This window comes from Gilliamella sp. B3892 (genome assembly GCF_026536305.1).
GTDB lineage: Bacteria > Pseudomonadota > Gammaproteobacteria > Enterobacterales > Orbaceae > Gilliamella.
Map to the genome: position 1 here is coordinate 115344 of NZ_JAFNOK010000005.1, position 57671 is coordinate 173014.

Genomic DNA, 57671 nt, shown 5'->3' on the forward strand with positions numbered 1-57671 from the left:
TGCCGGGGGCGGCATTTGTTCATCCTCAAACGGCATTAAGAACGGAGCTGACTAACGCCGCTGCTAAACAGATAACTCGCCTTACTCACCAATCCGGTCACTATCTGCCTGTTGGTAAAATGGTTGATGAAAAAGTGATTGTTAATGGCTTAGTTGCGCTATTAGCCACCGGTGGCTCGACCAATTTAACCATGCATATTGTCGCTATGGCAAAAGCGGCTGGGATTATGATTAATTGGGATGATATCTCCGATCTATCAACGGTCGTTCCATTACTTTGCCGTATCTATCCAAACGGACCGGCCGATATCAATTATTTTCAAGCAGCGGGTGGCACAGCATTATTAGTTAGAGAGCTATTAGCTGGCGGTTTACTCCATGAAGATGTTGAAACAGTGGCCGGCCGCGGTCTTAGCCGGTATACCAAAGAGCCAATTTTAGACAATGGCAAACTGGTATTTCGTGAAGGACCAACGCAATCATTAGATGAATCAGTGATTGCCTCCATTAAAAAACCGTTCCACTCGCATGGTGGCTTAAAAGTGCTGTCCGGTAATCTAGGACGAGCAATTATGAAAACGTCAGCGGTTGCCGCTGAGCATCAAATTATTGAAGCACCTGCGGTTATTTTTAACAGCCAATATGATTTAGATGCGCAGTATAAAGCCGGAAAGTTAAATAAAGATTGTGTCGTTGTCGTGCGCTTTCAAGGACCCAAAGCCATTGGTATGCCGGAACTGCACAAACTGATCACCCCGCTTGGCGTACTGCAAGATCGGGGTTATAAAGTGGCACTGGTCACCGACGGTCGATTATCCGGCGCTTCCGGTAAAGTCCCAGCAGCAATCCATGTAACGCCGGAAGCTTATGACGGTGGATTGTTAAGTAAAGTACAACCGGGCGATAAGATTCGAGTCAATGGGCTAACCGGTGAGCTTACGCTACTGGTCGATGAAGCTGAGCTTGCTAAGCGGCAACCTGATCCATTTGATTTGCGTGATTCTCATCAAGGTTATGGGCGGGAGCTATTTACTGTTCTTCGTGAAAATTTAACCTCAGCTGAACAAGGCGCTGTTAGCTTTTAAAGCAATTATTCTGCCGCATAAAGCGGCAGAGTCTTTTTTTCAAGGTTGCGACTGAACATCACTAACAGCAATAATGGTTAATCAAAATTAGCGATAATAGAATCTTAAACGTTATTTTTTAATGAAATTATCGACCAATAAGTGCACCACATCCCCCATTTTACCACTTAATGAAGCTTTGACACTGTAAAGTGCCATACCCATAACTTGTGAGGCTTTGATCTCTGGTGGCATAACTAATTCATTGGCGCTGGTTTTAACATCTAATAGCGCCGGCCCTGGATGCGATAAGAATGATTGCACCGCCGCTTCTAATAAATCAGAACGATCAACACTAATCGAGAATAAGCCCATGGCAGCGGCCACTTTAGCAAAGTCGGGATTTTTCAAATCAGTATAGTGGTCAACCAGCCCTTCGGATTTTTGTTCCAGTTCAACAAAGTTAAGAGAACCATTATTTAATACAATAACTTTAATCGGTAGATTTTCTTGAATGGTGGTTAACAGATCGCCCATTAACATACTAATCCCGCCGTCGCCGGATAAGGTGATAACTTGACGATTAGGAAACGCTTTTTGTACCCCTAAAGCCTGCGGCATCGCATTGGCCATGGTGCCATGTTTCAAGCTTATTACCGTGCGCCTTTTACCATTGGTATTAAAATGTCGGCTAGCCCAAACCATTGGCGATCCGACATCAGCGCATAGTACCGCATCATCAGAAGCATATTTATCAACTAATTCAGTTAAATATTGAGGATGTATGGTCGATTTTGACGCAATCGACTTTTTATTTAATTTCGCCATCGATTTTACATATAACTCACGGCATCTTTCTAAAAATGCCGCATCGTGTTTTTCATCGATTAAAGGCGTTAAGGCCGCTAACGTTGGTTGACTGCTACCAACTACCCCAATATTTACCGGATGACGGCGACCAAGATGTGTTGCATCAATATCAACTTGAATGAGTATTGCATTATCGGGATAAAATTGTGACCAGGCAAAATCAACCCCTATCATTAAAAGTACATCACACTCTTTAATCGCTGTTGCACCTGACTCAACGCCAAACATACCTGTCATACCGACATTATACGGGTTGTTATATTCGACAAAATCTTTCGCTCTTGAGGTATGTATAATCGGCGATTTTAATTTTTCTGCCAGCCCAATAAGCTCATCATGCGCTTCATGCACACCTTGTCCGGCGAAGATCGCAACTTTATCATGTTTGTTCAACACTTCCGCAATTTGCGCAAGCTCTCTATCTGACGGGCGAATAATCGGTTTAGGGTGGTAGATCTTATGCCCGCTGTTATCTTCCACTTTTTCTAAACTAATATTATACGGAATAACTAAAACAGCCACCCCACGTTGATTAATCGCCGCTTGAATTGCCGCAGTGGTGATTTGTCTTGCTTGAGTTGGATCACTAATTTCCTGACAAAATACCGAACAATTTTTATAAACCGCCTCAAAGTCAACTTCCTGCGGAAAATCGTTATTTTGCTGGGATGTGACCAGTTGGCTGGCTAATAAAATTACCGGCACTTTGTTACGCTGAGCTTCGTAAATGCCATTGATAAAATGTAAACTCCCCGGACCACATGAACCGGCACAGGCAGTGATTTGATCGGTTAAATAAGCCTCTGCCCCCGCCGCAAAAGCACCAACCTCTTCATGCCGAACATGTACCCACTGAATATCACTTTTTTTAATCGCATTAGTAATTTGGTTTAATGTATCACCCACAATACCATAGCAATTTTTAACCCCTGCTTCAGTAAGCACATCAACGATAATTTGGGCTACTGTTTTTTTTGATGACATATTGTCTCCTAAAGATGACTTATTAATGGGATGACTCAAATTGATTAAATTATACCCAACTTTAACCAAAGCAAATAGGAGAAATGAAAAAAAGCAAAAAATGTTAAAAATGTCATTATTTTGCTAATTAAAACATCATAAACTTTATTGAGGTATATTCCCTATTACAATAAATCAAGGTATTATGTCTAAAATCCATTCGACATTATAGAGCTACTTTTCGTGGAACATTTGTCATCCGGGCAAAATTTTTTAACATCTATCACTGCATTTTTGCCTAATTATATCATCGAATATTACCCATTAATCACTGTTTGTCTTTTGCTATTTATTGCCATTTTGATGTTTTCATTTAGTAAACTGAGAATGGATATAATTGCATTATTGACTATTGCCGCTATCACAACAACTGGCGTATTAACGCCTGCCGAAGCCTTATCCGGCTTTAGTGACCCCAATATTATTTTAATTGCATTACTGTTTGTTATTGGTGAAAGCCTTGTTCGAACGGGCATATCTTTTAAAATGAGCGAATATATTTTAAAAGTATCCGGTAAAAATGATATTCGGATTATTACCTTTATTATGCTGGGCGCTGCGTTACTTGGGTCAATAATGAGCTCAACAGGCGTTGTGGCGATTTTTATTCCGGTTGCAATTAGTATTGCCAATCATACCGGCATCCATGTTAAAAAATTAATGATGCCATTATGTATTGCCGCCTTAATTAGTGGCATGATGACGCTGGTAGCGACTGCACCTAATTTGGTGGTCAATAGTGAACTGAGCCGGGCAAATTTAACGGAATTTGGCTTTTTCTCAATCACCCCTATCGGTTTAGGTGTTTTAGTCGTCGGAGTGATTTACTGTTTATTGACCCGAAATTGGTTACTCACCTCAGAACAAGTGACCCCAACTAATACCCAACCACAAAGACGAAGAATTACCGATTTAATTCGAGATTACAAATTAATTGGCCGGGCACACCGAGCACAAATATTAGCCGGCTCGCCTTTTGTTGGTCGCACAATTGACGGACTCCATTTGCGTAGTGAGCATGGGGTCAATGTGATTGGGGTTGAGCGTTGGCGAAAATTTCAAAAGGTCTTAATTCCGGTTAACGGATCGACCGAATTTCGCGAAAACGATATTTTATTACTCGACATGTCACACTCTGAAGCCGATTACCGAACATTTTTAAACACCAATAATCTTGAGCCTAAAGTTTTACGCGGTGAATACTTTTCCGAACAGGTTAAAGAGGTCGGCATGGCTGAAGTGGCACTGTTACCTGAATCATCACTGTGCGGCAAAACCCTTAACGAAATTGATTTTAGAGGAAAATATTTTCTCACCGTTATCGGTATTTGGCGCAACCATGCACCGGTTGAAACCAACAACTTATTTCAGGAACGCTTAGAAATGAGCGACACCTTATTGGTATGTGGTGATTGGGGATCAATTCAAAAACTGCAAACTCGTACCAGCGATTTTGTTGTATTGGATTACCCTTCTGATATTGATGATGTTGCGCCAGCCAGTTCACAAGCTTATGCGGCTTTAATCAATCTGGCGATTATGATCATATTAATGGTGACCGGCATTGTGCCAAATGTGGTTGCTGCGCTAATTGCATGTTTATTAATGGGCGCAACTCGCTGTATTGATATGGCCAATGCCTATAAATCCATACACTGGCCAACACTGATTTTAATCATCGGTATGATGCCTTTTGCCGTCGCGTTAAATAAAACCGGTGGTATATCACTTATATCAGCATGGTTAGAGGTTCACCTAAAATCGTTTGGCCCTTATATGGTGCTGACATTTATCTTCTTACTGTGTTCAACAGTCGGATTATTTATCTCCAACACAGCAACCGCCATTTTAATTGCGCCTATCGCCATTGATCTGGCTATAAAATTTGGTTACTCGCCTTATCCATTTGCCATGACAGTTGCGATAGCAACATCAGCATCATTTATTACACCGGTCTCCTCGCCAATCAAAACAATGGTTGTCGCCCCCGGTGGATACAGTTTTGGCGATTTTGTTAAAGTGGGCGTACCGTTAACTTTCTTAGTCATGGCGGTCAATATTGCTTTAGTACCGATATTCTTCCCGTTTTAGTCGATTGGGGATTTTGCTTAAAATCCCCCTGTTTGGGAACGGCTTAAGGCACATATCATCTTCGAGCGCTGAAGATTAACTCAATTTAATCAAGCTTTGGCGCCAGTTAGCTTTATAAAAAGCGGAAAATTTCTGTCAAGAAGTTTCAGAAAATACATACGTTTAAGTAAAAAATATAATCTTTAATTTTAAAAAAGATAAGGATGCAATTTCATACCGAAAACCAACAAAGATCAATCCCGTTAAACGGCTTGATTAAAACAGATAAGACTTAAATTGGCTTTTTATAAAGTCAGAAAATCTTGTCAAGAAGTTTCAGAAAATATATACGTTTAAGTAAAAAATATAATCTTTAATTTTTATAAAGCGATAAGGACGAAATCTCATAACGAAATCCAACAAAGATCAATCTCGTTAAACGGCTTAATTAAAACAAATAAGATTTAAATTGGCTTTTTATAAAGCCAGAAAATTTTGTCAAGAAGTTTCAGAAAATATATATGTTTAAGTAAAAAATATAATCTTTAATTTTTATAAAGCGATAAGGACGAAATCTCATAACGAAAACCGATAAAGAAAAATCCCGTTAAACGGCTTAATTAAAACAGATAAGATTTAAATTGGCTTTTTATAAAGCCAGAAAATCTTGTTAAGAAGTTTCAGAAAATGTATACGTTTAAGTAAAAAACTATAATCTTTTTTAAAAAGAGATAAGGATGTAATCTCATACCGAAAACTAACAAAGATAAATTCCACTAAACAACTTAATTAAAACAGATAAGACTTAAATTGGCTTTTTATAAAGCCAGAAATTCTTGTCAAGAAGTTTCAGAAAATGTATACGTTTCAGTATAAAAACGGATAATCTTTAGTTTTTTAAAATGATAGTCAGTTTATGCCATAACGGCTTATCTGGTTAATCAAGCTATTTTTTAAATTAAAGATTCTGACTTAAATTTCCAGTATAATCGCTGTAATTTTTTCGATGATGGATATGATACTTATGCCTAATGCCACTAAACCACTTAATATCATTTTTGCCGGAACACCGGAATTTGCCGCCACCCATTTAAAGGCGCTGATTGAGGCTAACTACAATGTGATAGCGGTTTTTACTCAACCTGATCGCCCGGCTGGTCGAGGAAATAAATTAACGGCAAGCCCGGTAAAACAATTAGCGATTGAACATAATCTTGCTGTTTATCAACCGGCAACACTGAAAACCGAAGAAAATCAGAAATTAATACAACAGCTTAATGCAGATATTATGATTGTTGTGGCTTATGGACTTATTTTGCCACAAGCGGTGCTTGATATGCCAAAATTAGGTTGCTTAAATGTACATGGATCTTTGTTACCAAGGTGGCGTGGCGCGGCACCTATCCAACGAGCTTGTTGGGCAGGCGATACCCAAACAGGTATTACCATTATGCAAATGGATGCCGGGCTTGATACGGGCGATATGTTGTATAAATTGGCATGCCCGATTGAAGCAACCGATACCAGCGCTTCATTATATGACAAGTTGGCAAAATTAGGTCCGCAAGGGTTGCTTGAAACCTTGACATTAATCAGTGAAGGGAAAACGCAACCCGAAAAACAAGATGAATCACAAGCCACTTATGCGCAAAAGTTATCAAAACAAGAAGCTAAACTGGATTGGAATTTATCGGCTCAACAGCTCGAACGCTGCATACGAGCGTTTAATCCATGGCCGGTCAGTTATTTTGAAGTTAACGGCGAGACGGTTAAAATATGGCAAGCTCAAGTGATTGCCACATCACACAACAAACCAGCTGGCACTATTTTACAAGCGGATAAAACAGGCATATGCGTCGCCACCAGTGACGGCGCATTAAATATGACACTGTTACAGCCAGCCGGTAAAAAACCAATGGCTGCTCAAGATCTGCTAAACTCTCGCAAAGCGTGGTTTACTGTTGGCGAAAAGCTCAACTAAACGTCACTTATCAATATGGCAATTACAGGATGATATATCCTGTAATTGTTATCGTTTTTTCGCTAACAATGTTGCAAATCGCAATTTAATACGGTTTCCATCAATATCGGTTTTATGCAATTGCCCGACATCTTCGTTATACTTTAATATTTCCCAATCTTGATAATATTGCCGTAATTGGTCTTCTTTAAAGGTAAAAGAAAACCCTACAGGGCAAGGATAATCAGCCGTAGACATAGCGCTAACAATTAAATTATAGCCGCCCGATTTGGTGATTTTTTGCATATTTTCAATAATCGCCGGAATGCTATCCGGTTGTAAAAACATCATAACAACCGTTGAAACGATAAAATCATATTCACCTTGTAAATTGGCTTGATTGATATCATAAACCATTGCTTTAATGTGTTTCAGGTCATCTTGACTGATAATCTGTTGTAAGTTATCAATGCTCATTTCTGATTTATCAACCGCTGTCACATCAAATCCTAGTAACTGCAAATAAAGTGAATTGCGACCGGCGCCACATCCTAAGTCTAAAGCCTTACCAGCTGGAATGATTTTTGTTGCAGCGATGACCTCAGAATGGGTTTTGGTCATTTGATATTTTTTTTGTGTGTAATCTTCGGGTAAACAGTAAAATGCCAATTGGCACTGTAAATCATCGGATACTTTCGCAATGCGGTGCCACTGCTGGGGTGAAATAAACGGTGGTTGCTGTTGAACACTAAAATAGTGGGTTGAGATAATCTCACCTTGTTCAGTTAGCATTTCAAATTCGATACTGCCTTTTATAATCTGTAATTTCGCCCACGTACCAACTTGAGTATTATGCTTTTGACGAAAAAGCTCGGGTAATGTATCGGCATTCCAGATAGGTAATGTTTTATAACAAATTAAATTATTCAAAGTGATACCGCCTATAGAAAATTAATAGTTGACTATTATAGTCGGATATTTGTTAATTAAACAATAAATTGTTTGAATCAATAAAATAAAAACCCATTAACGAAAAATAAATTTATAGTAGCGAAGTTGGCTTTATCAACATATAATCGTTACTTATCCTAGACGATACAAGTGAAAACATTAGAGGAATAATTTATGGGATTTTTAACAGGTAAACGCATACTCGTTACCGGCGTTGCAAGTAATCGTTCTATTGCTTATGGTATAGCACAAGCTATGCATCGTGAAGGTGCAGAATTAGCCTTTACTTATCAAAGTGATAAATTAAAAAGCCGTGTAGAAGAGTTTGCTGCTGATTTTGGTTCAAAAATCGTTTTACCTTGTGATGTTGCGCATGATGAAAGCATTACAAATTTATTTACCGAACTGGCAAAAACTTGGGATAAGTTTGATGGTTTTGTGCATGCAATTGCTTTTGCGCCGGGCGATCAGTTAGACGGTGACTATGTTAATGCTGTAACACGTGAAGGATTTGCTATCGCTCACGATATCAGCTCTTATAGTTTTGTTGCAATGGCTAAAGCATGCCGTTCAATGTTGAATCCTGGTTCAGCGTTAGTTACTCTTTCATATCTTGGTGCTGAACGAGCGATTCCTAATTATAATGTAATGGGTCTTGCTAAAGCATCTTTAGAAGCAAATGTACGTTATATGGCAAACGCTATGGGTCCAGAAGGAGTTCGTGTCAATGCTATCTCTGCCGGCCCAATTCGTACCCTTGCTGCATCAGGTATTAAAGATTTCAAAAAAATGCTATCTCATTGTGAATCAGTTACGCCAATTCGTCGAACTGTTACAATTGAAGATGTTGGTAATTCAGCGGCATTTTTATGTTCAAACTTAGCATCCGGCATTACAGGTGAAGTTGTGCATGTTGACGGTGGATTTAGCATCGCCGCAATGAACGAGTTAGAACTTAAATAATAGGCATTATTAAAAAAATAAAAAAAGGCATCAATAATTATCTTGATGCCTTTTTTTGTTGGTCTATTTTCTGATTTTTAATCAGAATAATAGTTGTTATCATCAAACAAAATTTAATCAAAAAACTAATTGAGTGGTTACACGATATCATCTGGTTACTTAGGTAAATTCATAACTTATCATTTATCAGCCTAAATATTTTAATTAATCGGTTTTATATAAAAAAATTATGAATACTTATCCTTTATTTTCCGTTAAAATCTATAGCTGTTTGCTCAATACAAGTTTGTTGGAGAAAAAATGAAAATAGCAAAAAATACAGTAGTCAGTTTAGCTTACCAGGTTCGCACTAAAGACGGTGTTTTAGTCGATGAAGCAACCACTGTTGCCCCACTAGAATATCTTCATGGCGTAGGCAATTTATTACCGGATTTTGAAAAAGCGTTAGAAGGACATCAAGTGGGTGATAAATTTGATGTTGAGCTTATCAACGCTTACGGTGATTTTAATGATGCATTGGTGCAAAATGTTCCCCGTGATGTCTTTGTCGGTGTTGATGAGCTTGAAGTTGGCATGCGCTTTTTTGCCGATACCGATCATGGCTCTATTCCGGTTGAAATTACTGCAATTGACGGCGATACCGTTACCATTGATGGTAATCACATGTTAGCCGGTCAAGATTTAAAATTTAATGTGGAAGTGTTAGCCATTCGTGAAGCAACAGAAGAAGAGATCGCTCATGGTCACATTCATGGTGCTCACGGTCACGAACATGATCATCATAGTGGTTGCGGTTGTGGCGGTCACGATCATGATGATGAAGAGAGTGACGGCTGTGACGGTCACGGCGGGTGTGGTTGTCACTAATTTATCTTAATGAAAGTTTATTTTAAAGCGCCTGTTGGCGCTTTTTCTATTTTCAAGAAACGACTCAGAAGAACAATTCAGCAGAACGACTCAGAAAAACGATTCAGAAGAATGATTCAGAAATTGACTCAGAAAAATGATTCAGAAGAATGATTCAGAAGAACGATTCAGAAGAACGATTCAGAAGAATGATTCAGAAGAATGATTCAGAAGAATGATTCAGAAGAATGATTCAGAAGAATGATTCAGAAGAACGATTCAGAAATTGACTCAGAAAAATGATTCAGAAAAACGGCTGTTAAGAGAAAAATTGTTAATCTTTTTGTGAAATAAATCGCATCCTTTTCATTCAGTCTTTATTTAGCTAATTTTTTTAATAATAATTTAATTTTTCCATTGGAATAATTAGCTATGTCAGTGCCCGTTCCAACATTAATGCCTCGTGAAAAGCTATTAAAATACGGTGTTGAAATATTAAGTGATGCAGAACTACTTGCAATATTTTTACGTACCGGCACCCGTAAATTACCAGTTTTAGAGTTATCACAAAAACTGTTAAATGAATTTGGCTCGTTCTATAACCTCATGAATGCAAGCCACAAAGACTTTTGCCACAAACATGGGGTAGGCACCGCAACCTATACACAGTTACAAGCAGTTGTTGAACTATCTCATCGCTATCTTAAAGTGAAAATGACAAACGAAAATCCGCTGACTTCGCCAACATTAACCCATCACTATTTGGCAAGTCGTCTCGCAAATAAAGATCGAGAAGTTTTTATGGTGATATTTTTAGATAATCAAAATCACGTTATCACCTCAGAGGAGATGTTTACCGGTACCTATAATTGTGTTGAAGTGCATCCTCGTGAAGTGGCTAGACGAGCATTACAACACAACGCGGCGGCAATCATTTTAGCACATAATCATCCGGCTGGTATAGCCACGCCAAGTCAAGCTGATCTTATTGTCACAAAAAAGGTAGGGCAAGCTTGTGAGTTAATTGATATTCGGGTAATCGATCATATTGTCATTGGGAAAGGTGAATACGTTTCTTTTGCACAACGAGGATGGATTTAATCGCCTTTTTTACTTACAATGTCATCAGATATTTCCCACTTATTGATGAAAAATTTTATGAATCAACAATTAGAATTGCTCGAAACGAAAGTTGCCTTTCAAGAGATCACCATTGAAGAACTTAATCAAATGGTTACCCATCTTCAAGCTGATATAAGTAAGTTAAAAGAGCAATTAACGTTATTATCACAAAAACTACAAGCCGCACAGACATCAAATATTGCCAGTTTGTCAGAAGAGACTAAACCACCCCATTACTAAATGACCTTCATATCAACCAATAGGCTTTCTGACTCAATAGCATTTATCTCATCGTGAAATGAGTTCAATTTAAGGTTTAGATGTATCTAAGCGCGGTTCTACATCGTATAAGCTTGAACGGCGGGTGCGGATAAAGACATATCCACGATAAATTAGCAATGAAATGAGAATAAGCAAGCAACCTATCCACTTAGTCCAAGACATTGGCTCATCATAAATGATAATCCCTGCAATGGTGGTAAAAATAGGCTCTAAAATCATAATAATTGCGGCATTACCCACCGGTACATATTTTTGCCCTAAAAGCTGTAACGCCCAACGTAGAATAGTGGCAACAAATATACTACCGATGATCCAGCCAACAGTTATATAACTGACGGTAGTCGGCCAAGTTTCAAACAAGATAGAAAGTATCAGACAGCAAAAACCGGTACAAAATAGTTGAATGGTAATGAGTGGCAAAATAGCAATTTTTTGTACAAAACGGCTGTTAAAAATAAAAAATATTGCTTGAGCAAAGGCCGAGGTAAAAAACCACAGTTGATTGATATTCATCTGCCACCCATTGGATAGACTTAGAAAAGCTAGCCCAATCACAGCAACAGGTAACGAAATCCAAAAGATAGATAAAGGTTTTTCTTTAAAGAACAACCAACCGACAATAGGCGCCATTAATACTGACAAGCTCATAATAAAAGAGCCTTCACCAAGTTGTCCGCCAAGGCTTATTGCTAAAATCCAAAATATAGTATTAGTCGCTTGTAAAACGCCGGCAAATACTGCTTTGGGAATATTGGTAAACGCAATACCTTGATGCGTGTAGAAACATACGGGGATTAAAAGAATGGAAGCGGATAAAAAGCGGATAGCCATAAATGCCAGTGGTGGCATTGCTAATATAGCTTGTTTAGAGCATACCCAACCAAATGCCGCTAACATGGTTACCAGAACTAAAATCCATTCACCATTGCGTTTGAGATCTATCATACAAATATCATGTTTATCATGCAGAGTTGTAATGTTAAATCGATTATTTGGTTGAGTAAATATTTTTGGGTAAAGTTATGTGAATTATAAGTAATTTAGTTAAGAACAAAATTAATTATATTAAAAGGATAAGTATTAATAGCTTCAATTACCATTGAGGATATAACATCCGATAAAAAACCGGCAATTAAGCCGGTTTTATTGCACAACAGTTAAATATCTTATTCAGCTGTAGCTTCTGCTTCAACAGCAGGGCGATCAACTAATTCGATATAAGCCATTGGGGCATTATCTCCGTCACGGAAACCACATTTTAAAATACGTACATAACCACCTGGGCGGGTAGCAAAACGTGGGCCTAAATCTGAAAATAATTTTTTCACTGTATCTTTATCACGGATACGAGCGAAAGCCAAACGGCGATTAGCTACGCTATCGCTTTTGGCTAGCGTAATTAACGGTTCAACAACACGACGCAACTCTTTTGCTTTAGGCAATGTAGTTTTGATGATTTCATGTTCAACAAGTGAACTTGTCATGTTACGAAACATTGCTTGACGATGGCTGCTATTTCGGTTCAGTTGACGACCACTTTTACGATGGCGCATAACTTTATCCTTCTTATATAAATTTTATCTTAGTCTTCAACAATACTTGCTGGTGGCCAGTTCTCAAGACGCATGCCTAAAGATAAACCACGAGATGCGAGCACATCCTTAATTTCAGTAAGTGATTTCTTACCAAGATTAGGGGTTTTAAGTAACTCAACTTCAGTACGTTGTACTAAATCACCAATATAATGAACTGCTTCTGCTTTTAAGCAATTAGCAGACCGAACAGTTAATTCCAAGTCATCTACTGGTCGTAGAAGGATTGGATCAAATTCCGGTTTATCTTCTTTCACTTCAGGTTGACGTACATCGCGTAAATCAACGAAAGCTTCAAGTTGTTCAGCCAAAATAGTTGATGCGCGACGAATAGATTCTTCTGGGTCGATAGTACCATTGGTTTCCATATCGATAACCAGTTTATCTAAATCGGTACGTTGTTCCACACGAGCGGCATCAACAGAATACGCAATGCGCTCGACAGGACTATAACATGCATCGACTAATAAACGACCGATTGGTCGCTCTTCATCTTCTGACTTAACGCGAGCAGAAGCAGGGACATAACCACGTCCTCGTTGCACACGAATACGCATACTAATTGAAGCATTTGCATCAGTTAGATGACAAATTACTAAATCAGGATTAACAATTTCAACATCACCGTCATGAGTGATATCCGATGCAGTTACTGCACCAATACCTGATTTATTTAAGGTTAGCATTACATCATCTTTATTATGTACACGCACTGCTAATTTTTTCAAATTAAGCAGAATATCAAGTACATCTTCTTGAACGCCTTCTTTAGTACTGTACTCATGCAGAACACCGTCAATTTCAACTTCGGTCACTGCATATCCAGGCATTGATGATAATAAAATGCGGCGTAGTGCATTACCTAAAGTATGGCCAAAACCACGTTCAAGCGGCTCTAAAGTCACTTTGGCGTGAGTTTGACTGTATTGAACAACATCAACTAGGTGAGGTTTTAAAAACTCTGTTACAGAACCCTGCATTATGTCCTCTCTTAAGTGCTAAACTTTACTTAGAGTAAAGTTCGACGATCAAATGTTCGTTGATGTCAGCAGATAAATCTGAACGTTCTGGTAAGCGTTTGAATACGCCTTCCATTTTGCTAGCATCAACTTCTAACCATGTTGGTTTTTCACGTTGTTCAGCTAACTCTAAAGCGGCTTTAATACGTGCTTGTTTTTTAGATTTCTCACGAACACTAATCACATCTTCAGGTGAAACTTGATAAGATGCGATGTTAACAACGTGACCATTAACAAGAACAGCTTTATGACTAACTAATTGACGAGCTTCAGCACGAGTTGCACCGAATCCCATACGATAAACAACGTTATCTAAGCGACGCTCTAAAAGCGCAAGTAGGTTTTCACCAGTATTGCCTTTAATGCGTGCTGCATTTTTATAGTAATTACGGAATTGACGTTCTAAAATTCCATAAATACGTCTAACTTTTTGTTTTTCACGTAACTGAACACCATAATCTGATAAACGCGGTTTACGCGCACCATGTTGTCCAGGAGCTTGTTCTAACTTACATTTACTGTCAACCGCTCGGACGCCAGACTTAAGGAATAAATCTGTACCTTCACGACGACTTAATTTGAGCTTTGGTCCCAAATATCTTGCCATTTTTTTTCTCCAATAATCCTAAACATTCGATGTTTAATAAAAATTAAACACGACGTTTCTTTGGTGGACGACAACCGTTATGAGGAATCGGAGTAACATCAGTAATGTTAGTGATGCGATAACCCGCAGCATTTAATGCACGAATTGTTGACTCACGACCAGGACCAGGTCCTTTTACCATAACTTCCAGATTCTTAATTCCGTAGTCTTTTACGGCTTCTGCACAACGCTCTGCGGCTACTTGAGCTGCGAACGGAGTTGACTTACGAGAGCCACGGAAACCAGAACCACCAGCGGTTGCCCAACCCAACGCATTACCTTGACGATCGGTAATAGTTACGATTGTATTGTTAAATGATGCATGAATATGAGCTATACCATCAGAAACTTGCTTTTTAACACGTTTACGTGTACGAACAGGTGTCTTTGCCATTTATTATCACCTCAATTATTTCTTGATTGGCTTACGCGGTCCCTTACGGGTACGAGCGTTAGTCTTAGTGCGTTGACCACGGACTGGAAGTCCACGACGATGACGCATGCCACGATAACAACCAAGGTCTAATAAACGCTTGATACTCATAGTTACTTCACGACGTAAATCACCTTCTACAGTGAATTTAGCGACTTCTTCACGTAACTTTTCAATCTGATCTTCAGATAGTTCTCTGATCTTAACATGTTCAGGAATACCCGCTTGAGCACAAATTGTCTTAGCGCGAGTATTACCGATACCATAAATTGCTTGTAACGCAATTACTGTATGTTGTTGATCAGGAATGTTAATGCCTGCTATACGGGCCACTATGCACTCCTTTATTGTTAATGTTCAGCAAACCCACCATACTGAAAAGCCCGTTTTCAGGATACTCAAACAGCGGGTTTACAAATAAATTTAGGCTGGCTATTCTAGCCAGCTTTACTATACTTTGGCAAGTAAAATATGCAAAAGTTCAACTTTACAGCTAAATAAATTAACCTTGACGTTGTTTATGTTTACCTTCAACGCAAATAACACGAACAATGCCATTACGTTTGATGATTTTACAATTTCTGCATAATTTCTTGACTGAAGCACGAACTTTCATGTTTTTCTCCGTAACTTCTGGCTAACTTATCGGCCGTAGCCTTTAAGATTCGCTTTCTTTAACACTGACTCATAACGATTTGGCATCATTAAAGTCTGTACTTGTGCCATAAAATCCATGATTACAACAACCACAATTAATAAAGATGTTCCACCGAATTGGACAGGAACTTTCATCGCACTTGTCATAAACATTGGTACCAAACATACAAAAGTAATGTAGATAGCGCCAATTAGCGTTAAACGTGTCATTACTTTGTCAATATACTTAGATGTTTGTTCACCCGGACGGATACCTGGAATGAATGCACCTGATTTTTTTAATTGATCTGCTGTCTCTCTCGGATTGAAAACCAATGCCGTATAGAAGAAACAGAAGAAGATAATCGCTACCGCAAAAAAGATAATGTATAACGGTTGATCATGGGAAAAATATTGTCCAATAAGAACAAAAATATATCGCCATCCTTCACCATTTCCTTGGAACCAAGAAGCCATCATAGATGGTAACATTACAATTGTTGAAGCAAATATTGCAGGAATAACCCCTGCCATATTAATTTTTAATGGTAAATGTGTACTTTGTGCGGCATACACACGGCGACCTTGTTGACGTTGCGCATAGTTAACAACAATACGTCGTTGACCACGTTCGACAAAGACAACAAAATAAGTCACACCAACCACTAACGCTGCGACCACTAATAATAAAATCGGATGCAATGAACCAGAACGAGCTTGTTCAATTGTTTCATATATTGCATGAGGAAGACCTGCCACAATACCAGCAAAGATAATGATAGAGATACCATTACCTACACCTCGTTCTGTGATCTGCTCACCTAACCACATAAGAAACATAGTGCCAGTAACTAAGCTAACCGATGCAATAAAATAGAAAGAAAATCCTGGGTTGATCACCACGTGACCATAACCTGGAATATTCGGTAAACCAGTCGCAATACCAACTGCCTGTACAATCGCTAAAGCTAATGTGCCATAACGTGTATACTGACTAATTTTTTTACGACCTGATTCACCTTCTTTCTTCAATTCTGCTAGTTTAGGGCTAATTGCTGTTAATAACTGCACAATAATTGATGCAGAAATATAAGGCATTATCCCTAAAGCAAAGATTGAAGCACGGCTTAAAGCACCACCAGAGAACATATTGAACATACCCACAATACCATTAGTTGATGCTTGTGTCAGTAAGTCCGATAACGCTTTAGTATCAATACCAGGAACGGGAATGTAAGAACCAAGACGAAAAACAATAAGCGCTAAAAGCACAAATATTAAACGTCTTTTAAGCTCACCACTACCACCTCGTGTACTTTGAAAATCTAATCCTGGTTGCTTTGCCATCTTTCTAATTATTCCTCAATTTTTCCGCCAGCAGCTTCAATTGCAGCTTTAGCACCTTTAGTTACTCGAATTCCACGAACTGTTACTGGTTTAGTTACTTCACCAGATAACATGATTTTAGCGTATTCGATTTGTGAATTGATCACATTTGCAACTTTTAAGCTATTTAGGTCAACAATATCACCTTCGACTTTCATTAAATCTGAAAGACGAACTTGAGCTGTAACTAGAGCTTTACGTGAGGTAAAACCAAATTTTGGTAAACGACGATATAAAGGCATTTGACCACCTTCAAAGCCACGACGAACGCCGCCACCTGAACGAGATTTTTGACCTTTAACACCACGAGTACCAGTTTTACCTAGTCCAGAACCGATTCCTCGACCTAGACGTTTCGGTGCATGCTTTGAACCTTCAGCAGGAGATAAAGTATTTAAACGCATTACTATTACTCCTCAACTTTAACCATGTAATAAACTTGGTTTACCATACCGCGAATAGCAGGAGTGTCCTCACGCTCAACAGTATGACCAATACGACGTAATCCTAGACCTACTAACGTTGCTTTATGCTTCGGAAGGCGACCAATTGAACTACGAGTTTGTGTAATTTTAATTGTTTTTGCCATGGCTAATTACCCCAAAATTTCTTCGACGGTTTTACCACGCTTAGCAGCAACCATTTCAGGTGATTTCATATTTTCTAAGCCATCGATTGTTGCACGAACCACATTAATTGGGTTAGTAGAACCATATGCTTTAGCTAGAACGTTACGAACTCCGGCAACTTCTAATACTGCACGCATCGCACCACCAGCGATAATACCGGTACCTTCTGATGCTGGTTGCATATAAACACGAGAACCTGTATGAGCACCTTTAACCGGATGCTGTAAAGTATCGTTATTTAAAGCAACATTGATCATATTGCGACGTGCTTTTTCCATTGCTTTTTGAATTGCTGCTGGCACTTCACGTGCTTTACCATATCCAAAACCTACGCGACCGTTACCGTCACCAACAACAGTTAGTGCAGAAAAACTAAAAATACGACCACCTTTTACGGTTTTAGAAACTCGGTTAACTGCGATTAATTTTTCCTGCAGTTCACCAGCTTGTTTTTCGATGTTTGACATCTTTAACTCCTACCTTAGAACTGTAGGCCAGCTTCGCGAGCAGCATCTGCTAGCGCCTGAACTCGACCATGATATTGGAAACCCGAACGATCAAAAGAAACTTCTTTGATATCTTTCGCTAATGCACGCTCTGCGATTGCTTTACCAACTGCTGCTGCTGCATCTTTGTTTCCAGTGTATTTTAAACTTTCACTGATAGCTTTTTCTAATGTAGAAGCGGCTGCCAGTACTTCTGATCCGTTTGGTGCGATAATCTGCGCATAAATATGACGCGGAGTACGGTGAACTACTAAGCGAGTTGCAAGTAGTTCATGCATCTTACGACGCGCTTTAGTTGCACGACGGATACGAGCTGATTTCTTATCCATAGTGTTACCTTACTTTTTCTTAGCTTCTTTAGTACGCACAACTTCATCTGCGTAACGAACACCTTTACCTTTATAAGGTTCAGGACGACGATAAGCACGGATATCTGCTGCTACTTGTCCGATTAACTGTTTATCAGCACTTTTTAGTACGATTTCAGTTTGAGAAGGACACTCAGCTGTTACACCTGCAGGTAATTGATGTTCAATTGGATGTGAATATCCAAGAGATAAACCAATTGCATTACCTTTAACTTGTGCACGATAACCGACACCAACTAGCTGAAGTTTTTTTGTAAAACCTTCAGTAACACCAACTACCATTGCATTAATCAATGCGCGAGCTGTACCTGCTTGAGCCCAAGCATCAGCAAAACCTTCACGAGGTGCAAATTTAATTTGACCTTCTTCTTGATTAATTACAACAGCTTTATTAATTGTACGAGATAACTCGCCATTTTTACCTTTAATCGTAATTACCTGACCATTGAGTTTTACCTCTACGCCAGCAGGAACAACGACAGGTGCTTTTGCAACACGAGACATTTTTTTCTCCCTTACGCTACGTAGCAGATAATTTCACCACCAAGACCAGCTTGGCGTGCTGCACGATCAGTCATAACACCTTTAGAAGTAGAAATAACTGCGATACCTAGTCCAGCCATTACTTTTGGCAATTCGTCTTTACGTTTATAAATACGTAAACCTGGACGGCTAACACGTTTAATACTTTCTACTACAGCTTTACCTTGGAAATATTTTAAAGTGATTTCCAATTCTGGCTTAGTGTCACCAACAACTTTAAAGTCCCCAATATAACCTTCTTCTTTTAGCACATTGGCAATTGCCACTTTTAGCTTAGAGGAAGGCATGGTGACTGCAACTTTATTCGCAGCTTGACCGTTACGAATACGGGTCAACATATCTGCTATAGGATCTTGCATGCTCATCTATAACACTCCCCTGATTACCAACTTGCCTTTTTAAGACCTGGAATCTCACCACGCATGGCTGATTCACGGACCTTAATACGGCTTAAACCAAACTTACGAAGGACGCCATGAGGACGACCTGTTTGACGACAACGACGACGTTGACGTGATGGACTAGAATCACGAGGAAGCGTTTGCAATTTAAGCACTGCATTCCAACGATCTTCATCTGATGCATTAAGATCAGAGATAATCGCTTTTAATTCTTGACGCTTTGCAAAATATCTTTCTGCTAGCTTTACGCGTTTCTTATCGCGTTCAATCATTGATTGTTTAGCCATTATGCCCTACCTTACTTACGAAATGGGAAGTTAAAGGCAGATAATAAAGCTCGGCCTTCTTCATCAGATTGTGCAGTAGTGGTGATAGTAATATCTAAACCACGAACACGATCAACTTTATCATAATCGATTTCAGGGAAAACGATTTGTTCACGAACACCCATGCTATAGTTACCACGACCATCGAAAGATTTTGCGCTTAAACCACGAAAATCTCGAGTACGAGGAAGAGCAATATAAACTAGACGTTCAAAAAATTCCCACATACGTTCGCCACGTAAAGTGACTTTACAACCAATAGGATACCCTTGACGGATTTTAAAACCAGCAACTGATTTGCGTGCTTTTGTGACAAGTGGTTTTTGACCACTGATTGCTGCTAAATCTGCAACCGCATTATCTAATAATTTCTTATCAGTAATTGCTTCACCCACACCCATATTCAAGGTGATCTTTTCGATCCGAGGGACTTGCATGACAGATTTGTAGCCAAACTGTTCTTGCAGTTTATTTACTACCTGTGCTTTGTAGTAATCATGCAGTTTCGCCATCGTACACTCCAAATTACTTAATTGATTAATTCATTAGTAGACTTATAAAAACGGACTTTTTTACCGTCTTCAATACGAAAGCCTACGCGATCCGCTTTGCCTGTAGCCGGGTTAAAAATTGCGACGTTAGAAACATTAATTGCTGCTTCTTTCTCAACAATTCCACCTTCTTGATTTAATGCAGGTACAGGTTTTTGGTGTTTTTTCACCAAATTGATACCTTCAACAATCACTTTACCAGTAGACAAAACACTTCTTACTTTACCGCGTTTACCTTTATCTTTACCGGTTAACACGATAACTTCATCTTCTCGACGGATTTTCGCTGCCATTACCCGCTCCTTACAGTACTTCTGGTGCTAATGAAATGATCTTCATAAACTTCTCAGAACGAAGTTCACGAGTGACCGGTCCAAAAATACGCGTACCAATCGGTTGCTCACTGTTATTGTTTAAAATAACACAAGCATTGCGATCGAAACGAATGACAGATCCATCAGGACGACGAACACCTTTTCTAGTGCGCACGACAACAGCTTTTAGTACATCACCTTTTTTCACTTTACCACGTGGAATTGCTTCTTTAATGGTAACTTTGATGATATCACCTACCGCTGCATAACGACGGTGCGATCCACCGAGAACCTTGATACACATTACGCTACGTGCGCCAGAGTTATCGGCAACATCTAGCCTAGTCTGTTCTTGGATCATTTTAATGCTCCGTATAAATAAATTATTGTCTAATCTACCTTCATCCACCTCAACTACCATGGATAAGAATAGACAACCAAAAACCCACATATGTGAGGGCGCATAGTATAACACCACTCAAATAAAATGGATAGCATAAAATAAACGGCTGTTGGGCCGTTTATTATATTATGTACAGTTTTTAATCAATAAAGATTATTTAACTGCTTTTTCAACGATTCGAACAAGAGTCCAAGATTTGGTTTTTGATAATGGACGACACTCTTTAATTTCAACAGTATCACCAATACCACACTCGTTGTTTTCATCATGTACATGCAATTTAGTCGTACGTTTAATGAACTTACCATATAACGGATGCTTCACTTTACGTTCAATAGCTACAGTAATAGATTTATCCATTTTGTCGCTAATAACACGACCTTGCTGAGTACGAATTTTTACTTCAGTAGTCATATTACGCACCCGCCTTCTCAGTTAATAATGTTTTAACACGTGCAATATTACGACGCACTTGTTTTAACATATGAGTCTGTGTTAACTGACCCCCAGCTAATTGCATACGTAAGTTAAATTGCTCACGTAATAAATTAAGAAGTTCAGTATTTAACTCTTCAACGCTTTTTTCGCGTAGCTCTTTTGCTTTCATTTACATCACCGTCTTAATCACAAAGGTGGTTTTAATTGGCAGTTTTGCAGCTGCCAACGCAAATGCTTCACGAGCAACTTCTTCCGGTACTCCGTCCATTTCATAAAGGACTTTACCTGGTTGAATCTGTGCAACCCAGTATTCAACGTTACCCTTACCTTTACCCATACGCACTTCAAGTGGTTTTTCAGTAATTGGTTTATCAGGGAAAACTCGAATCCAGATTTTACCTTGACGCTTAACTGCACGAGTCATTGCACGACGTGCTGCTTCGATCTGGCGCGCAGTCAAACGACCACGACCCACAGCCTTAAGACCGAATGTACCGAAACTAACGTCAGTACTTACAGCAAGACCACGATTGCGGCCCTTGTGCACTTTACGGAATTTTGTACGCTTTGGTTGTAACATCAGCGACGCTCCTTATTGTTTTCGGCCTTTGCGCTGCTTTTTCGGTTGAGCAGCAGGTTGTTTTTCTGCTTGTTCAACGGCAGCCATACCACCAAGGATCTCACCTTTGAAGATCCACACTTTAACACCAATAATACCATAGGTAGTTAATGCTTCAGATGTACCATAGTCGATATCAGCACGTAGAGTATGTAGAGGTACACGACCTTCACGATACCATTCACTACGAGCGATTTCAGCGCCGCCTAAACGACCACTTACTTCAACTTTGATACCTTTAGCACCCGCTTTCATTGCGTTTTGTACCGCACGTTTCATAGCACGACGGAACATAACACGGCGTTCTAACTGAGAGGTAATACTGTCAGCAACTAATTTTGCATCAAGTTCAGGTTTACGAACTTCAGCAATATTAATTTGTACTGCAACATCACGTTTCTCTCTTTTGTCTTTGTATTTATTGACAATAGAAGCTACGGCATTACGTAATTTTTCAACGTCCTCGCCTTTTTTACCAATCACAATACCCGGACGAGCAGTATGGATAGTAATACGAACGTTAGTTTCTGCTGAACGGTCGATTACAATTTTAGAGATTGACGCTTGTGCTAATTCTTTGTTTAAGAATTCTCGCACTCTAAAATCACTTTCTAAATTATCAGCGAATGTCTTTGTACCCGAATACCATGTAGATGTCCAAGGCTTGACAATGCCTAATCGGATACCATTTGGATTTACTTTTTGACCCATTGCTATTCTCCAGCCTAGCGATCTGAGACGATCACGGTGATGTGACTCGTACGCTTCAAAATACGATCTGCACGACCTTTTGCACGAGGCATAATACGCTTCATGGTTGGGCCTTCGTCTACGAAAATTTTCGCAACTTTCAGATCATCAATATCAGCACCATCGTTATGCTCTGCATTAGCAATAGCAGACTCTAATACTTTTTTAACAAGTACAGCCGCTTTTTTATTGGTGTACGTTAAAATATCTAGTGCCTGAGACACTTTCTTACCGCGAACAAGATCTGCAACTAAGCGAACTTTTTGTGCAGAAGAACGAGCGTGGCGGTACTTTGCAATTGTTTCCATCTCTTTCTCCTACTTATTTCTTCTTAGCTTTCTTATCAGCCGCGTGGCCGCGATAAGTACGAGTCGGCGCGAATTCACCCAATTTATGACCAACCATTTCGTCGGAAACATAAACTGGAACGTGCTGACGACCATTATGGACAGCGATGGTCAAACCGATCATGTTAGGAAAGATCGTTGAACGACGGGACCAAGTACGAATTGGTTTCTTGTCCCCGCTTTCCACCGCTTTCTCTACCTTCTTCAGCAAGTGTAGGTCAATAAAAGGACCCTTCTTGAGAGAACGTGGCATAGCTAATCCTCTATATTAATTATTTCTTATTGCGACGGCGAACAATATACTTATCAGTACGTTTGTTGCTACGCGTTTTCAATCCTTTGGCTTTTTGACCCCATGGAGACACAGGATGTTTACCAAAGTTACGACCTTCACCACCACCATGTGGATGGTCTACCGGGTTCATTGCTGTACCACGAACAGTAGGACGAACACCACGCCAACGCGTTGCACCCGCTTTACCTAATACGCGAAGCATATGTTCTGAGTTACCAACTTCACCAATAGTGGCGCGGCAATCAGATAATACTTTACGCATTTCACCTGAACGTAGACGTAATGTTACATATGCACCATCACGCGCAACGATTTGAACATAACTACCAGCAGAGCGAGCAAGTTGTCCGCCTTTGCCTGGTTTCATTTCAATATTATGCACGGTAGAACCGACTGGGATGTTGCGCATTGGTAAACAGTTACCTGTTTTAATCGCTGCATCAACGCCAGATTGGATCTGATCACCTGCTTTTAAGCCTTTAGGCGCTAAAATATAACGACGTTCACCGTCTTTATATAAAACCAATGCAATATTTGCACTACGGTTTGGATCATATTCCAAACGTTCAACAACTGCTGGAATACCATCTTTATTACGCTTAAAGTCTACAATACGATAATGTTGTTTATGACCACCACCGATATGACGGGTAGTGATACGACCATTATTATTGCGACCACCAGTTTTGCTTTTTGAATCAAGCAACGGTGCATAAGGTTTACCTTTATGCAACTCTGGGTTAACCACTTTAACAACGTGGCGACGACCCGGAGATGTAGGTTTACACTTAACAACTGCCATTGTTCTTACTCCTCCGAATTACTCAGCGACGCCAGCAAGGTCTAAATTCTGACCTTCTGCTAAAGTAACGTAAGCTTTTTTCCAGTCGCTACGGCGACCAATTTGTTGACCACGACGTTTTACTTTGCCTTTAACAACAAGTGTATTTACGTCATCTACTTTAACTTCAAATAGTTGTTCAACTGCGGCTTTAATCTCTCTCTTAGTAGCATCTTTAGCAACTTTCAATACTAATGTATTTGTTTTTTCCATTGAAATAGATGCTTTTTCAGAAACATGTGGTGCTCGCAGGACTTTCAGCAGACGCTCTTCACGAATCATGCTAACATCTCCTCTACTTGTTTAACGGCATCAACAGTGATAACCACTTTGTCAAATGCAATCAAACTAACTGGATCAATACCTGCCACATCACGCACATCAACTTTATGTAAGTTACGTGCTGCTAAGAAAAGATTTTCATCAACTTCAGAACAGATAATAAGAACATCATTTAAGTTCATATCATTTAATTTCTGAGTTAATAATTTAGTCTTAGGTGCTTCAACAGTAAAGTTTTCAACTACAACTAAACGCTCTTGACGCACTAATTCAGAGAAAATACTCTTTAATGCACCACGATACATTTTACGGTTAACTTTTTGGCTATGATCTTGTGGTTTTGCTGCAAATGTTACACCACCACTACGCCAAATTGGGCTCTTAATAGAACCTGAACGAGCACGACCTGTGCCTTTTTGACGCCATGGTTTTTTGCCTGAACCAGCGATTTCTGCACGAGTTTTTTGTGCGCGTGAGCCTTGACGAGCAGCAGATGCATAAGCAACAACTACTTGATGAACTAACGCTTCATTAAACTCACGTCCGAAGGTAGTTTCGGAAACAGAAAGCGCTTGCGCGTCTTTTACTACTAATTCCATCTCTATCTCCTCGACGTTAAGCCTTGATTGCCGGTTTAACAATTACGTCACTATTGATTGCGCCAGGAACAGCACCTTTAATTAATAAAAGGTTACGCTCTGCATCAACACGTACAATATCTAAGTTTTGAACGGTTACACGTTCATTACCTAGGTGACCTGCCATTTTACGACCTTTGAACACTTTACCCGGAGTTTGGTTTTGACCAATAGAGCCATGACCACGGTGTGCCAAAGAGTTACCATGTGTTGCATCTTGAGTACGGAAATTCCAACGTTTAGTTACGCCAGCAAAACCTTTACCTTTAGATGTACCAGTAACATCAACTTTTTTAACGTCTGTGAAAATATCAACGTTAATACTTTGACCTACAGTAAATTCGCCTTCTTCAAAACGGAATTCCCATAGACCACGACCAGCTTCAACGCCAGCCTTAGCGAAATGACCTGCTTCAGGTTTGTTTACACGGCTTGCTTTTTTGCTGCCAGTAGTAACCTGAATGGCTTGATAACCGTCATTCTCAAGTGTTTTAACTTGTGTAATGCGGTTGCTTTGAACTTCAACTACGGTGACAGGAATAGAAACACCCTCTTCGGTGAAGATTCGTGTCATTCCTACTTTACGACCGATTAAACCAATCATTGTTTCGACCTCTCAATCATTCAGCCTAGGATTAACCTAAACTGATCTGCACATCAACACCGGCAGCAAGATCTAGGCGCATTAAAGCATCAACTGTTTTTTCAGTTGGCTCAACGATATCAACTAGACGTTTGTGAGTACGAATCTCATATTGATCACGCGCATCTTTATTTACGTGCGGAGAAATCAATACTGTGAAACGCTCTTTGCGTGTCGGTAATGGAATAGGACCACGAACTTGCGCACCTGTGCGCTTCGCAGTTTCTACAATTTCAGCAGTTGATTGATCAATCAAACGATGATCAAACGCTTTTAACCGGATACGGATTCTTTGGTTCGACATGAGACCAGAGCTCCACTATTTAAAAGTTATAACAAAAGACTACTCCTCTTGCCCTGTTTCGATTGACAGGAGAGTGTAATCCGTTCTTTTTCGTAATTCCCAAATCGGGAATATTGTTGATATAATTCAATATTTTTATATACGATTATATCGTCATACGCATTTGTTTATCGAAAATGCAACAAACAAAGTGCGTCAATTATACGTAAATAATCAACTAATGCAAGGAGTAATTCATCAAAACTTATCGATAATTAGATATCGTTAGCAAATAAACTGGGTTGTCAAAAACTAAACACCGACAATTTTCTAAGGTGACACTTGCGATAGCGCATCGGACGAAGATTTACAAGATGAGGTTAGCAAGATGAGGTTAGCAAGATGAGATTAGATAGTTCGATAGTTAATGAGAGCGTCAATAGAATAGTTACTCGCTAAATTTTGCTCTTTTAGTGATTTATCAATCTGCTTATTTTGACTTCATACCCGTAAAGTAGGTTATCTTTTTTGGATAATACCTGATATTCAATGTCAGCCATTAACGCTAAAATAAAAGTAAGGCAAGATAGAAAATACCAAAATCACATTACCGGCACAAAAACGATTGAATACACTTAATAAAGATAGCCGATATAGCGTGATAAAAGTCGCCATTATGGCGACGAATTAATGATCTTCTTTGGCGTGATTAAGACTATATCTTGGAATTTCTACTTCTAAATCTTCATCAGCAACTCGTGCCTGACAGCTCAGACGGCTATGTGGCTCAACGCCCCACGCTTTATCAAGCATATCATCTTCTTGTTCATCACTCTCTTGGAGTGAATCAAATCCTTTACGGACAATACAGTGACAAGTCGAGCAAGCACACGACATTTCACAAGCATGCTCAATTTCAATATCATTGCGTAAAGCAACTTCTAATATAGATTCGCCTTCCTCTGCTTCGACGGTTTTTCCCTCCGGGCAAAGATCGGCATTAGGTAAAAAAGTAATTTTTGGCATAATAATCTCGTTAGTTAAATATCATTAACATTGTGACCGGTTAATGCATGACGGATTGATCTGTCCATACGTTTAGCCGCAAAGTTTTGCGTAACACTATCAACAATTTTAATTTGCGCTTGAATGTGATAACGATCGTCAGATTCACTGGCGAGTTGTAATTGATGTTTAGCGGCTAAAATTTGTTCCAGTTCCGCTGGGCTTAATAAATCAGCATCTTTATCTAAAGCGCTTTGTAGTGTTTCCAGCACTCTTGCTGCTTCAACTTTTTGTTCAGCAAGCATTCTAGCTTGTTTATCTTCTTGGGCATGACTAATTGAATCTTGAATCATGTTAGCAATTTCATTATCGGTTAAACCGTAAGAAGGCTTGACTTGAATGGCTGCTTCAACCCCGGTTGATTTTTCCATGGCGCTGACGCTTAATAAACCGTCAGCATCAACTTGAAACGTCACACGTATATGCGCGCCGCCGGCTGGCATTGGCGGAATCCCACGTAGCGTAAACTGCGCTAGCGAACGGCAATCGGCAACCGTTTCCCGTTCCCCTTGTAGCACATGAATCATCATCGCCGTTTGCCCATCTTTAAAAGTGGTAAACTCTTGAGCACGTGCGCAAGGTATCGTGCTATTACGAGGAATGATTTTTTCAACCAACTGCCCCATGGTTTCGATCCCTAAAGACAGTGGAATGACATCAAGCAATAACATATCAGAATCTGGCTTATTGCCAACTAAGATATCAGCTTGAATGGCAGCACCGATTGCCACCACCTGATCTGGATCGATTGAGGTTAATGGCTCAGTCCTAAAATAGTTAGCAACGAGTTGACGGACTAATGGCACACGAGTTGACCCACCAACCATCACCACTTCTGACACCTCATTGGCATCGATATTGGCATCTTTCAACGCTCGTCGGCAAACGGCTAAAGTTCGCTTAACTAATGGCTCAATGAGTTGTTCAAACTGCGTTCGGGTAATGGTTAATGTTTGATTATTAATCTGACATTCCACACTCTCTTGCTGGCTTAAGGCTATCTTAGCTTCGACAGCTTGATTAAGAATTTGTTGGTTTAAGCGATGATCATCAGCAGAATCTATACCTAACTGTGTTTTGATGTAATTCGCCACTAACCGATCAAAATCATCCCCGCCGAGGGCTGAATCGCCACCGGTAGCCAGTACTTCAAACACCCCTTTATGTAGTCGAAGAATAGAGATATCAAACGTACCGCCACCTAAATCATAAACCGCAATTACGCCTTCTTTGCCCGAATCCAAACCATAAGCAATGGCAGCGGCAGTTGGCTCATTTAACAGACGAAGAACATGCAAACCGGCTAATTTAGCCGCATCTTTGGTTGCTTGTCGTTGGGCATCATCAAAGTAGGCTGGAACGGTAATGACCGCACCGTCTATTTCACCTTGTAAGCTCTGCTTAGCTCGCTCAGCCAACGCAACTAAAATTTCTGCTGATACTTGAATTGGGTTGACTTTAATATTGGGTAAATTTAATAAAGGCACGCCATTTTCAGTAAATGAAAAGGAATAGGGAAAATGCGAGACATCAATATCAGCTTCGCTTCGCCCCATTAGCCGTTTTACTGAACTGACGGTATTTTGCGGATCACTGGTCGCACTAGTTTTGGCATTTTTACCGACAGTAATAATCATATTATCATCATGATCAAGGCCATAATGAACAACCGAAGGGAGTAATGCCTCACCCTCTAGATCGGGCAGTACTTCTGATTTGCCACTACGCACCGTTGCCACTAATGAATTTGTTGTACCAAGATCGATGCCGACCGCAAGGCGGCGCTGATGAGGTTCTGGGGTTTGTCCCGGTTCACTGATCTGTAATAAAACCATTTAATCTATCTCTAATTGATGTGTGACTTATCTTAAATTATAAAGGAAATTGTTTTTCTTGTAACTTTTCGATGTGTTCAATCAATCTAGCTAGATAACGGATTTTATAGATTTGATTCAGTGCTAATTGCCAATCTTGCTTTGCTATATGTTGCAATAGTTGCTGGTAGACCGCTCGCTTTCGCTCTGATATTTGCGCATCAAAATCATCCAAAAGGGCAAAGTTCGCCTGCTGTTCGATCTCATCAAGCTGTTCACGCAAGGTGAATTGTTCCATTAAAAAGTCAGCATCATGAATAATATTTTGCTCTGTTTCCACATCGAATCCTTGTAAAGACAGCAGATATTGCGCCGCTTTAATTGGATCTTTAAGGGTTTGATAAGCATCATTAATCATTGCCGACTTTTGAATAATTGCCACTTTTTCGCTATCAGTTGCATTAGCAAAATTATCCGGATGATACTGTCTTTGCAACTGCTGATAGTGCGCAGTTAAATGCGCCATATCGACAGGCAAACTTATCGGCAATTGAAACAGCTCAAAATAGTTATCCACAATCATCGCTCCAATTAAACATTAAAGCTTTCGCCACAACCACATTCGTTATGCGCATTAGGATTATTAAATTTAAAGCCTTCGTTTAAGCCTTCTTTGACAAAATCAAGTTCGGTGCCGTCAATGTAAACTAAACTTTTTTTATCGACGATGACTTTTACATCTTTGTCTTCAAAAACGCTATCATCATCGTTAATTGTATCGGCAAACTCTAAAACATAAGCCATACCCGAACAACCTGATGTTTTAATGCCAAGTCTGAGCCCAACGCCTTTTCCGCGATTAGCTAAAAACGCTTGAACTCGATTGGCTGCGCTAGTAGTTAATGTAATTGCCATTAACGTTGTCCTTTTTTAGTTTTATAGTCATCAATTGCTGCTTTAATTGCATCTTCGGCTAAAATTGAACAGTGAATTTTAACCGGCGGCAATGCCAGCTCTTTGGCAATATCGGTATTTTTAATCGCTTGCGCTTCATCGAGCGATTTACCTTTGATCCATTCGGTCACTAAAGAGCTCGAAGCAATCGCACTACCACAACCATAGGTTTTAAATTTAGCATCTTCAATAATGCCTTCATCGTTAACTTTGATTTGTAGTCGCATTACATCACCACATGCTGGCGCACCGACCATACCACTACCAACATTAGGATCATTTTGATCGAATGAACCCACATTACGAGGGTTTTCATAATGATCAACGACTTTTTCGCTATATGCCATAATTTACTCCTAATTTTAATGGGCTGACCATTTGATTGTCGTTAAATCAACACCATCTTTAAACATTTCCCAAAGTGGGGAAAGATCCCTTAACTTATCGATAGAGTCTTTAATCAATTTAATGACATAATCAACTTCTTCTTCTGTACTAAATCGTCCTAATGAAAAACGAATCGAGCTATGGGCAAGCTCATCATTAAGTCCTAATGCACGCAGTACATAAGAAGGCTCTAAGCTTGCCGATGTACAGGCAGAGCCGGAGGACACTGCTAAATCTTTTAATGCCATCATTAATGATTCGCCCTCAATATAAGCAAAGCTAACATTTAAGATATTTGGTGCGCTATGCTCTAAAGAGCCATTTAAGTACACTTCTTCAATATCTTTTAAACCATTCCATAACCGATTTTTTAGGGCTAATAATCGTGGCATTTCAGTTGCCATTTCCTCTTTGGCAATACGGTAGGCTTCGCCCATGCCAACAATTTGATGTACAGGTAATGTACCCGAACGCATACCACGCTCATGACCACCACCATGCATTTGTGCTTCAATGCGTACCCGTGGTTTACGTCGTACATAAAGCCCACCGATGCCTTTTGGTCCATAGATTTTGTGACCGGAAAATGACATTAAATCGACTTTTAATTTCGATACATCAATCGGTAATTTACCCACAGCTTGAGTGGCATCAACATGAAAAACAATGCCTCTTTCACGGCACATTTCACCGATTTTTTCAATATCTTGTATCACGCCGGTTTCATTATTGACATGCATAATCGAGACAACGGTCGTATCGCTACGCATCGCCTGTGCAAGCTTATTAAGATCAAGTATGCCGTCAGATTCCGGGGCTAAATAAGTCACTTCATACCCTTCTCGCTCAAGTTGACGGCAAGTATCAAGTACGGCTTTATGTTCAGTTTTACAAGTTATGATGTGTTTACCTTTGGCTTTATTAAAATGCGCTGCGCCTTTGATAGCCAGATTATCAGCCTCAGTTGCCCCAGAGGTAAAAACAATTTCCCGTGAATCAGCGCCAATAAGATCGGCAATTTGGTTACGGGCAATATCAACCGCTTCTTCGGCTTGCCAACCAAATTTATGTGAACGAGATGCCGGATTACCAAAAATACCATCTAAGGTTAAATATTGCATCATTTTGTCAGCAACTCTAGGATCAACAGGCGTTGTTGCTGCGTAATCCATATAAATAGGTAATTTCATTAACTGCTCCCAAAAAACAAATTCTGTATATCTGTATAATAGTTCTTAACTAATTGTGACGTGTTGGATATGACTTTGTCGATTCGCTACTGCTTTAACTTCTTTATTGTTGACTAGTTCACTTAGCGTGATACTGGTTAAAAACTCTTCAATGCGCTCGCTTAAGTCATTCCATAAAGAGTGGGTTAAACATCTTACACCGCCTTGACACCCATCTTGACCATGACATTTTGTTGCATGAACGGTTTCATTTACGGCTTTCACAATTGAGCTTATGGCGATTTGATCCATACTACGGCTGAGAACGTAACCGCCACCCGGACCACGAACACTGGTTACTAAGCCATTTTTACGTAAACGAGAAAATAGTTGTTCAAGATAAGATAGTGATATTTCCTGACGTTCTGAAATATCAGCGAGTGATACAGGGCCTGATTGTGAATGCAATGCCACATCTAACATTGCGGTTACCGCATATCGCCCTTTTGATGTCAATTTCATTAATCATTCCCCTGTGTGTAATGTGAATATTTTATATTTCCTTTAATTTTAGTCAAGTATTTAGTTGACTATTTTAGTGGGAATTAATCTATCGCTTCTTTCATCGACGATTGATAACAAAATATGCTAATCTAGCACTCCAATTTGATGCAGGGGTTAGAAAATGAGTTTTGTATTTCGATGTTTCTTGATCGTTAGTTTATTAGTGACAAATAATGTATGGGCAAATAATACTCAAATTACGTTAAGAGAAAGTTTCAAAAAATGGCAAAATACCTATCAAACACTGAGTTATGATGAACAATTCAAACTGCTCAATACACTAACAGACTATCCATTATACCCTTATGCAGCCGCACAGTTTTTTCAACTTAATCGCAAAACGGTTAGTCCTGATTTAGTCAGTAATTTTGTCCGTCAATATCCAAACTTTCCATTAACATCTTCGCTCACTCAAACATATCTAACCGAATTAACCAATCGAAAAGATTGGTCAGCGATTATCTCGTTTCCCAAAGATGATTCAACTTCGTCCTTTTGCCGAAATCAATATGCATTATTACAACTAAACAATAAACAAGACGTCCTCGATTCGGTCGAATCATTATGGAAGACAGGCAAAGAGCTTCCTTCCGCCTGCGATCCGCTACTTGATGTCTGGTCTAAAAGTGGAAAACGCACCGCAAATATGATTTTATTACGTGTCGAACTTGCGTTTGAAGCAAACAACCTTAAGTTGGCACGTTATTTAGCCAACCAATTAGATGCAAATTATCAAACCACGAAAACGCATTTATTAGCCCTATTAGAAAATCCTCGAAAAATAGAAGACTTTTCTAAAAATATTGGCGCCAGTCCGTTTACTAAAAAAATTGTTATGGCAACTTTTCCACGGTTAGCTAAAGCCGATATGAATGTAGCGGCAACTTTATTGCCACAATTAATTGAAAAGCAAAAACTGTCTCAAACCGAGCAAAACCTGCTACGAAAAAGTCTGGCTAATAGTTATTTCAGTGATCTTGCAACCGATGAACAAATAAAATGGCGAGATGATTATATTGCTCAAAGTCATGATACCACCTTAGTTGAAAAACGCATTCGTAAGGCAATCGATGACAACAACTATAAAGATTTAGCCTATTGGCTAACACAACTTACGCCTGAAGATCAATTAAAAGAGGACTGGCAATATTGGCAAGCGCGTGTGCTATTAGATAAGAAAGAGACCAAACAAGCCCATGAAATTTTAGAAAAATTGAAGACTAATCGTGGTTTTTACGGCATGATAAGTGCTCAAACGCTTAAAAAACCTTATATTGTTAATAATCAATCGAAAACCCCATCATCTGCTCAAATCAATACACTTAACAGCAAATACGACAATCAACTTGCGGTAAAAAGAATAAAAGAGTTAAGATTATTAGGTATGATGTCCGAGTCGGTTGCCGAATGGCGTGCGGTCTTAAAAAATGAGACTCAAGCGAAAGCATATTTAGATCTAGCCATATATGCTCATCAGAAAGGTTGGGGCGATTTAAGTATTTTAGCCACAATTTCCGGTAAACTATGGGATAATTGGACTGAACGCTTACCGATAATGTACTTAGGGCTGTATAAAGATGCCTTAAAAGATAAAACCATTCCGTTATCTTATGCTTTAGCTATCACTCGTCAGGAAAGCGCTTTTAACACAGCAATTCAATCGCCTGCCGGGGCGAGTGGTTTAATGCAGTTGATGCCAGCCACTGCTAAGGAGACTGCGGCAAAAGTTAGTTCAGTGACTTATTACTCGCAATCTCAATTATTTGAACCACAAACCAACGTTTTATTAGGTAGTTACTTTTTAAATAAAGTATATGAGCAAAATGACAGAAATCGCATTTTAGCTTCTGCTGCTTACAATGCAGGACCTAGTCGGGTTAAAAAATGGTTAAGTAAAAGTGGCGGAAAACTCGATGCAGTCGCCTTTATCGATAGTATACCTTTTACCGAAACCCGGAATTATGTCAAAAATATATTAGTTTATGATTATATTTACCAAACAATTTTAGGTCAGAAAAAGAGTAAAATCTTAACGGAAAATGAATTTAGTAAACACTATTAATGGTGAACACAATGAAAACTAAAGAATGGAAACAGACAGTTGAAATATTACACCAAGCATTTAATGACGGTTACTCACTTGATATATTGAAATTATTAATGACTGCTGATGAGCGTGATGCGCTCATCACACGCGTTAAAATAGTTCGTTCGCTACTTGACGGCTCAATTAATCAGCGTCAATTAAAAGAACAATTAAAAATCGGCATTGCAACAGTGACCCGAGGCTCAAATAGCCTGAAAGAGGCAACACCAGAGTTTAAAACCTGGCTTGAGAATATTTTATTAAAATCAGACAGTTAAAAGCACCCGGTCACGGTTGCTCTACAGCAAAATTGGCGTTATAAATTTTGTTGGATATTTACTTCGTTCTCGGTCACAACAGGCACACAATAATCACACTCCATGCTTTTAATATCCTTTAGTGAGTGAACACTATCATCATGATGATTATGGTGAATTTCGATTATACAACTTGAACTACGTAAGCGAACTTTTAAAGCTGGCATTGCCGCTAAATGAACTTGTGAAATAAAATCACTAAAGTTTTCCGGCGCCCCGATATATTTAAAGCACAGATACAAACCACCTTCGCTAACAATTTGTTCGATATGCTCAAGATTATTATTATGTTCTAAAGCAATGGTATAAAGTAGCTCTTGCTCATTAGCATTATCTTTGCTTTTTAAAATACGACTAAAAGCATAAATTTTATCCGGTAAATTCTCTTTTTTATGAGAATAACGAGATAAATAATTATGGAAGAACTGCGCTCGTAACTTGTTCTCTTCATCTAATAATTGACTCAAATTACAGTTATTTTTGTAGCTAATTCCCCAAAATGTCTGCTTAGGCATATTAACAAATTTCGGTTCGGGTAGGGTTAATTGATCTTTGTTTAACTCAATTGCCGGCGTTAAACCAATTGGATCCCAATATTCACCGCGTCGATAACTTGCCGGTGTTTCGTTAAATTGCTTTTTAAAAGAACGGGTAAAGGTTTGTTGTGAATCAAAGCGATACTGCATTGCAATATCTAAAATAGGCTTACTGGTCATACGTAAAGAGAGCGCAGCGTAAGTAAGCCGACGGTGACGTATGTAAGTACCAAGCACTTGACCTGTTACCTCTTTAAACATACGTTGTAAATGCCATTTTGAATAACCTGATTTTTGCGCAACGTGATCAATTGATAACGGTTGCTCCAGATTTTTTTCAATCCAAACGATAAGATCTGAAATAATACTAACTTGATTCATATAACCCCATCATAAAATGAATTGACACACATCACCCGATTATGACTTAATCCCAGCAATAAGCAAGGTTTAAATCAAAAATTTTTTAACAATAAGAATGACTTCCGGCGTGATGTTCAGTAATATCTTTTACCCCAGCCAATTCGGGAAATTGAGCTAATAGCTGTTTTTCAATCCCTTCTTTTAAGGTGTAATCAACCATAGAACAACCGTTACAACCACCGCCAAATTGTAATATGGCATAATTATCTTCGGTTAACTCAACTAAACTTACATGCCCACCATGACTAGCTAGCTGAGGATTAACTTGTGCTTGAATCACATAATTCACCCGTTCAATTAACGGGGCGTCATCTGCCACTTTTTTCATTTTCGAATTAGGGGCTTTTAAGGTGAGTTGAGCGCCGAGTTCATCGGTCACATAATCAATGACGGTCTCTTCTAAAAAAGGGGCACTGAGCTCATCAATATAAACCGAAAAACCCGTTTGCTTTTCTTCAATATCGTTATCTTCAATCGTATCAGCTGGACAATATGATACACCACACTCCGCAGAAGGCGTGCCAGGATTGATAACAAATACACGAATTTGCGTCCCTTCCGGTTGATTGGCAAGCAATTTTTTAAAGTGCTGTTGTGCTGATTCAGAAATAGTGATAATTGACATAACCCCTCACTTTGGTGCAATTGTACGTTCGACTATCGTATGCACCATTTATCATAATAGTTGACTAACTTTCTTGGTTATTATAGGGCTTGTTTTCGATTTTACAAGATCGTACGACACAAACACAACACTTGAATTTTAGCTGCACCACTGTTTTTTAATTGTTGGCTAATAGCGTTAATCGTATTGCCTGTTGTAACAATATCATCAATAAGTAAAATCGATTTATTACTCACACTAGGCCGGCAAGTAAAAAGCGTTTGTACATTATTTTGTCGTTGCTTAAGCGATAAATCTTTTTGATCGTGAGCAAACTGATGACGTGATAACAGAGCTGGATCAAAATAACAACTTAACCATTTTGCTATGGGTTTAGCCAATAATTGCGCTTGATTAAATCCACGATACCAGTACCGAATATGATGCAGTGGCACACAGGTAACGATGTCCGGTTTAGCCAAACCACTATTTAATCGTCTTTGATACCATGCTAACAACATCAATCTTGCTAACGCCTGATTTAATTCAATTTGATGATAAAACTTTAAACGATGTATCAATTTTTTTAACGGATCGATATATTCCGTTACCGCAATTAGCTCATCCCAATAAGGTGTATTATCCCGACAACGATAGCATATGGCCGTCGGTAGTGAATGGGGTAAAGCGCATTGGGGGCAGACTTTATTAAATTTAGGTAAATTTTTTAAACATTGACTACAAATACCATGCAAAGGCAAAAATAAAGGCATATTACACAAGACACAACGCATACAAACCACCTGTCATTGTCTGTCAAAAACTTTCAGAAAACATATACGTTTTAGTATAAAAATATCTGTTTATTGTGATTTTCTAAAATCGCCTTATTGGCTAAAGCCAAAACGTTTTACCGCAGCTTGAAAATGCTTATCAAAAACTTTCAGAAAATATATACGTTTTAGTATAAACCTATCTGGTTATTATGATTTTCTAAAATCGCCTTATTAGCTAAAGCCAAAAGGTTTTACCTCAGCCTAAAAATACTTGTCAAAAACTTTCAGAAAACATATACGTTTCAGTATAAAAACATCTGTTTATTATGATTTTCTAAAATTGCCTTATTGGCTAAAGCCAAAACGTTTTACCTCAACCTTAAAATGCTTGTCAAAAACTTTCAGAAAATATATATGTTTCAGTATAAAAATGTCTGGTTATTATGAATTTCTAAAATCGCCTTATTGGCTAAAGCCAAAACGTTTTACCTCAACCTTAAAATGCTTGTCAAAAACTTTCAGAAAATATATACGTTTCAGTATAAAAATATCTGGTTATTATGATTTTCTAAAATCGCCTTATTGGCTAAAGCCAAAACGTTTTACCTCAGCTTGAAAATGCTTATCAAAAACTTTCAGAAAATATATACGTTTTAGTATAAACATATCTGCTTATTATGATTTTCTAAAATCGCCTTATTGGCTAAAGCCAAAACGTTTTACCTCAACCTTAAAATGCTTGTCAAAAACTTTCAGAAACTATATACGTTTTAGTAAAAACGAGCAAACAGCGTTTTTATATCGAAAACTAAAAACAGTTTCATCATAACGTTAAAAAATAATTTAGAGATTTCAATAAATAAAACTGGAAGATGCTATACAAAATTTTTTCTAATTTTTCTAATTTGTTATTTCAAATAATCTAATATTCGGTATAATCAGCCGACAATATTGGATTAAGGAATTAACATATGAATAAAATCAAAGTGTTATTAATATCATTGCTAATAACTTTTTTTTCTGCCTTTAGTTATGCGGATACCAAAGTTTTACTACAAACCAGCATGGGTGACATTGAAATAGAATTAGATAGCGAACATGCGCCGATTACCACTAAAAACTTTCTTGATTATGTCAACAGTGGTTTTTATGAAAATTTAACTTTTCATCGAGTCATTCCTCATTTTATGATTCAAGGCGGGGGTGCAGATGATCAATTAAAATTCAAAAATGGTAATGCACCGATAAAAAATGAAGCTGAAAACGGTTTGAAAAACGATCGTGGTACTATTGCAATGGCAAGAACTAATGCCGTTGATAGCGCAACCAGCCAATTTTTTATTAATGTTGAAAACAATGACTTTTTAAACTATCAATCGCCGGAAAAATATGGTTATGCTGTATTTGGCAAGGTCACTAAAGGCATGGATGTAGTTGATAAAATTGTTAACACCCCGACCAAACGCGTTGGTCCACATCAAAATGTCCCTGTTGATCCAATTTATATTAAAAAAGCAATTGTGATAACAGAATAGAGCTTCTTAAATTTATCTTTATTAAAAGAACTGCCTTAATATATAAGACAGTTCTTTAAACAGGTTTCAAGTTTGCCTGACTTATGAATAATGTTTATTTGATTCCTTTGTGAAGAATATCGCAACTTTTTTTAAGTTTTTGCTCACAAGCTAGTTCAAAATACTTTTTAGCTAACTCGCTATTTTTTTCAATACCATCACCTTTATAATACATAACGCCTAAATTATGCATTGCTTCAGTGTTACCATTATCTATTGATTTTTTATACCAAAATAGTGCTTTTTCTTTATCGACTTCGAAACCACCGTCACCTTCGTTATAAGCTTTTGCTAAATAATATTGTGTTTCACCAAGCTCTTTTTTCATTGCGTTACTGAGCCAATATACCGTTTTATCTTTATTAACTTCGAGACCGTCACCTTTGTCATACAGTTCTGCTAAACGATATTGCGCTTGAGCAATTTCATATTCCGGTCCAGTGATTTTTCTATGTCCCCTTTTTATTAGCTCTGCTATGACATCGTCACTTTCATTATTCAAAACTGCTAAATAATATTGCGCCTTAACAAATCCTTTTTTTGCTGCTTTTGTGTACCAATATACTGCTTTCTCTTTATTGACTTCAACACCGTCACCTTTGTCATATCTCTCTGCTAACTCTAATTGCGCCGAACCCTCCCCTTGTTCCGCAGCTTTTGTATACCAATATAGCGCTTTTTCTTTATTTCCTTCATGATCATACATCCAGGCTAAACCATAGTGCTGCGCATAAACAAACCCTTGTTCAGCCGCTTTAGTGTACCAATAGAGCGCTTTTTCTCTATTTTTATCGAAATTGAACGACCGCCCTAATTCATATTGCGCAATAGCAAATCCTTGCTCTGCTGCTTTAGTGCGCCATTTTTCACGTTCAAACCTTCTGGATAAATCATATTGCGCTTGAACAGATCCGGCTTCCGCTGCTTGAATAAGCCAATAGAGCGCTTGTTCTTTATCGACTTCGACTCCCTCACCTTCTTCATACATGCGTGATAAACCATATTGCGCAACAGAAACCCCTTGTTTCGCTGCCTGAGTAAGCCAATTTAGTGCTTTTTCAGTATTTTCTTCGACGCCGTCGCCGTTGTAATACATAAATGCTAAATTAAACTGAGCATCTTTATCTCCCTGCTCAGCCTCAGTGTTACAAGCAATAAAAGCTTTATCAAAAGCTTTTTGTTCGAAATAGGTAGCGCAATTATTAGCGTAAGCTGTCGTCGATAATAATGCTGTTAATACAACAAATAGTACTTTTTTCATTAGTTTTCCTTAAATTCCTAAAAATAATAATAATTTTTTTATTTTGCCTGCTGGCAAGAAAAGAACAAAAATACGTTTACTATCTATTACTCGTTAACAATGTACTTTTAAACCGCTTATCGATATCGGGTTGTGGAGTTGATAAAATGACTAACACGCCAACCAAATATCTTGAGCCGTATTAAAATGTCATTGTTAAGCTAATTTATATCAAAAAAGTAATTGTGTTAACAGAATAAATGATATTTTGAGGCTGTATAAAAAAAGAACTGACTTAATATGTAAGACAGTCCTTTTAACAGATTTCTGATTTGCGTGACTTATGAATAATGTCTATTTGGTTCCTTTAAGAAGGATATCGCAACTTTCTTTAAATTTTCGGTCACAAGCTAGTTCAAAATACTTTTTAGCTAACTTGCTATTTTTTTCAATACCATCGCCTTCATAATATATAACGCCTAATTTATGCATTGCTTCAGTGTAACCACTATCTGCTGCTTTTTTATACCAAAATAGTGCTTTTTCTTTATCGACTTTGACACCATCACCTTTGTCATACATAACCCCTAAACTATGTTGTGCGTCACCAAGACCTTGTTCAGCGGCTTTAGTATACCAATAGAACGCTTTTTCTTTATTGACGTCGACTCCCTCACCAGAGTCATACATAAACCCTAAATTATATTGCGCCTCACGCCCCCCTTGTTCTGCGGCTTTAGTATACCAATAGAGTGCTTTTTCTTTACTTTCTTCAACACCCTCACCTTCATTATACATTACCCCTAAATTATTTTGCGCTGTACTAAATCCTTGTTCAGCGGCTTTAGTATACCAATAGAACGCTTTTTCTTTATTGACGTCGACTCCCTCACCAGAGCCATACAGAAATCCTAAGTAAAATTGAGCCTCCTTATCTCCTTGCTCAGCGGCTTTAGTATACCAATATAACGATTTTCCTTTATCGGCTTCGACTCCCTTACCTTCGCCATACAGAAGGGCTAAGTAAAACTGAGCTCTGTTATCTCCCTGCTCAGCCTCAGTGTTACAAGCAATGAAAGCTTGATCAAAATCGTTTTGTTCAAGATAGGTAGTGCACTTATTAGCGTAAGCCGTCGTCGATAATAATGCAGTTAATACAACAAATAGTACTTTTTTCATTAGTTTTCCTTAAATTCCTTAAATATAATAATTTTTTTATTTTGCCTGCTGGCAAGAAAAGAACAAAAATACGTTTACTATCTATTACTTGTTAACAATGTACTTTTAAATCGCTTATCGGTATCGGGTTATGGGGTTGATAAAATGGTTAACACGCCAACCAAATTTATTGAGCCTTATCAAAATATCACTGTTATGCCAATTTATATCAAAAAAGTGATTGTGTTAACACAATAAATGACATTTTTAGGCTGTATAAAAAAAGAACTGCCTTAATATGTAAGACAGTTCTTTTAGCATAAATTGACTCTTCTATATTGATTAATGATGTTTACTTTATGGAATTATAATTATCACAACCTTCTTCTAAACCGAGTGAACAAGCTTGTTTAAAATATTTTTTGGCTAACGCTATATTTTTTTTAACGCCTTCACCTTGCTGATACATTACTCCTAAATTATTTTGCGCCTTACGCCCCCCTTGTTCAGCGGCTTTAGTATACCAATAGATCGCTTTTTCTTTATTGACGTCGACTCCATCACCTTCATAATACAAAATACCTAAATTATGCATTGCTTTAATGTTATCATAAAATGCTGCTTTTTTATACCAATATAGTGCTTCGTTTTTATCGACTTCGATTCCGTCACCTTCATAATACATAACGCCTAATTTATACATTGCTTGAGCGTTACCCTTATCTGCTGCTTCTTTATACCAAAATAGTGCTTTTTCTTTATCGACTTCAATTCCGTCACCTTCATAATACATAACGCCTAAATTATGCATTGCTTGAGCGCTACCATTATCTGCTGCTTTTTCATACCAAAATAGTGCTTTTTCTTTATCAACTTCAATTCCGTCACCACTGTCATACAAAAATGCTAAATAATATTGCACCTCATCATTACCCCCTATTTCTGCTGCTTTTGTGTACCAATAGAGCGCTTTTTCTTGATTGGCTTCAACGCCGTCTCCTTTTTGATACATATGTGCTAAATGCAACAGCGCCGTATTATCTTCTTGCAGCACTAATTCATGCTCTGCTAAACGGGTGACCAATGATAGCTTTTGTTCTTTAAAATGATCTGAAAACTCTTCCTCATTACTAAATCCATATTTTGCAGCTCTAAGGTACCAATATACCGCTTTTTCTTCATTGGCTTCGACTCCGTCACCTCTGTCATACATAAGTGCTAAAGAATATTGTGCTTCATCAACCTCTCCTTGCGCAGCTTTAGTGTACCAATAGAGCGCTTTTTCTTTATTGACTTTGACACCATCTCCTTTGTAATACATCAATCCTAAATTATATTGCCCCCACCCAACCCTTTGTTCAGCTGCTTTTGTGTACCAATAGAGCGCTTTTTCTTTATCGACTTTGACACCGTCTCCTTTGTAATACATAAGCCCTAATTTATATCCCGCCCAACCTTCCCCTTGTTCCGCAGCTTTTGTATACCAATAGCGCGCTTTTTCTTTATTGACTTCGACACAGTTCCCTTCTTCATACATCAATGCTAAACGTTGTTGCGCATTACTATCCCCTTGTTCTGCTAAACGGGTAGCCAATAATAGCTTTTGTTCTTTAAAATGATCTGAATACCCTTCCGGACTAACATATCCATTTTCGGCTGCTCTAAAGTACCAAAATTTAGCTTTTTCTTCATTGGCTTCGACTCCGTCACCTTTTTCATACATAACCCCTAATTTATATTGCGACCGAGTATGACTTTGTTCAGCTGCTTGAGTATACCAATATAACGCTTTTTCTTTATCGACTTCGACACCTTCACCTTCGGCATACATCAGTGCTAAGTTATATTGAGCATCCCTATCTCCCTGCTCTGCCTCACTGTTACAAACAACTAAAGCTTTATCAAAAGCTTCTTGTTCTAAATAAGTAATGCAATCATTAGCGTAAGCCGTCGTCGATAATAATGCTGTTAATACAACAAATAGTACTTTTTTCATTAGTTTTCCTTAAATTCCTAAAAATAATAATAATTTTTTTATTTTGCCTGCTGGCAAGAAAAGAACAAAAATACGTTTACTATCTATTACTTGTTAACAATGTACTTTTAAATAGCTTATTGGTATCGGGTTATAGGGTTGATAAAATGGTTAACACACCACCCTAACTTATTAGGTCGCATCAAAGTGTCACTGTTGAGCCAATTTATAACAAAAAAGTAATTGTGTTAACACAATAAATGACATTTTTAGACTGTATAAAAAAAGAACTGCCTTAATATGTAAGACAGTTCTTTAAACAGATTTCTAATTTGCCTGACTTATGAAGAATGTTTATTTGATTCCTTTGTGAAGGATATCGCAACTTTCTTTAAGTTTTTGCTCACAAGCTAGTTCAAAATACTTTTTAGCTAACTTGCTATTTTTTTCAATACCATCACCTTCATAATATATAACGCCTAACTGATGTATTGCTTGAGTGTTACCATTATCTGCTGCTTTTTTATACCAAAATAGTGCTTTGTTTTTATCGACTTTTATACCGTCACCTTTGTCATACATACGTGCTAACTCATATTGCGCAACAGTATGCTCTTCTTGCGCAACTTCATTGTACCAATATGCCGCTTTTTCTTTATTGACTTCGGCACCGTCACCTTTGTCATACATATATGCTAACTGATATTGTGCTTGAACAAGCCCTTGTTCTGCTGATTTTGTGTACCAATATAGCGCTTTTTCTTTATTGACTTTGACGCCTTCACCTTTGTCATACATACGTGCTAAATGGAATTGCGCCGTAATATCCCCTTGCTCTGTTAAACGGGTGATCGATAATAGCTTTTGTTTTTTAAAATGATCTGAATACTCTTCCTCATTACTAAACCCATTTTTTGCTGCTCTAAGGTACCAATATATCGCTTTTTCTTCATTGGCTTCAATTCCGTCACCTTTGTCATACATAAGTGCTAAAAAATATTGTGCACCACCATCCCCTTGTTCTGCAGCTTTTGTGTACCAATAGCGTGCTTTTTCTTTATTGACTTCAACACCATCACCTTCGTCATACATAACCCCTAATTTATATTGCGCCCAAACATTTCCTTGTTCCGCTGCTTTTGTGTACCAATAAAACGCTGTTTCTTTATTAACTTCGACATCGCTACCTATTTCATACATAAAAGCTAAATCTTGTTGTGCTTGAACAAATCCTGCTTCCGCTGCTTTTGTATACCAATAGAGCGCTTTTTCTTTATTGGCTTCGATATCATCTCCTGCTCTATACATAAAAGCTAAATCATATTGCGCACTAGTAAGCCCTGCTTCCGCTGCTTTAGTGTACCAATAGCGCGCTTTTTCTTTATTGACTTTGACGCCGTCTCCTTCTCCATACATACATGCTAAAAAATATTGCGCATCACTATCGCCTTGTTCTGCTAAACGGGTGACCAATGATAGCTTTTGTTCTATAAAATGATCTGAATACCCTTCTTCACTACTATATCCCTGTTTTGCTGCTCTAAGGTACCAATATATCGCTTTTTCTTCATTGGCTTCGATTCCGTCTCCTTTGTCATACATAAGTGCTAAAGAATATTGTGCACCACCACCCCCTTGTTCGGCAGCTTTTGTGTACCAATAGAGCGCTTTTTGTTTATTGACTTCGACACCGTCTCCTTCGTCATACATACGTGCTAAATCATATTGTACCGTATCATTCCCTTCTTCCGCTGTTTTAATGAGCAAATTGAGCGCCGTAACATTTCCTTTTTTCGCTGCTTGAGTGTACCAATAGTGCGCTTTTTCTTGATTGGCTTCGACACCATCACCTTTGTCATACATACGTGCTAAATGATATTGCGCATAATCAAGCCCTTTTTCCGCTGCTTTGGTGTACCAATAGAACGCTTTTTCTTTATTGGCTTCAACGCCGTGACCTGCGTCATACATAAATCCTAAATGATATTGTGCCTCACTAAACCCATGTTCAGCCGCTTGACTATACCAATATATCGCTTTTCCTTTATCAACTTCGATGCCGTCACCTTGCTCATACATAAGTCCTAAATCATATTTCGCCCGACTAAACCCTTGTTCAGCTGCTTGAGTATACCAATATAACGCTTTTTCTTTATCAACTTCGATGCCGTCACCTTGGCCATACATAAATCCTAACTTATATTGTGCCTCACTAACCCCCTGTTGAGCCGATTGACTATACCAATATAACGCTTTTTCTTTATTGACTTCGACACCGTCTCCTTTGTAACACATATTGGCTATGTTATATTGCGATATAACATCCCCTTGTTTTGCAGCTTTTGTGTACCAATAGAGTGCTTTTTCTTTATCGACTTCAATGCCCTTCCCACTATCATACATATGTGCTAAATCATATTGCGCTGTACGAAATCCGCCTTTCGCTGCTTGAATTAACCAATCTAGCGCTTTTTCTTTATTGCTTTTGATACCGTACCCTTCATCATAAATAACCCCAAGTTCTTTTTGCAGCTCATAAGTCCCGGAATATAATATTTGAGTGTACCAATAAAGCGCTTTTTCCTTATTGACTTCGGCACCGTCCGCTTCGTCATATATACGTGCTAAATCATATTGCGCATCACCAAGTCCTGCTTCCGCTGCTTGAATCAACCAATCTAATGCTTGTTCTTTATTGACTTCGACACCGTCTCCTGCTTCATATATACGTGCTAAATGATATTGCGCAACACGAACTCCTTTTTTCGCTGCTTGAGTATACCAATCTAGCGCTTTTTCTTTATTGACTTCGACACCGTCACCTTTGTCATACATACGTGCTAAATTATATTGCGCTTCACCAAGCCCTTGATCCATTGCTTTAGTGAACCAATATACCGCTTTTTCTTTATTGGCTTTGACACCGTCTCCTTTGTAATAAATAAGCCCTAAATAATTTTTCGCCTCATCAGACCCTTGTTCAGCTGCTTGTGTAAACCAATATATCGCTTTTTCTTTATTGACCTCGACACCCTCGCCTTTATCATACTTACGTGCTAAATCATATTGCGCCTCAACAAGTCCTTGTTTTGCTGCTTGAGTATACCAATAGAGCGCTTTTTCTTTATCGACTTCAACACAGTACCCATCGTCATACATCACTGCTAAATAATATTGCGTATGACTACGTCCGTGTTCCGCTGCTTGTGTCAACCAATAGAGCGATTTTTCTGGATAGATTCCGACAGGATCGCCTTGGTCATACATAAGCGCTAAGTTAATCATAGCGTCGGTATCTCCCTGCTCAGCCTCTTGTTTACAAGCAACAAAAGCTTTATCAAAATTATCTAGATCAAAATAAATAGCGCAATTATTAGCGTAAGCTGTCGTCGATAATAATGCTGTTAATACAACAAATAGTACTTTTTTCATTAGTTTTCCTTAAGTTCCTTAAATATAATATATTTTTTTATTTTGTCTGCTGGCAAGAAAAGAACAAAAATACGTTTACTATCTATTACTTGTTAACAATGCACTTTTAAATCGCTTATCGGTATCGGGTTATAGGGTTGATAAAAGGGTTAACACACCACCCTAACTTATTGGGTCGCATCAAAGTGTCACTGTTGAGCCAATTTATAACAAAAAAGTAATTGTGTTAACAGAATAAATGACATTTTGAGGTTGTATAAAAAAGAACTGCTTTAATATGTAAAGCAGTTCTTTTAGCAGATTTCTATTTTTGCGTGATTTATGAATAATGTTTATTACAATCCTTTATGAAGGATCTCACAACTTTCTTTAAATTTTAGCTCGCAAGCTTGTTCAAAATACTTTTTAGCTAACTCGCTATTTTTTTCAATACCATCACCTTCATAATACATAATGCCTAACTGATGTACTGCTTGAGCGTTACTATTATCTGCTGCTTTTTCATACCAATATAGTGCTTTTTCTATATTAATTTCGACACCGTCACCTTTGTCATACATACGTGCTAAATTATATTGATTTATCACAAACCATTCTTTATCTGCTTGAGCTTTAGTGTACCAATAGCGTGCTTTTTCTTTATTGACTTCGACACCATCACCTTGGTCATACATATATGCTAACTCTAATTGCGCATAATCATGCCCTTGTTTTGCTGCTTTTGTATACCAATAGAGCGCTTTTTCTTTACTGGCTTCGACACCATCACCTTTGTCATACATACGTGCTAAATGATATTGCGCATAATCAAGCCCTTTTTCCGCTGCTTGAGTGTACCAATAGAGCGCTTTATCTTTATTGACTTTGACACCATTACCTTTGGAATACATATCTGCTAAAGGATAAAGCGCCATATCAAACAGTTCTTTCTCTGCTTGAGCTTTAGTGTACCATTTGAGTGCTTTTTCTTTATTGACTTCGACACCATCACCTCGGTCATACATATATGCTAATTCTAATTGCGCCGAAAAATGCCCTTTTTCAGCTGCTTTTGTGCGCCAATAGAGCACTTTTTCTTTATTGGCTTCGACACCGTCTCCTAATTCATACATGCGTGATAAACCATATTGCGCCTCAACTAATCCGTGTTCCGCTGCTTTTGTGTACCAATATAACGCTTTTTCTTTATTAATTTCGGTACCGTCTCCTTTGTCATACATAGATGCTAAATCATATTGCGCCTCAACAAATCCGTCTTCCGCTGCTTTTGTGTACCAATAGAGCGAGTTTTCTGCATTGGCTTCGACACCGTCGCTTCTGTCATACATACGCTCTATAAATAGCTGATTTTTCTTATCTAGCTCTTCAGCCCCCAATTTACAAGAAATTACAACTTTATCATCTTGATAAAATAGAATATCGCACTTTTTAGCGTAAGCTGTCGTCGATAATAATGCTGTTAATACAACAAATAGTACTTTTTTCATTAGTTTTCCTTAAATTCCTAAAATATAATAATTTTTTTATTTTGCCTGCTAGCAAGAAAAGAACAAAAATACATTTACTATCTATTACTTGTTAACAATGTACTTTTAAATCGCTTATCGGTATCGGGTTATGGAGTCGATAAAATGACTAACACGCCAAATATCTTGAGCCGTATCAAAATATCACTGTTATGCCAATTTATATCAAAAAAGTGATTGTGTTAACAGAATAAATCACATTTTGAGGCTGTATAAAAAAAGAACTGCCTTAATATGTAAGACAGTTCTTTTAGCATAAATTGACTCTTCTATAATGATGTTTACTTTATGGAATTATAATTATCACAACCTTCTTTTAAACCGAGTGAACAAGCTTGTTTAAAATATTTTTTGGCTAACGCTATATCTTTTTTAACGCCCTCGCCTTGCTGATACATTACGCCTAAATTATTTTGCGCCTCACGCCCCCCTTGTTCAGCGGCTTTAGTATACCAATAAAGCGCTTTTTCTTTATCGACTTCGACACCCTCACCTTCGGCATAAATAACCCCTAAATTATTTTGCGCCCCACGCCACCCTTGTTCAGCGGCTTTAGTATACCAATATAGCGCTTTTTCTTTATCGACTTTGACACCTTCACCTTCGTCATACATCAATCCTAAATTAAATTGTGCGTCACCAACACCTTGTTCAGCGGCTTTAGTATACCAATAGAGGGCTTTTTCTTTATCGACTTTGACACCGTCTCCTTCGTCATACATAAGGCCTAAATTATTTTGCGCCTCACGCCCCCCTTGTTCTGCGGCTTTAGTATACCAATAGAGCGCTTTTTCTTTATCGACTTTGACACCGTCTCCTTCGTTATACATAAGGCCTAAATTATATTGCGCGGAATCAACACCTTGTTCTGCTGCTTTAGTATACCAATAGAAGGCTTTTTCTTTATCGACTTTGACACCGTCTCCTTCGTTATACATAAGGCCTAAATTATATTGCGCGTCACCAACCCCTTGTTCTGCGGCTTTAGTATACCAATATAGCGCTTTTTCTTTATCGACTTCGACACCCTCACCTTCGTAATACATCAATCCTAAATTATATTGCGCATCATCAATGCCTTGTTCTGCGGCTTTAGTATACCAATAGAGCGCTTTTTCTTTATTAACTTTGATACCATCACCATCGTCATACATCAATCCTAAATTAAATTGTGCGTCACCAACACCTTGTTCTGCGGCTTTAGTATACCAATATAGCGCTTTTTCTTTATCAACTTTGACACCTTCACCATCGGCATACATAATCCCAATACTAAATTGCGCATCACCATCCCCTTGTTCAGCGGCTTTAGTAAACCAATATAGCGCTTTTTCTTTATTGACTTTGACGCCCTCACCTTCGGCATACATCAGTGCTAAGTTATATTGAGCATCCCTATCTCCCTGCTCTGCCTCACTGTTACAAACAACTAAAGCTTTATCAAAAACTTCTTGTTCTAAATAAGTAATGCAATTATTAGCGTAAGCCGTCGTCGATAATAATGCTGTTAATACAACAAATAGTACTTTTTTCATTAGTTTTCCTTAAATTCCTAAAATATAATAATTTTTTTATTTTGCCTGCTAGCAAGAAAAGAACAAAAATACATTTACTATCTATTACTTGTTAACAATGTACTTTTAAATCGCTTATCGGTATCGGGTTATAGGGTTGATAAAAGGGTTAACACACCACCCTAACTTATTGGGTCGCATCAAAGTGTCACTGTTGAGCCAATTTATATCAAAAAAGTAATTGTGTTAACAGAATAAATGACATTTTGAGGCGGTATAAAAAAAGAACTGCCTTAATATGTAAGACAGTTCTTTTAGCATAAATTGACTCTTCTATAATGATGTTTACTTTATGGAATTATAATTATCACAACCTTCTTTTAAACCGAGTGAACAAGCTTGTTTAAAATATTTTTTGGCTAACGCTATATCTTTTTTAACACCGTCACCTTGCTGATACAGTGCTCCTAAATTATTTTGCGCCTCACGCCCCCCTTGTTCAGCGGCTTTAGTATACCAATAGATCGCTTTTTCTTTATTGACGTCGACTCCATCACCTTCGTCATACATAAGCCCTAAATTATATTGCGCCTCACGCCCCCCTTGTTCTGCGGCTTTAGTATACCAATAGAACGCTTTTTCTTTATTGACGTCGACTCCATCACCTTCGTCATACATAAGCCCTAAATTATATTGCGCATCACCAACACCTTGTTCAGCGGCTTTAGTATACCAATAGATCGCTTTTTCTTTACTTTCTTCAACACCCTCACCTTCATCATAAATAACCGCTAAATTATATTGTGCGTCACCAACACCTTGTTCTGCGGCTTTAGTATACCAATAGATCGCTTTTTCTTTACTTTCTTTAACACCCTCACCTTCGTCATACATAAGTGCTAAGTTATATTGAGCATCTTTATCTCCCTGCTCTGCCTCAGTGTTACAAGCAACTAAAGCTTTATCTAAAGCTGCTTGTTTTAAATAAGTAATGCAATTATTAGCGTAAGCTGTTGTCGATAATAATGCAGTTAATACAACAAATAGTATTTTTTTCATAAGTTTTCCTTAAACCACTAAAAAATAAAAATAATTTTTTTAGTTTGCCTACTGACAAGAAAAGTTCAAAAATAGGCTTACTCTCTATTACTCGTTAACAATGTACTTTTAAATGGCTTATCGGTATTGGGTTATGGCGTTGATAAATGGTTAACACGCCAACCAAATTTATTGAGCCGAGTCAAAATATCACTGTTATGCCAATTTATATCAAAAAAATGATTGTGTTAACAGAATAAATGACATTTTTAGGCTGTATAAAAAAACTGCCTTAATATATAAGACAGCTCTTTAGGTACAAATTGACTCTTCTATATTGCTTAATGATATTTACTTCATGGAATTATAACTATCACAACTTTTTTTTAAACCGAGTGAACAAGCTTGTTTAAAATATTTTTTGGCTAACGCTATATTTTTTTTAACGCCCTCACCTTGCTGATACATTACTCCTAAATTATTTTGCGCCCAACCAACGCCTTGTTCAGCAGCTTTAGTATACCAATATACTGCTTTTTCTTTGTTAACTTCGACACCAAAACCTTCGTCATACATAACCCCCAAATTATATTGAGCATCATCAACACCTTGTTCCGCAGCTTTAGTTAACCAGTATAGCGCTTTTTCTCTGTTTTCTTCGACGCCGTCACCTTGGGCATACATAATCCCTAGATAATATTGTGCGTCATCAACATCTTGTTCTGCAGCTTTAGTAAACCAATTTAGCGCTTTTTCTTTATTGACTTTGACACCGTCACCTTCGTAATACATCAATCCTAAATTATATTGCGCATCATCAATGCCTTGTTCTGCGGCTTTAGTATACCAATAGAGCGCTTTTTCTTTATTAACTTTGATGCCATCACCATCGTCATACATCAATCCTAAATTAAATTGTGCGTCACCAACCCCTTGTTCTGCGGCTTTAGTATACCAATATAGCGCTTTTTCTTTATCAACTTTGACACCTTCACCATCGGCATACATAATCCCAATACTAAATTGCGCATCACCATCCCCTTGTTCAGCGGCTTTAGTAAACCAATATAGCGCTTTTTCTTTATTGACTTTGACGCCCTCACCTTCGTCATACAGAAGTGCTAAGTTATACTGGCCATTTATATGACCTTGTTCAGCGGCTTTAGTATACCAATAGAACGCTTTTTCTTTATTGACTTTGACGCCTACACCTTCGTCATACATGAGCCCTAAATTATATTGCGCCCGACTAAATCCTTGTTCAGCAGCTTGGCTATACCAATAGAATGCTTTTTCTTTATCGGCTTTGACTCCCTTTCCTTGGTTATACATATTCCCTAAATTATATTGCGCTTTATCATACCCTTGTTCAGCAGCTTGGCTATACCAATGGAATGCTTTTTCTTTATCAACTTCGACACCTTCACCTTCGTCATACATAACGCCTAAATTAAATTGTGCGTCAACAACCCCTTGTTCTGCGGCTTGAGTATACCAATATAACGCTTTTTCTTTATCGACTTCGACACCTTGACCTTCGTCATACATAACGCCTAAATTAAATTGTGCGTCACCAACCCCTTGTTCTGCGGCTTTAGTATACCAATAGAGCGCTTTTTCTTTATCGACTTTGACACCTTCACCTTCAGCATACATAATCCCTAAATAATGTTGCGCTTGAGCAAACCCTTGTTCAGCGGCTTGACTATACCAATAGAATGCTTTTTCTCTATCTTCCTTGACGCCCTCTCCATGGTCATACATAAGCCCTAAATTATATTGCGACTTATCTAACCCTTGTTCAGCGGCTTGACTATACCAATAGAATGCTTTTTCTTTATCGACTTTGACGCCCTCACCTTCGTCATACATAACCCCTAAATTATGTTGCGCCTCACTGAACCCTCGTTCAGCGGCTTGAGTATACCAATATAACGCTTTTTCTGTATTGGCTTTGACCACATCACCTTGGTCATACATAAGCCCTAGGTTATATTGTGCTTTAGTAAACCCTTGTTCAGCCGCTTTTTTATACCAATATAGCGCTTTTTCTTTATCGACTTCGACGCCGTCTCCTTCTTTATATATAATCGCTAAATTATATTGCGCTTTATCTAACCCTTGTTCAGCAGCTTGGCTATACCAATAGAATGCTTTTTCTTTATCGACTTCGATGCCGTCACCTTGCTCATACATAAGTCCCAAATTATATTGCGCCTTACTCAGCCCTTGTTCAGCTGCTTTTTTATACCAATATACTGCTTTTTCTTTATCGACTTCGACACCGCCACCTTCGTTATATAAAATCCCTAAATTATATTGTGCCTTATTAAACCCTTGTTCAGCGGATTTTTTATACCAATATAGCGCTTTTTCTTTATCGACTTCGACAACTTCACCTAGATCATACCAAACCCCTAATTCAAATTGCGCTTTACTAAACCCTTGTTCAGCTGCTTTTTTATACCAATAGAGCGCTTGTTCGTTATTTTCTTCAACGCCGAGACCTCGATAATACATCGTTCCTAAATTATACTGAGCTTGTCTATCTCCCTGCTCAGCCTCAGTGTTACAAGCAAATAACGCTTGTTCAAAATCTTTTTGTTCAAAAAAAGTAGCACAATGATTAGCGTAAGCCGTCGTCGATAATAATGCTGTTAATACAACAAATAGTGTTTTCTTCATGATTCTTCCTTAACCCACTGAAATATAATAATTTACTTATTTTTTTGCTAGCAAACGAGTAAAATGCAAAAGACATTAATAAAAGCCTTTTGCAAATCAATAATGCTTCGATAAGCAGTTAATAATCTCCTAATATAAGCTAACTTGATAATAAATTGACTTGTAATATCAATCATTTATTTTAAAGTACTTAATAGATTGGCAATGGTTCTTACACCAATACCCGTTGCTCCCGTTGCCCACAATGCGCTAGCGCTTTTACGGAATGTTGCTGAACAGTCGATGTGCAGCCAGTTTTGTTTATAATTTTTAATAAAATATGACAAAAATGCCGCTGCCGTGCTGGCGCCAGCCGTATTAGGTAATCCGGAATTAGCTATATCGGCAAATGAGGAAGGGAACTGGGAGCGATGAAACTCCGCTAATGGCAAACGCCAAAAGGCTTCATGCTCGATTTCACTACTCACCAATAGCGCATTAGCTAATTTATCATCAAACGAAAGTAACGATTGATAGTCATTACCGACAGCAATTTTTGCAGCGCCGGTTAATGTTGCACAATCAATAATATAATGAGGTTTATCTTTGTCAGCACTGATTAATCCGTCAGCTAAAACTAAACGACCTTCAGCGTCAGTGTTATCAATTTCAACTGTTTTACCGTTGCGATAACGGATAATATCACCAAGTTTAAAGGCGTTACCACTGACTAAGTTATCTGCACAACATAAGTAAAGTTTAATACGATGATTGACACCTCGTGCAATAGCGAGTGCTAAAGCGCTGGTAACCAGAGCTGCACCACCCATATCGGCACGCATCGACTCCATAAAGCTACTCGGTTTTAGGCTGTAGCCCCCCGAATCAAAGGTGATACCTTTACCAACTAAACAAGCAACGATAGGCGCTTTTGGATTTTGGCTCGGGTTATAGTCAAGTTCAAGTAGTGCCGCCGCCCTATCCGATCCTTTCCCCACAGTATAAATACCTATATAATCATGCGTTTTTAATGCTTCGCCTGTGATAATATTGTATTTAATATCAGATGAATAAGTGCTAATTAATTTGGCGCTTTGGGTGGCTAATTCAAGTGGACTTAATGTTTCAGCGGGTTGGTTAACAATATCACGGCACCAATCAATAATGGCTAGGCGGTGTTTGAGTTCTTGTTTATCTTCAGTACTAAGTTTTGGCCAACTCACTTTATTATTATTTTTAGCATTACGATAACCTAACCAAAAATGCCAGCAAGATTCTAAATCCCAGCCACTTCCACTGAGTTTAATCGAGTTAATGCCTTGATTATCAAGTTTACGCCCTGCCCGTTGAATTGCACCTAAGCGATGTTCAGTTTTATAGTGAATAGTAATAGACTCTTGGCAATAGCTCAGTAGCGCATCTTTACCCCACTGTGGTTGCGCAACTTGATCAGAAAGTAAAATAGATAATGTAGACATAATAAGCACCTCGATAAGTAATAAAGCAAAAACAATGGCTTAATTCTAATCAGAAACATGTTAATATAGCAAGCGAAGTTAAGCATAAATAAGGAACAGCAATGACATCGGTTATACCTATTAAAAATGGCATCAATTTTCGTGATTTAGGCGGCATTAAAACCAAAGATGGGCGGCAAGTTCGCTCTGGCATGTTATATCGGGCTGGGGAATTTTCTCGCCTCACAGAGGATGAAAAAAAATTCTTGTCTGACGAATTAAAGTTACATTATGTTTTAGATTATCGTGATCAACATGAAATCGATCGCCACCCTGATAATTTATGGGCTGATAGTCATTATATTAATGTACCGGCCAATCCATTAAATAACGAAATTACCGCAAGTTTAACCAGTGATCTAAAAAACGATATCACGGTGTTAAAAAAATATTCCCCTCATGAGTTTATGCTTAAACTTTATCAGCTTTTACCGTTTAATAATCTTGCTTATCAGACACTTATTTCAACACTATTTAAAGCCAATGGTAGACCGTTAGTCCAACATTGTGCAGTTGGCAAAGACAGAACAGGCATCGGTGTGGCATTAGTTTTATTTGCTTTAGGCGTTAGTGAAGAGGTGGTTATGCAAGATTACTTACTCACTGAACAGTGCTTACAAACGTTTCGAGAACAGACGCTTAACCAACAAAAAAGCCAATTAACACCGGAAGAGTTTGAAAAGCAAAAAGCGATCTTTGCTACCAAAAAAGAGTATTTAAGCGCTGCAATTACGGCTATTAAAGAGCGTTATAACACTATCGATAACTGGTTAGCGCAAGAGTATGATCTCGACCAAAAAAACAGAGAAATATTGCAAAATATCTATCTTGTTTAAAGCTTAACAGCCTGTTTACTCATTTGATTAATGATGATTTGTTAGAATTTATCCAGCAAGTCATCAAGTTAATTACGTATTTAACACAAAATGAGTAATCGGCTTATCGCAATTGACCGCAAGATGAATATCACCCACCTGCTGATATTGATAATAAAAGTGGCCGCCAAAAGGTGCACTAATCATCTTGTTAGCCAGATCAATTTTTACCGATTTCATTTGCCACACCCCTTTGGCATAGAGCTTTAAGGCCGACTCTTTTAACGTCCAAAGTTGCCAAAAAGCGGATAGCTCATCTTGTTGTGTGCGCATCCATTGACATTCGGTATCAGCAAAAAAATTTTTTGCTACCTTCTGATAATTTTTTCGTGGACGTGCCACTTCGATATCTAACCCAACTTTACCGGTTAATGAAATCGCCACAGCCACGCTGTTTTGACTGTGACTAATATTAAAATCCGGCAGATTAGAATCTAAAAAACAGGGGCGAGCATTATCGCCAATTATCATTGTTGGCAAAGTTTCGATCTGACAATATTGATTGAGCAAACTGGCTAGTATGGAACGACAGGCTAAAAACTGTTTTTTACGTCGCTCATTCATTTTATTAGCATCATTAATAATTTGCTCAGATAACAACGAATAGTTAATTGCCACGCTATTGAGATTGGCAAGTTGGACAATTAGCATGATTGAAAAGCCAGTATTGATAAAAATTATTTTTTACTATTTTAACAGCATGCTATGCTAATTGTTATTAAAATTTATCAGATAGCAAGGATACGTCATGTCATTACAAACCAAATTAGTCAATGCTGGTCGCAAAAAACGCTATACTCAAGGTGCAGTAAATCCGGTTATCCAACGAGCCTCATCGTTAGTATTTGACTCTATTGCAGCCAAAAAAGAAGCGACCGAAAATCGCACTAATGGCGCACTCTTTTATGGACGTCGAGGTACATTAACCCATTTCTCGCTGCAAGATGCCTTGACTGAAATTGAAGGAGGTGCAGGATGTTACCTTTACCCGTGTGGTGCAGCAGCCATTGCCAATGCGATTTTGGCTTTTGTAAAAACCGGCGACCATATTTTGGTATCTGAAGCCAGTTACGAACCGACTCAAGAGTTTTGTAATCATATTTTAAAAGATTTAGGTGTTGAAACCGATTACTTTTCACCTTTAGTTGGCCGTTATATCACAAACCACATCAAACCAAATACTAAAGTGGTGTTTTTAGAGTCGCCAAGCTCAATTACGATGGAAATTCATGATGTGCCCGCTATTGTGAAAGCAATCAGGAACATTAATCCGCAAATAGTCATTATAATGGATAATACCTGGGCTGCTGGCGTGCTATTTAAAGCGTTAGATCATGATATTGATATCTCAATTCAAGCAGGCACTAAATATTTAATTGGTCACTCCGATGCGATGCTCGGCACTGCTGTTGCTAATGAGCGATGCTGGGATAGATTGCGAGAACGCTCTTATTTAATGGGTCAAATGTGTGATGCAGATACCGCTTATATGGCAGCACGAGGTTTACGCACTTTAGCAGTCAGACTTAAACAACATCATGAAAGTGGCTTAAAAGTAGCAAAATGGCTGGCGGCTCATCCTAAAGTCGCAACCGTTAATCACCCTGCCTTAACAAGTTGCAAAGGACATGAATTTTTTGCCCGTGACTTTACCGGTGCAAGTGGTTTATTTTCATTTGTGCTAAACGACCATTTAAATGATGTACAGCTTTCCGACTTTTTAGATAATTTAACCCATTTTTCAATGGCTTATTCATGGGGTGGGTTTGAGTCATTAATTTTAGCCAATCAACCCGAAGAGCTAGCCAAAATCCGACCGGTTTCTGGAGTCAGCTTTGACGGAACGCTCATTCGGTTACATATTGGGCTTGAAGATCCCGATGATTTAATTGCTGATCTATCCGCCGGTTTAGATCGAATTAAGTTAAATAAAAATAAAGCAAATGCCCTACAAAGCTTAATATGATCAAAATTTAGTATGATTAAAAGCTTAGTGTGATTAAATAACAATGAAAAATCAAAGCCAAACGATGATTGATCAAAGCATTGAACAGGCGATTTTTGATCATATCAAAAATCGTCAATCGCTACTGGTTGCTTACAGTGGTGGCGTGGATTCAACGGTGCTATTACATGCGCTTACCCAATTGAAACAACAGCAACGACCAGACTTACAACTCAGCGCAATTTATATTCATCATGGCTTAAGTCAAAATGCCGATAGCTGGGCAAGGCATTGCCAACAGCAGTGCCAAATATGGCAAGTACCGATCATTATTGAAAAAGTTCAGCTCGATCCTATGGCGGGTAATATTGAACAGCAAGCTCGAAATGCTCGTTATCAGGCAATTTATCGTCACCTAAAAAGCGATCAGATGCTATGCACAGCCCAGCATCTTGATGACCAATGCGAAACTTTTTTG

At 38.3% G+C, this 57671-nt stretch carries 64 protein-coding genes (2 of these 64 cut by a window edge); 13 read left to right on the plus strand and 51 right to left on the minus strand.

Annotated features, from left to right (window positions below; translation table 11 throughout):
- A protein-coding gene (edd, locus tag J3U74_RS06945) for a phosphogluconate dehydratase (RefSeq protein WP_267329610.1) crosses the window boundary here: on the plus strand, positions 1-1085 show its 3' portion. It extends 721 nt beyond the left edge of the window; the window shows 1085 of its 1806 coding nt (coding positions 722-1806); the start codon falls outside the window, past its left edge; it ends in the stop codon at positions 1083-1085.
- Positions 1086-1196: 111 nt separating this feature from the next.
- On the opposite strand, the gene J3U74_RS06950 is transcribed toward edd, so the two are convergent.
- Complete coding sequence (locus J3U74_RS06950; RefSeq protein ID WP_220218651.1) at positions 1197-2918, minus strand: thiamine pyrophosphate-dependent enzyme; 1722 nt, start codon at positions 2916-2918, stop codon at positions 1197-1199.
- Positions 2919-3206: 288 nt separating this feature from the next.
- Here J3U74_RS06950 and J3U74_RS06955 point away from each other — a divergent pair, with 288 nt between their 5' ends.
- Positions 3207-5048 (plus strand): SLC13 family permease, encoded by a 1842-nt coding sequence (locus J3U74_RS06955; RefSeq protein WP_416379787.1) that lies wholly within the window; start codon positions 3207-3209, stop codon positions 5046-5048.
- A 1003-nt stretch (positions 5049-6051) separates the two neighbouring features.
- Positions 6052-7008, plus strand: coding sequence for a methionyl-tRNA formyltransferase (fmt, locus tag J3U74_RS06960; protein ID WP_267329608.1), 957 nt, complete (start codon positions 6052-6054; stop codon positions 7006-7008).
- A gap of 48 nt (positions 7009-7056) precedes the next feature.
- Here fmt and tehB read toward each other — a convergent pair whose 3' ends face one another.
- Positions 7057-7917 carry an SAM-dependent methyltransferase TehB gene (tehB, locus tag J3U74_RS06965; RefSeq protein WP_267329607.1) on the minus strand — a complete coding sequence of 287 codons (861 nt, stop codon included), beginning with the start codon at positions 7915-7917 and terminating at the stop codon, positions 7057-7059.
- Positions 7918-8112: 195 nt separating this feature from the next.
- On the opposite strand from tehB, the gene fabI reads away from it, so the two are divergent.
- From fabI to J3U74_RS06985, 4 genes are all read left to right on the plus strand, one after another.
- On the plus strand, positions 8113-8901 hold the full coding sequence (gene fabI, locus J3U74_RS06970; protein WP_220218647.1) for an enoyl-ACP reductase FabI: 789 nt from the start codon (positions 8113-8115) through the stop codon (positions 8899-8901).
- Between the two features lie 300 nt (positions 8902-9201).
- Positions 9202-9768 carry a peptidylprolyl isomerase gene (gene slyD, locus J3U74_RS06975; RefSeq protein ID WP_267329606.1) on the plus strand — a complete coding sequence of 189 codons (567 nt, stop codon included), beginning with the start codon at positions 9202-9204 and terminating at the stop codon, positions 9766-9768.
- 411 nt (positions 9769-10179) lie between these two features.
- A complete protein-coding gene (gene radC / locus J3U74_RS06980) occupies positions 10180-10848 on the plus strand; it encodes a RadC family protein (RefSeq protein WP_220218645.1) in 669 nt (222 codons plus the stop codon).
- Between the two features lie 57 nt (positions 10849-10905).
- Positions 10906-11109: a SlyX family protein gene (locus J3U74_RS06985; RefSeq protein WP_220218644.1), complete on the plus strand. Its 204-nt coding sequence runs from the start codon at positions 10906-10908 to the stop codon at positions 11107-11109.
- A 69-nt stretch (positions 11110-11178) separates the two neighbouring features.
- Here the strand turns inward: J3U74_RS06985 and J3U74_RS06990 are convergent, their stop codons facing one another.
- The 36 genes from J3U74_RS06990 to iscR form a co-directional block, all read right to left on the minus strand.
- Positions 11179-12096: a DMT family transporter gene (locus J3U74_RS06990; protein WP_267329605.1), complete on the minus strand. Its 918-nt coding sequence runs from the start codon at positions 12094-12096 to the stop codon at positions 11179-11181.
- Positions 12097-12317: 221 nt separating this feature from the next.
- A complete protein-coding gene (gene rplQ, locus J3U74_RS06995; RefSeq protein ID WP_065558593.1) occupies positions 12318-12704 on the minus strand; it encodes a 50S ribosomal protein L17 in 387 nt (128 codons plus the stop codon).
- A 29-nt stretch (positions 12705-12733) separates the two neighbouring features.
- Entirely contained in the window at positions 12734-13723 is a 990-nt protein-coding gene (locus J3U74_RS07000) for a DNA-directed RNA polymerase subunit alpha (RefSeq protein WP_220218642.1), read from the minus strand.
- 25 nt (positions 13724-13748) lie between these two features.
- Complete coding sequence (rpsD, locus tag J3U74_RS07005) at positions 13749-14369, minus strand: 30S ribosomal protein S4 (RefSeq protein WP_065577881.1); 621 nt, start codon at positions 14367-14369, stop codon at positions 13749-13751.
- Positions 14370-14412: 43 nt separating this feature from the next.
- Complete coding sequence (gene rpsK, locus J3U74_RS07010) at positions 14413-14802, minus strand: 30S ribosomal protein S11 (protein ID WP_025314405.1); 390 nt, start codon at positions 14800-14802, stop codon at positions 14413-14415.
- Positions 14803-14817: 15 nt separating this feature from the next.
- The gene (gene rpsM / locus J3U74_RS07015; RefSeq protein WP_220218641.1) at positions 14818-15174 is read right to left on the minus strand and encodes a 30S ribosomal protein S13; all 357 of its coding nucleotides are present in this window, start codon (positions 15172-15174) and stop codon (positions 14818-14820) included.
- Positions 15175-15343: 169 nt separating this feature from the next.
- Positions 15344-15457 carry a 50S ribosomal protein L36 gene (gene rpmJ / locus J3U74_RS07020; RefSeq protein ID WP_025314403.1) on the minus strand — a complete coding sequence of 38 codons (114 nt, stop codon included), beginning with the start codon at positions 15455-15457 and terminating at the stop codon, positions 15344-15346.
- Between the two features lie 26 nt (positions 15458-15483).
- On the minus strand, positions 15484-16824 hold the full coding sequence (secY, locus tag J3U74_RS07025; RefSeq protein ID WP_220218640.1) for a preprotein translocase subunit SecY: 1341 nt from the start codon (positions 16822-16824) through the stop codon (positions 15484-15486).
- A gap of 8 nt (positions 16825-16832) precedes the next feature.
- The gene (rplO, locus tag J3U74_RS07030; protein WP_160403070.1) at positions 16833-17267 is read right to left on the minus strand and encodes a 50S ribosomal protein L15; all 435 of its coding nucleotides are present in this window, start codon (positions 17265-17267) and stop codon (positions 16833-16835) included.
- Between the two features lie 5 nt (positions 17268-17272).
- Positions 17273-17452, minus strand: a complete 180-nt coding sequence (rpmD, locus tag J3U74_RS07035; RefSeq protein WP_025314400.1) for a 50S ribosomal protein L30 — start codon at positions 17450-17452, stop codon at positions 17273-17275.
- 6 nt (positions 17453-17458) lie between these two features.
- A complete protein-coding gene (gene rpsE / locus J3U74_RS07040) occupies positions 17459-17959 on the minus strand; it encodes a 30S ribosomal protein S5 (protein WP_025314399.1) in 501 nt (166 codons plus the stop codon).
- Positions 17960-17973: 14 nt separating this feature from the next.
- Entirely contained in the window at positions 17974-18327 is a 354-nt protein-coding gene (rplR, locus tag J3U74_RS07045; protein ID WP_025314398.1) for a 50S ribosomal protein L18, read from the minus strand.
- Positions 18328-18336: 9 nt separating this feature from the next.
- Entirely contained in the window at positions 18337-18870 is a 534-nt protein-coding gene (gene rplF / locus J3U74_RS07050) for a 50S ribosomal protein L6 (RefSeq protein WP_220218639.1), read from the minus strand.
- A gap of 11 nt (positions 18871-18881) precedes the next feature.
- The gene (gene rpsH, locus J3U74_RS07055) at positions 18882-19274 is read right to left on the minus strand and encodes a 30S ribosomal protein S8 (protein ID WP_267329604.1); all 393 of its coding nucleotides are present in this window, start codon (positions 19272-19274) and stop codon (positions 18882-18884) included.
- A 17-nt stretch (positions 19275-19291) separates the two neighbouring features.
- Entirely contained in the window at positions 19292-19597 is a 306-nt protein-coding gene (gene rpsN / locus J3U74_RS07060) for a 30S ribosomal protein S14 (RefSeq protein WP_065634459.1), read from the minus strand.
- An 11-nt stretch (positions 19598-19608) separates the two neighbouring features.
- The gene (gene rplE, locus J3U74_RS07065) at positions 19609-20148 is read right to left on the minus strand and encodes a 50S ribosomal protein L5 (RefSeq protein ID WP_025314394.1); all 540 of its coding nucleotides are present in this window, start codon (positions 20146-20148) and stop codon (positions 19609-19611) included.
- A 17-nt stretch (positions 20149-20165) separates the two neighbouring features.
- A complete protein-coding gene (gene rplX / locus J3U74_RS07070) occupies positions 20166-20480 on the minus strand; it encodes a 50S ribosomal protein L24 (RefSeq protein ID WP_220218637.1) in 315 nt (104 codons plus the stop codon).
- A 10-nt stretch (positions 20481-20490) separates the two neighbouring features.
- Complete coding sequence (gene rplN, locus J3U74_RS07075) at positions 20491-20862, minus strand: 50S ribosomal protein L14 (protein ID WP_025314392.1); 372 nt, start codon at positions 20860-20862, stop codon at positions 20491-20493.
- Positions 20863-21057: 195 nt separating this feature from the next.
- Complete coding sequence (gene rpsQ / locus J3U74_RS07080; protein ID WP_220218636.1) at positions 21058-21318, minus strand: 30S ribosomal protein S17; 261 nt, start codon at positions 21316-21318, stop codon at positions 21058-21060.
- A gap of 1 nt (position 21319) precedes the next feature.
- Complete coding sequence (gene rpmC / locus J3U74_RS07085) at positions 21320-21511, minus strand: 50S ribosomal protein L29 (protein WP_034902373.1); 192 nt, start codon at positions 21509-21511, stop codon at positions 21320-21322.
- On the minus strand, positions 21512-21922 hold the full coding sequence (gene rplP / locus J3U74_RS07090; RefSeq protein ID WP_025314389.1) for a 50S ribosomal protein L16: 411 nt from the start codon (positions 21920-21922) through the stop codon (positions 21512-21514).
- A 12-nt stretch (positions 21923-21934) separates the two neighbouring features.
- The gene (gene rpsC / locus J3U74_RS07095) at positions 21935-22672 is read right to left on the minus strand and encodes a 30S ribosomal protein S3 (protein ID WP_065562942.1); all 738 of its coding nucleotides are present in this window, start codon (positions 22670-22672) and stop codon (positions 21935-21937) included.
- A gap of 14 nt (positions 22673-22686) precedes the next feature.
- Positions 22687-23019, minus strand: a complete 333-nt coding sequence (gene rplV / locus J3U74_RS07100) for a 50S ribosomal protein L22 (RefSeq protein WP_034884235.1) — start codon at positions 23017-23019, stop codon at positions 22687-22689.
- A 13-nt stretch (positions 23020-23032) separates the two neighbouring features.
- Entirely contained in the window at positions 23033-23311 is a 279-nt protein-coding gene (gene rpsS, locus J3U74_RS07105; RefSeq protein ID WP_024496505.1) for a 30S ribosomal protein S19, read from the minus strand.
- Between the two features lie 19 nt (positions 23312-23330).
- Entirely contained in the window at positions 23331-24155 is an 825-nt protein-coding gene (gene rplB, locus J3U74_RS07110) for a 50S ribosomal protein L2 (protein WP_065561019.1), read from the minus strand.
- A gap of 18 nt (positions 24156-24173) precedes the next feature.
- Positions 24174-24476, minus strand: coding sequence for a 50S ribosomal protein L23 (gene rplW / locus J3U74_RS07115; protein WP_034885052.1), 303 nt, complete (start codon positions 24474-24476; stop codon positions 24174-24176).
- Positions 24473-25075, minus strand: coding sequence for a 50S ribosomal protein L4 (gene rplD / locus J3U74_RS07120; RefSeq protein ID WP_220218635.1), 603 nt, complete (start codon positions 25073-25075; stop codon positions 24473-24475). The genes rplW and rplD overlap by 4 nt, the downstream gene beginning before the upstream one ends.
- Positions 25076-25091: 16 nt before the next feature.
- Positions 25092-25718, minus strand: a complete 627-nt coding sequence (gene rplC / locus J3U74_RS07125) for a 50S ribosomal protein L3 (protein WP_065567159.1) — start codon at positions 25716-25718, stop codon at positions 25092-25094.
- Between the two features lie 31 nt (positions 25719-25749).
- The gene (rpsJ, locus tag J3U74_RS07130) at positions 25750-26061 is read right to left on the minus strand and encodes a 30S ribosomal protein S10 (protein ID WP_006120582.1); all 312 of its coding nucleotides are present in this window, start codon (positions 26059-26061) and stop codon (positions 25750-25752) included.
- A gap of 666 nt (positions 26062-26727) precedes the next feature.
- The gene (gene fdx / locus J3U74_RS07135; protein WP_220218634.1) at positions 26728-27066 is read right to left on the minus strand and encodes an ISC system 2Fe-2S type ferredoxin; all 339 of its coding nucleotides are present in this window, start codon (positions 27064-27066) and stop codon (positions 26728-26730) included.
- A 14-nt stretch (positions 27067-27080) separates the two neighbouring features.
- Positions 27081-28940, minus strand: a complete 1860-nt coding sequence (hscA, locus tag J3U74_RS07140; RefSeq protein WP_267329603.1) for a Fe-S protein assembly chaperone HscA — start codon at positions 28938-28940, stop codon at positions 27081-27083.
- 37 nt (positions 28941-28977) lie between these two features.
- On the minus strand, positions 28978-29496 hold the full coding sequence (gene hscB / locus J3U74_RS07145; RefSeq protein WP_267329602.1) for a Fe-S protein assembly co-chaperone HscB: 519 nt from the start codon (positions 29494-29496) through the stop codon (positions 28978-28980).
- Between the two features lie 14 nt (positions 29497-29510).
- Positions 29511-29834 (minus strand): iron-sulfur cluster assembly protein IscA, encoded by a 324-nt coding sequence (iscA, locus tag J3U74_RS07150; RefSeq protein ID WP_267329601.1) that lies wholly within the window; start codon positions 29832-29834, stop codon positions 29511-29513.
- Positions 29834-30220, minus strand: coding sequence for a Fe-S cluster assembly scaffold IscU (gene iscU / locus J3U74_RS07155; RefSeq protein WP_220218630.1), 387 nt, complete (start codon positions 30218-30220; stop codon positions 29834-29836). The genes iscA and iscU overlap by 1 nt, the downstream gene beginning before the upstream one ends.
- Before the next feature lie 15 nt (positions 30221-30235).
- On the minus strand, positions 30236-31450 hold the full coding sequence (locus tag J3U74_RS07160) for an IscS subfamily cysteine desulfurase (RefSeq protein ID WP_220218629.1): 1215 nt from the start codon (positions 31448-31450) through the stop codon (positions 30236-30238).
- A gap of 45 nt (positions 31451-31495) precedes the next feature.
- A complete protein-coding gene (gene iscR / locus J3U74_RS07165; RefSeq protein ID WP_220218628.1) occupies positions 31496-31951 on the minus strand; it encodes a Fe-S cluster assembly transcriptional regulator IscR in 456 nt (151 codons plus the stop codon).
- A gap of 163 nt (positions 31952-32114) precedes the next feature.
- Between iscR and sltY the strand changes: the two genes are divergently transcribed.
- Both sltY and trpR read left to right on the plus strand, forming a co-directional pair.
- Positions 32115-34055, plus strand: a complete 1941-nt coding sequence (gene sltY / locus J3U74_RS07170) for a murein transglycosylase (protein ID WP_267329600.1) — start codon at positions 32115-32117, stop codon at positions 34053-34055.
- 11 nt (positions 34056-34066) lie between these two features.
- Positions 34067-34357, plus strand: a complete 291-nt coding sequence (gene trpR, locus J3U74_RS07175; protein ID WP_220218626.1) for a trp operon repressor — start codon at positions 34067-34069, stop codon at positions 34355-34357.
- 38 nt (positions 34358-34395) lie between these two features.
- Here trpR and robA read toward each other — a convergent pair whose 3' ends face one another.
- From robA to J3U74_RS07190, 3 genes are all read right to left on the minus strand, one after another.
- Positions 34396-35313, minus strand: a complete 918-nt coding sequence (gene robA / locus J3U74_RS07180; RefSeq protein ID WP_220218625.1) for an MDR efflux pump AcrAB transcriptional activator RobA — start codon at positions 35311-35313, stop codon at positions 34396-34398.
- Positions 35314-35398: 85 nt separating this feature from the next.
- Entirely contained in the window at positions 35399-35980 is a 582-nt protein-coding gene (gene nfuA, locus J3U74_RS07185; protein WP_267329599.1) for a Fe-S biogenesis protein NfuA, read from the minus strand.
- Positions 35981-36081: 101 nt separating this feature from the next.
- Entirely contained in the window at positions 36082-36753 is a 672-nt protein-coding gene (locus J3U74_RS07190) for a phosphoribosyltransferase family protein (protein ID WP_267329598.1), read from the minus strand.
- A 953-nt stretch (positions 36754-37706) separates the two neighbouring features.
- On the opposite strand from J3U74_RS07190, the gene J3U74_RS07195 reads away from it, so the two are divergent.
- Positions 37707-38270: a peptidylprolyl isomerase gene (locus tag J3U74_RS07195; protein ID WP_220218623.1), complete on the plus strand. Its 564-nt coding sequence runs from the start codon at positions 37707-37709 to the stop codon at positions 38268-38270.
- A 94-nt stretch (positions 38271-38364) separates the two neighbouring features.
- Here the strand turns inward: J3U74_RS07195 and J3U74_RS07200 are convergent, their stop codons facing one another.
- From J3U74_RS07200 to pepB, 9 genes are all read right to left on the minus strand, one after another.
- Positions 38365-39570 (minus strand): tetratricopeptide repeat protein, encoded by a 1206-nt coding sequence (locus J3U74_RS07200; RefSeq protein ID WP_267337963.1) that lies wholly within the window; start codon positions 39568-39570, stop codon positions 38365-38367.
- A 333-nt stretch (positions 39571-39903) separates the two neighbouring features.
- Positions 39904-40728 carry a tetratricopeptide repeat protein gene (locus J3U74_RS07205; protein ID WP_267328882.1) on the minus strand — a complete coding sequence of 275 codons (825 nt, stop codon included), beginning with the start codon at positions 40726-40728 and terminating at the stop codon, positions 39904-39906.
- A gap of 331 nt (positions 40729-41059) precedes the next feature.
- Entirely contained in the window at positions 41060-42703 is a 1644-nt protein-coding gene (locus tag J3U74_RS07210; RefSeq protein ID WP_267337962.1) for a tetratricopeptide repeat protein, read from the minus strand.
- Between the two features lie 333 nt (positions 42704-43036).
- Complete coding sequence (locus tag J3U74_RS07215; protein WP_267328924.1) at positions 43037-46114, minus strand: tetratricopeptide repeat protein; 3078 nt, start codon at positions 46112-46114, stop codon at positions 43037-43039.
- Between the two features lie 335 nt (positions 46115-46449).
- Positions 46450-47601, minus strand: a complete 1152-nt coding sequence (locus J3U74_RS07220) for an SEL1-like repeat protein (protein WP_267328889.1) — start codon at positions 47599-47601, stop codon at positions 46450-46452.
- Positions 47602-47921: 320 nt separating this feature from the next.
- The gene (locus J3U74_RS07225; protein WP_267337961.1) at positions 47922-49175 is read right to left on the minus strand and encodes a tetratricopeptide repeat protein; all 1254 of its coding nucleotides are present in this window, start codon (positions 49173-49175) and stop codon (positions 47922-47924) included.
- Positions 49176-49499: 324 nt separating this feature from the next.
- Positions 49500-50213, minus strand: a complete 714-nt coding sequence (locus J3U74_RS07230; RefSeq protein WP_267337960.1) for a tetratricopeptide repeat protein — start codon at positions 50211-50213, stop codon at positions 49500-49502.
- A gap of 330 nt (positions 50214-50543) precedes the next feature.
- A complete protein-coding gene (locus tag J3U74_RS07235; protein ID WP_267337959.1) occupies positions 50544-52877 on the minus strand; it encodes a tetratricopeptide repeat protein in 2334 nt (777 codons plus the stop codon).
- Positions 52878-53053: 176 nt separating this feature from the next.
- The gene (gene pepB, locus J3U74_RS07240) at positions 53054-54334 is read right to left on the minus strand and encodes an aminopeptidase PepB (protein WP_267328957.1); all 1281 of its coding nucleotides are present in this window, start codon (positions 54332-54334) and stop codon (positions 53054-53056) included.
- Between the two features lie 101 nt (positions 54335-54435).
- Between pepB and J3U74_RS07245 the strand changes: the two genes are divergently transcribed.
- A complete protein-coding gene (locus J3U74_RS07245; RefSeq protein ID WP_267328958.1) occupies positions 54436-55209 on the plus strand; it encodes a tyrosine-protein phosphatase in 774 nt (257 codons plus the stop codon).
- 72 nt (positions 55210-55281) lie between these two features.
- Here the strand turns inward: J3U74_RS07245 and J3U74_RS07250 are convergent, their stop codons facing one another.
- Positions 55282-55899, minus strand: a complete 618-nt coding sequence (locus tag J3U74_RS07250) for a 4'-phosphopantetheinyl transferase family protein (protein WP_267328959.1) — start codon at positions 55897-55899, stop codon at positions 55282-55284.
- 97 nt (positions 55900-55996) lie between these two features.
- On the opposite strand from J3U74_RS07250, the gene metC reads away from it, so the two are divergent.
- Together metC and tilS are read left to right on the plus strand one after the other, a co-directional pair.
- A complete protein-coding gene (gene metC, locus J3U74_RS07255) occupies positions 55997-57214 on the plus strand; it encodes a cystathionine beta-lyase (RefSeq protein WP_267328960.1) in 1218 nt (405 codons plus the stop codon).
- Between the two features lie 64 nt (positions 57215-57278).
- Positions 57279-57671: the beginning of a tRNA lysidine(34) synthetase TilS gene (gene tilS / locus J3U74_RS07260; protein ID WP_416379766.1), read on the plus strand. Its footprint extends 897 nt past the window's final position; only the first 393 of its 1290 coding nucleotides appear in the window; its start codon is at positions 57279-57281; its stop codon lies off the right edge, out of view.

Bases quoted from the DNA above. Each gene is read 5' to 3' on its own strand.
- fmt (WP_267329608.1), top strand. From the start codon at position 6,052: ATGCCTAATGCCACTAAACCACTTAATATCATTTTTGCCGGAACACCG.
- rplE (WP_025314394.1), bottom strand. From the start codon at position 20,148: ATGGCGAAACTGCATGATTACTACAAAGCACAGGTAGTAAATAAACTG.
- rplP (WP_025314389.1), bottom strand. From the start codon at position 21,922: ATGTTACAACCAAAGCGTACAAAATTCCGTAAAGTGCACAAGGGCCGC.
- J3U74_RS07245 (WP_267328958.1), top strand. From the start codon at position 54,436: ATGACATCGGTTATACCTATTAAAAATGGCATCAATTTTCGTGATTTA.
- rpmJ (WP_025314403.1), bottom strand. From the start codon at position 15,457: ATGAAAGTTCGTGCTTCAGTCAAGAAATTATGCAGAAATTGTAAAATC.
- nfuA (WP_267329599.1), bottom strand. From the start codon at position 35,980: ATGTCAATTATCACTATTTCTGAATCAGCACAACAGCACTTTAAAAAA.
- rpsE (WP_025314399.1), bottom strand. From the start codon at position 17,959: ATGTCAAACATCGAAAAACAAGCTGGTGAACTGCAGGAAAAATTAATC.
- J3U74_RS07250 (WP_267328959.1), bottom strand. From the start codon at position 55,899: ATGCTAATTGTCCAACTTGCCAATCTCAATAGCGTGGCAATTAACTAT.
- rplD (WP_220218635.1), bottom strand. From the start codon at position 25,075: ATGGAATTAGTAGTAAAAGACGCGCAAGCGCTTTCTGTTTCCGAAACT.
- iscU (WP_220218630.1), bottom strand. From the start codon at position 30,220: ATGGCATATAGCGAAAAAGTCGTTGATCATTATGAAAACCCTCGTAAT.
- rpsC (WP_065562942.1), bottom strand. From the start codon at position 22,672: ATGGGTCAAAAAGTAAATCCAAATGGTATCCGATTAGGCATTGTCAAG.
- fabI (WP_220218647.1), top strand. From the start codon at position 8,113: ATGGGATTTTTAACAGGTAAACGCATACTCGTTACCGGCGTTGCAAGT.
- J3U74_RS07195 (WP_220218623.1), top strand. From the start codon at position 37,707: ATGAATAAAATCAAAGTGTTATTAATATCATTGCTAATAACTTTTTTT.
- rplF (WP_220218639.1), bottom strand. From the start codon at position 18,870: ATGTCTCGTGTTGCAAAAGCACCTGTCGTTGTTCCTGCTGGCGTAGAG.
- robA (WP_220218625.1), bottom strand. From the start codon at position 35,313: ATGAATCAAGTTAGTATTATTTCAGATCTTATCGTTTGGATTGAAAAA.
- J3U74_RS06950 (WP_220218651.1), bottom strand. From the start codon at position 2,918: ATGTCATCAAAAAAAACAGTAGCCCAAATTATCGTTGATGTGCTTACT.
- sltY (WP_267329600.1), top strand. From the start codon at position 32,115: ATGAGTTTTGTATTTCGATGTTTCTTGATCGTTAGTTTATTAGTGACA.
- rpsN (WP_065634459.1), bottom strand. From the start codon at position 19,597: ATGGCTAAACAATCAATGATTGAACGCGATAAGAAACGCGTAAAGCTA.
- rplV (WP_034884235.1), bottom strand. From the start codon at position 23,019: ATGGAAACAATTGCAAAGTACCGCCACGCTCGTTCTTCTGCACAAAAA.
- trpR (WP_220218626.1), top strand. From the start codon at position 34,067: ATGAAAACTAAAGAATGGAAACAGACAGTTGAAATATTACACCAAGCA.
- rpsS (WP_024496505.1), bottom strand. From the start codon at position 23,311: ATGCCACGTTCTCTCAAGAAGGGTCCTTTTATTGACCTACACTTGCTG.
- rpsD (WP_065577881.1), bottom strand. From the start codon at position 14,369: ATGGCAAGATATTTGGGACCAAAGCTCAAATTAAGTCGTCGTGAAGGT.
- rplB (WP_065561019.1), bottom strand. From the start codon at position 24,155: ATGGCAGTTGTTAAGTGTAAACCTACATCTCCGGGTCGTCGCCACGTT.
- hscA (WP_267329603.1), bottom strand. From the start codon at position 28,940: ATGGTTTTATTACAGATCAGTGAACCGGGACAAACCCCAGAACCTCAT.
- J3U74_RS07210 (WP_267337962.1), bottom strand. From the start codon at position 42,703: ATGAAAAAAGTACTATTTGTTGTATTAACAGCATTATTATCGACGACG.
- rplN (WP_025314392.1), bottom strand. From the start codon at position 20,862: ATGATCCAAGAACAGACTAGGCTAGATGTTGCCGATAACTCTGGCGCA.
- rplO (WP_160403070.1), bottom strand. From the start codon at position 17,267: ATGCGTTTAAATACTTTATCTCCTGCTGAAGGTTCAAAGCATGCACCG.
- rpmD (WP_025314400.1), bottom strand. From the start codon at position 17,452: ATGGCAAAAACAATTAAAATTACACAAACTCGTAGTTCAATTGGTCGC.
- J3U74_RS07160 (WP_220218629.1), bottom strand. From the start codon at position 31,450: ATGAAATTACCTATTTATATGGATTACGCAGCAACAACGCCTGTTGAT.
- metC (WP_267328960.1), top strand. From the start codon at position 55,997: ATGTCATTACAAACCAAATTAGTCAATGCTGGTCGCAAAAAACGCTAT.
- iscR (WP_220218628.1), bottom strand. From the start codon at position 31,951: ATGAAATTGACATCAAAAGGGCGATATGCGGTAACCGCAATGTTAGAT.
- rpsK (WP_025314405.1), bottom strand. From the start codon at position 14,802: ATGGCAAAGACACCTGTTCGTACACGTAAACGTGTTAAAAAGCAAGTT.
- J3U74_RS07225 (WP_267337961.1), bottom strand. From the start codon at position 49,175: ATGAAAAAAGTACTATTTGTTGTATTAACAGCATTATTATCGACGACG.
- J3U74_RS07205 (WP_267328882.1), bottom strand. From the start codon at position 40,728: ATGAAAAAAGTACTATTTGTTGTATTAACTGCATTATTATCGACGACG.
- rpsH (WP_267329604.1), bottom strand. From the start codon at position 19,274: ATGAGCATGCAAGATCCTATAGCAGATATGTTGACCCGTATTCGTAAC.
- rplR (WP_025314398.1), bottom strand. From the start codon at position 18,327: ATGGATAAGAAATCAGCTCGTATCCGTCGTGCAACTAAAGCGCGTCGT.
- rpsQ (WP_220218636.1), bottom strand. From the start codon at position 21,318: ATGACTACTGAAGTAAAAATTCGTACTCAGCAAGGTCGTGTTATTAGC.
- rplQ (WP_065558593.1), bottom strand. From the start codon at position 12,704: ATGCGCCATCGTAAAAGTGGTCGTCAACTGAACCGAAATAGCAGCCAT.
- rpsJ (WP_006120582.1), bottom strand. From the start codon at position 26,061: ATGTCGAACCAAAGAATCCGTATCCGGTTAAAAGCGTTTGATCATCGT.
- rplW (WP_034885052.1), bottom strand. From the start codon at position 24,476: ATGATTCGTGAAGAGCGTCTGCTGAAAGTCCTGCGAGCACCACATGTT.
- J3U74_RS07190 (WP_267329598.1), bottom strand. From the start codon at position 36,753: ATGCGTTGTGTCTTGTGTAATATGCCTTTATTTTTGCCTTTGCATGGT.
- radC (WP_220218645.1), top strand. From the start codon at position 10,180: ATGTCAGTGCCCGTTCCAACATTAATGCCTCGTGAAAAGCTATTAAAA.
- J3U74_RS07230 (WP_267337960.1), bottom strand. From the start codon at position 50,213: ATGAAAAAAATACTATTTGTTGTATTAACTGCATTATTATCGACAACA.
- J3U74_RS07215 (WP_267328924.1), bottom strand. From the start codon at position 46,114: ATGAAAAAAGTACTATTTGTTGTATTAACAGCATTATTATCGACGACA.
- iscA (WP_267329601.1), bottom strand. From the start codon at position 29,834: ATGGCAATTACATTAACTACTAGCGCAGCCAATCGAGTTCAAGCGTTT.
- rpmC (WP_034902373.1), bottom strand. From the start codon at position 21,511: ATGAAAGCAAAAGAGCTACGCGAAAAAAGCGTTGAAGAGTTAAATACT.
- pepB (WP_267328957.1), bottom strand. From the start codon at position 54,334: ATGTCTACATTATCTATTTTACTTTCTGATCAAGTTGCGCAACCACAG.
- secY (WP_220218640.1), bottom strand. From the start codon at position 16,824: ATGGCAAAGCAACCAGGATTAGATTTTCAAAGTACACGAGGTGGTAGT.
- J3U74_RS06985 (WP_220218644.1), top strand. From the start codon at position 10,906: ATGAATCAACAATTAGAATTGCTCGAAACGAAAGTTGCCTTTCAAGAG.
- rplC (WP_065567159.1), bottom strand. From the start codon at position 25,718: ATGATTGGTTTAATCGGTCGTAAAGTAGGAATGACACGAATCTTCACC.
- J3U74_RS07235 (WP_267337959.1), bottom strand. From the start codon at position 52,877: ATGAAGAAAACACTATTTGTTGTATTAACAGCATTATTATCGACGACG.
- J3U74_RS07200 (WP_267337963.1), bottom strand. From the start codon at position 39,570: ATGAAAAAAGTACTATTTGTTGTATTAACAGCATTATTATCGACGACA.
- J3U74_RS07000 (WP_220218642.1), bottom strand. From the start codon at position 13,723: ATGCAGGGTTCTGTAACAGAGTTTTTAAAACCTCACCTAGTTGATGTT.
- slyD (WP_267329606.1), top strand. From the start codon at position 9,202: ATGAAAATAGCAAAAAATACAGTAGTCAGTTTAGCTTACCAGGTTCGC.
- rplX (WP_220218637.1), bottom strand. From the start codon at position 20,480: ATGGCAGCGAAAATCCGTCGAGAAGATGAAGTTATCGTGTTAACCGGT.
- fdx (WP_220218634.1), bottom strand. From the start codon at position 27,066: ATGCCAAAAATTACTTTTTTACCTAATGCCGATCTTTGCCCGGAGGGA.
- J3U74_RS07220 (WP_267328889.1), bottom strand. From the start codon at position 47,601: ATGAAAAAAGTACTATTTGTTGTATTAACAGCATTATTATCGACGACA.
- J3U74_RS06990 (WP_267329605.1), bottom strand. From the start codon at position 12,096: ATGATAGATCTCAAACGCAATGGTGAATGGATTTTAGTTCTGGTAACC.